44 protein-coding genes (2 of these 44 only partly in view) are annotated in these 57,671 nt (G+C 48.0%); 26 read left to right on the top strand and 18 right to left on the bottom strand.

The annotated features are described in order from the left end of the window. From ACLHR0_RS11440 to ACLHR0_RS11430, 3 genes are all read right to left on the bottom strand, one after another. Nucleotides 1-224, bottom strand: the beginning of a protein-coding gene (locus tag ACLHR0_RS11440; RefSeq protein ID WP_436486651.1) for an NAD(P)-dependent alcohol dehydrogenase. It extends 838 nt beyond the left edge of the window; 224 of the gene's 1,062 nt are visible here — the first part of the coding sequence; it begins with the start codon at nt 222-224; its stop codon lies beyond the left edge, outside the window. Between the two features lie 60 nt (nt 225-284). Beyond that, nucleotides 285-842, bottom strand: a complete 558-nt coding sequence (locus tag ACLHR0_RS11435) for a DapH/DapD/GlmU-related protein (RefSeq protein ID WP_436486649.1) — start codon at nt 840-842, stop codon at nt 285-287. Between the two features lie 64 nt (nt 843-906). Then, nucleotides 907-1,785 (bottom strand): helix-turn-helix domain-containing protein, encoded by an 879-nt coding sequence (locus ACLHR0_RS11430; protein ID WP_436486647.1) that lies wholly within the window; start codon nt 1,783-1,785, stop codon nt 907-909. Nucleotides 1,786-1,964: 179 nt separating this feature from the next. On the opposite strand from ACLHR0_RS11430, the gene ACLHR0_RS11425 reads away from it, so the two are divergent. The 7 genes from ACLHR0_RS11425 to ACLHR0_RS11395 all read left to right on the top strand — a co-directional run bounded on the left by ACLHR0_RS11425 (nt 1,965) and on the right by ACLHR0_RS11395 (nt 8,154). Further along, nucleotides 1,965-2,141 (top strand): hypothetical protein, encoded by a 177-nt coding sequence (locus ACLHR0_RS11425; RefSeq protein ID WP_370910628.1) that lies wholly within the window; start codon nt 1,965-1,967, stop codon nt 2,139-2,141. 33 nt (nt 2,142-2,174) lie between these two features. Then, complete coding sequence (locus ACLHR0_RS11420; RefSeq protein ID WP_370910629.1) at nt 2,175-2,354, top strand: hypothetical protein; 180 nt, start codon at nt 2,175-2,177, stop codon at nt 2,352-2,354. A gap of 95 nt (nt 2,355-2,449) precedes the next feature. Then, nucleotides 2,450-3,424 (top strand): grasp-with-spasm system ATP-grasp peptide maturase, encoded by a 975-nt coding sequence (gene gwsG / locus ACLHR0_RS11415; RefSeq protein ID WP_436486644.1) that lies wholly within the window; start codon nt 2,450-2,452, stop codon nt 3,422-3,424. Further along, nucleotides 3,402-3,581, top strand: coding sequence for a hypothetical protein (locus ACLHR0_RS11410; RefSeq protein WP_436486642.1), 180 nt, complete (start codon nt 3,402-3,404; stop codon nt 3,579-3,581). The genes gwsG and ACLHR0_RS11410 overlap by 23 nt, the downstream gene beginning before the upstream one ends. Before the next feature lie 2 nt (nt 3,582-3,583). Continuing rightward, nucleotides 3,584-4,654: a grasp-with-spasm system SPASM domain peptide maturase gene (gwsS, locus tag ACLHR0_RS11405; RefSeq protein ID WP_436486641.1), complete on the top strand. Its 1,071-nt coding sequence runs from the start codon at nt 3,584-3,586 to the stop codon at nt 4,652-4,654. 1 nt (nt 4,655) lies between these two features. Further along, a complete protein-coding gene (locus tag ACLHR0_RS11400; protein WP_436486639.1) occupies nt 4,656-6,863 on the top strand; it encodes a peptidase domain-containing ABC transporter in 2,208 nt (735 codons plus the stop codon). Then, complete coding sequence (locus ACLHR0_RS11395; protein ID WP_436486637.1) at nt 6,853-8,154, top strand: HlyD family secretion protein; 1,302 nt, start codon at nt 6,853-6,855, stop codon at nt 8,152-8,154. Before ACLHR0_RS11400 ends, ACLHR0_RS11395 begins: the two co-directional genes overlap by 11 nt. Before the next feature lie 36 nt (nt 8,155-8,190). Here the strand turns inward: ACLHR0_RS11395 and ACLHR0_RS11390 are convergent, their stop codons facing one another. Together ACLHR0_RS11390 and ACLHR0_RS11385 are read right to left on the bottom strand one after the other, a co-directional pair. Then, nucleotides 8,191-9,366: an MFS transporter gene (locus ACLHR0_RS11390; protein ID WP_436486635.1), complete on the bottom strand. Its 1,176-nt coding sequence runs from the start codon at nt 9,364-9,366 to the stop codon at nt 8,191-8,193. Between the two features lie 94 nt (nt 9,367-9,460). Then, nucleotides 9,461-10,294, bottom strand: a complete 834-nt coding sequence (locus ACLHR0_RS11385; RefSeq protein ID WP_436486633.1) for a helix-turn-helix domain-containing protein — start codon at nt 10,292-10,294, stop codon at nt 9,461-9,463. A 256-nt stretch (nt 10,295-10,550) separates the two neighbouring features. Between ACLHR0_RS11385 and ACLHR0_RS11380 the strand changes: the two genes are divergently transcribed. Further along, complete coding sequence (locus tag ACLHR0_RS11380; protein ID WP_436486631.1) at nt 10,551-12,464, top strand: tetratricopeptide repeat-containing sensor histidine kinase; 1,914 nt, start codon at nt 10,551-10,553, stop codon at nt 12,462-12,464. Between the two features lie 18 nt (nt 12,465-12,482). Continuing rightward, on the top strand, nt 12,483-13,229 hold the full coding sequence (locus tag ACLHR0_RS11375; RefSeq protein ID WP_429048484.1) for a LytR/AlgR family response regulator transcription factor: 747 nt from the start codon (nt 12,483-12,485) through the stop codon (nt 13,227-13,229). Nucleotides 13,230-13,271: 42 nt separating this feature from the next. Here the strand turns inward: ACLHR0_RS11375 and ACLHR0_RS11370 are convergent, their stop codons facing one another. The 4 genes from ACLHR0_RS11370 to ACLHR0_RS11355 form a co-directional block, all read right to left on the bottom strand. Next, the gene (locus ACLHR0_RS11370; RefSeq protein ID WP_436486629.1) at nt 13,272-14,303 is read right to left on the bottom strand and encodes a right-handed parallel beta-helix repeat-containing protein; all 1,032 of its coding nucleotides are present in this window, start codon (nt 14,301-14,303) and stop codon (nt 13,272-13,274) included. A 139-nt stretch (nt 14,304-14,442) separates the two neighbouring features. Continuing rightward, nucleotides 14,443-14,913 (bottom strand): hypothetical protein, encoded by a 471-nt coding sequence (locus ACLHR0_RS11365; protein ID WP_436486627.1) that lies wholly within the window; start codon nt 14,911-14,913, stop codon nt 14,443-14,445. A 42-nt stretch (nt 14,914-14,955) separates the two neighbouring features. Next, nucleotides 14,956-16,335: an eCIS core domain-containing protein gene (locus ACLHR0_RS11360; protein WP_436486625.1), complete on the bottom strand. Its 1,380-nt coding sequence runs from the start codon at nt 16,333-16,335 to the stop codon at nt 14,956-14,958. Between the two features lie 70 nt (nt 16,336-16,405). Then, nucleotides 16,406-16,834 carry a DUF6194 family protein gene (locus tag ACLHR0_RS11355; RefSeq protein WP_436486623.1) on the bottom strand — a complete coding sequence of 143 codons (429 nt, stop codon included), beginning with the start codon at nt 16,832-16,834 and terminating at the stop codon, nt 16,406-16,408. Between the two features lie 104 nt (nt 16,835-16,938). Between ACLHR0_RS11355 and ACLHR0_RS11350 the strand changes: the two genes are divergently transcribed. Together ACLHR0_RS11350 and ACLHR0_RS11345 are read left to right on the top strand one after the other, a co-directional pair. Further along, complete coding sequence (locus ACLHR0_RS11350) at nt 16,939-17,271, top strand: winged helix-turn-helix transcriptional regulator (RefSeq protein WP_436486621.1); 333 nt, start codon at nt 16,939-16,941, stop codon at nt 17,269-17,271. Nucleotides 17,272-17,369: 98 nt separating this feature from the next. Next, nucleotides 17,370-18,290, top strand: coding sequence for a hypothetical protein (locus tag ACLHR0_RS11345; RefSeq protein WP_436486620.1), 921 nt, complete (start codon nt 17,370-17,372; stop codon nt 18,288-18,290). Between the two features lie 7 nt (nt 18,291-18,297). Here ACLHR0_RS11345 and ACLHR0_RS11340 read toward each other — a convergent pair whose 3' ends face one another. Together ACLHR0_RS11340 and ACLHR0_RS11335 are read right to left on the bottom strand one after the other, a co-directional pair. Next, a complete protein-coding gene (locus tag ACLHR0_RS11340) occupies nt 18,298-21,186 on the bottom strand; it encodes a polysaccharide lyase family 8 super-sandwich domain-containing protein (protein WP_436486618.1) in 2,889 nt (962 codons plus the stop codon). Nucleotides 21,187-21,263: 77 nt separating this feature from the next. After that, nucleotides 21,264-25,235: a two-component regulator propeller domain-containing protein gene (locus tag ACLHR0_RS11335; protein ID WP_436486616.1), complete on the bottom strand. Its 3,972-nt coding sequence runs from the start codon at nt 25,233-25,235 to the stop codon at nt 21,264-21,266. A gap of 196 nt (nt 25,236-25,431) precedes the next feature. Between ACLHR0_RS11335 and ACLHR0_RS11330 the strand changes: the two genes are divergently transcribed. Genes ACLHR0_RS11330 through ACLHR0_RS11315 form a run of 4 tightly spaced genes read left to right on the top strand, consistent with a single transcriptional unit; the run spans nt 25,432 to nt 32,851 of the window. Next, nucleotides 25,432-28,638, top strand: a complete 3,207-nt coding sequence (locus ACLHR0_RS11330; RefSeq protein ID WP_436486615.1) for a SusC/RagA family TonB-linked outer membrane protein — start codon at nt 25,432-25,434, stop codon at nt 28,636-28,638. A gap of 10 nt (nt 28,639-28,648) precedes the next feature. Further along, nucleotides 28,649-30,682 carry a RagB/SusD family nutrient uptake outer membrane protein gene (locus ACLHR0_RS11325; RefSeq protein WP_436486613.1) on the top strand — a complete coding sequence of 678 codons (2,034 nt, stop codon included), beginning with the start codon at nt 28,649-28,651 and terminating at the stop codon, nt 30,680-30,682. Nucleotides 30,683-30,699: 17 nt separating this feature from the next. After that, nucleotides 30,700-31,611, top strand: a complete 912-nt coding sequence (locus tag ACLHR0_RS11320) for a DUF5017 domain-containing protein (RefSeq protein ID WP_436486612.1) — start codon at nt 30,700-30,702, stop codon at nt 31,609-31,611. 4 nt (nt 31,612-31,615) lie between these two features. Next, nucleotides 31,616-32,851: a glycoside hydrolase family 88 protein gene (locus ACLHR0_RS11315; RefSeq protein ID WP_436486610.1), complete on the top strand. Its 1,236-nt coding sequence runs from the start codon at nt 31,616-31,618 to the stop codon at nt 32,849-32,851. Nucleotides 32,852-32,902: 51 nt separating this feature from the next. Here the strand turns inward: ACLHR0_RS11315 and ACLHR0_RS11310 are convergent, their stop codons facing one another. The 6 genes from ACLHR0_RS11310 to ACLHR0_RS11285 all read right to left on the bottom strand — a co-directional run bounded on the left by ACLHR0_RS11310 (nt 32,903) and on the right by ACLHR0_RS11285 (nt 41,584). Further along, complete coding sequence (locus tag ACLHR0_RS11310; protein WP_429048464.1) at nt 32,903-33,205, bottom strand: hypothetical protein; 303 nt, start codon at nt 33,203-33,205, stop codon at nt 32,903-32,905. Between the two features lie 317 nt (nt 33,206-33,522). Next, a complete protein-coding gene (locus ACLHR0_RS11305) occupies nt 33,523-34,659 on the bottom strand; it encodes a redoxin domain-containing protein (protein WP_436486608.1) in 1,137 nt (378 codons plus the stop codon). Nucleotides 34,660-34,725: 66 nt separating this feature from the next. After that, entirely contained in the window at nt 34,726-36,186 is a 1,461-nt protein-coding gene (locus tag ACLHR0_RS11300; protein ID WP_436486606.1) for a RagB/SusD family nutrient uptake outer membrane protein, read from the bottom strand. Nucleotides 36,187-36,196: 10 nt separating this feature from the next. Beyond that, nucleotides 36,197-39,580 carry a SusC/RagA family TonB-linked outer membrane protein gene (locus ACLHR0_RS11295; RefSeq protein ID WP_436486604.1) on the bottom strand — a complete coding sequence of 1,128 codons (3,384 nt, stop codon included), beginning with the start codon at nt 39,578-39,580 and terminating at the stop codon, nt 36,197-36,199. Nucleotides 39,581-39,810: 230 nt separating this feature from the next. After that, on the bottom strand, nt 39,811-40,989 hold the full coding sequence (locus ACLHR0_RS11290) for a FecR family protein (RefSeq protein WP_436486603.1): 1,179 nt from the start codon (nt 40,987-40,989) through the stop codon (nt 39,811-39,813). Between the two features lie 40 nt (nt 40,990-41,029). After that, entirely contained in the window at nt 41,030-41,584 is a 555-nt protein-coding gene (locus tag ACLHR0_RS11285) for an RNA polymerase sigma factor (RefSeq protein ID WP_370910661.1), read from the bottom strand. 220 nt (nt 41,585-41,804) lie between these two features. Here ACLHR0_RS11285 and ACLHR0_RS11280 point away from each other — a divergent pair, with 220 nt between their 5' ends. Together ACLHR0_RS11280 and ACLHR0_RS11275 are read left to right on the top strand one after the other, a co-directional pair. After that, the gene (locus ACLHR0_RS11280) at nt 41,805-42,404 is read left to right on the top strand and encodes a sigma-70 family RNA polymerase sigma factor (protein WP_436486601.1); all 600 of its coding nucleotides are present in this window, start codon (nt 41,805-41,807) and stop codon (nt 42,402-42,404) included. Nucleotides 42,405-42,413: 9 nt separating this feature from the next. Beyond that, on the top strand, nt 42,414-42,683 hold the full coding sequence (locus ACLHR0_RS11275; protein WP_436486599.1) for a hypothetical protein: 270 nt from the start codon (nt 42,414-42,416) through the stop codon (nt 42,681-42,683). A gap of 3 nt (nt 42,684-42,686) precedes the next feature. Here the strand turns inward: ACLHR0_RS11275 and ACLHR0_RS11270 are convergent, their stop codons facing one another. Then, complete coding sequence (locus ACLHR0_RS11270) at nt 42,687-43,385, bottom strand: peroxiredoxin-like family protein (RefSeq protein WP_436486598.1); 699 nt, start codon at nt 43,383-43,385, stop codon at nt 42,687-42,689. A gap of 129 nt (nt 43,386-43,514) precedes the next feature. On the opposite strand from ACLHR0_RS11270, the gene ACLHR0_RS11265 reads away from it, so the two are divergent. From ACLHR0_RS11265 to ACLHR0_RS11225, 9 genes are all read left to right on the top strand, one after another. After that, nucleotides 43,515-44,822: a spondin domain-containing protein gene (locus ACLHR0_RS11265; protein ID WP_436486596.1), complete on the top strand. Its 1,308-nt coding sequence runs from the start codon at nt 43,515-43,517 to the stop codon at nt 44,820-44,822. 107 nt (nt 44,823-44,929) lie between these two features. Next, the gene (locus ACLHR0_RS11260) at nt 44,930-45,727 is read left to right on the top strand and encodes an SDR family oxidoreductase (protein ID WP_436486594.1); all 798 of its coding nucleotides are present in this window, start codon (nt 44,930-44,932) and stop codon (nt 45,725-45,727) included. A 16-nt stretch (nt 45,728-45,743) separates the two neighbouring features. Continuing rightward, nucleotides 45,744-46,664, top strand: coding sequence for a helix-turn-helix domain-containing protein (locus ACLHR0_RS11255; protein WP_436486592.1), 921 nt, complete (start codon nt 45,744-45,746; stop codon nt 46,662-46,664). A gap of 123 nt (nt 46,665-46,787) precedes the next feature. Next, nucleotides 46,788-47,381, top strand: coding sequence for an RNA polymerase sigma factor (locus ACLHR0_RS11250; protein WP_436486590.1), 594 nt, complete (start codon nt 46,788-46,790; stop codon nt 47,379-47,381). A 76-nt stretch (nt 47,382-47,457) separates the two neighbouring features. Further along, nucleotides 47,458-48,651: a FecR family protein gene (locus ACLHR0_RS11245; RefSeq protein WP_436486588.1), complete on the top strand. Its 1,194-nt coding sequence runs from the start codon at nt 47,458-47,460 to the stop codon at nt 48,649-48,651. Nucleotides 48,652-48,824: 173 nt separating this feature from the next. Then, nucleotides 48,825-52,157 (top strand): SusC/RagA family TonB-linked outer membrane protein, encoded by a 3,333-nt coding sequence (locus tag ACLHR0_RS11240; protein ID WP_436486586.1) that lies wholly within the window; start codon nt 48,825-48,827, stop codon nt 52,155-52,157. Nucleotides 52,158-52,168: 11 nt separating this feature from the next. Next, nucleotides 52,169-53,557 (top strand): RagB/SusD family nutrient uptake outer membrane protein, encoded by a 1,389-nt coding sequence (locus tag ACLHR0_RS11235; protein ID WP_436486584.1) that lies wholly within the window; start codon nt 52,169-52,171, stop codon nt 53,555-53,557. Nucleotides 53,558-53,575: 18 nt separating this feature from the next. After that, on the top strand, nt 53,576-55,729 hold the full coding sequence (locus tag ACLHR0_RS11230) for a T9SS type A sorting domain-containing protein (RefSeq protein WP_436486582.1): 2,154 nt from the start codon (nt 53,576-53,578) through the stop codon (nt 55,727-55,729). Nucleotides 55,730-55,732: 3 nt separating this feature from the next. Continuing rightward, on the top strand, nt 55,733-57,671 hold the 5' portion of the coding sequence (locus tag ACLHR0_RS11225) for a hypothetical protein (RefSeq protein WP_436486580.1). 1,592 nt of this gene lie beyond the right edge of the window; 1,939 of the gene's 3,531 nt are visible here — the first part of the coding sequence; it begins with the start codon at nt 55,733-55,735; its stop codon lies off the right edge, out of view.

Here is a 57,671-nt window from a genome sequence, read left to right as displayed (position 1 = left end):
CCTACACGAACAATCCTGCCTACGATCTCATGACCCGGAACACAAGGATACACGGTGAAATGCCATTCATTACGCGCCGTGTGCAGATCGGAGTGGCAAACCCCGCAATAAAGAATATCGATCTCCACGTCGTGCGGAGTCGTTGTTCTTCGCCTGATGTCAAGCATGTTCAAAGGCGCTTCCGCTGCCGGTGTGCCATATGCTTTTACTGATGTGGTACGCATAATTTTTATTTGAAATTAATGACTGCTTCAGATTTTAGTAAAGAAGGCGGACATGCCTTATTAGGAAATTGTTTTGATCAACCTGGCCGGCACCCCGCCTGCCACCGTGTTGTCAGGAACATCCCTGCTGACTACCGCGCCTGCTGCCACCACTGCGTTTTCACCGATGGTAACACCGGGCAGAATGGTGGCGCCCGCGCCGATCCAGGCGTTCTTTTTTATTAAAATGGGTTTACACAACATGCTCCGGCGGTCTGCCGGGTTGAGCGGGTGATTTTCCGTAATGAGATTCACTTTTGGCCCGATGAGTACATGGTCTTCCAGGGTAATGCCGCCCATATCCAGGAAAGAACAGGCATGATTTATAAACACATTTTTGCCAATTTTGATAAAACGGCCGAAGTTGGTATAGAAGGGTGCGAATATGGCGGTGCTTTCATCCAGCGCAGTACCAATAATTTCGCTGAGTTTTGCTCTTATCTCCTCTACGCTGGCAGCAGCATTGAGTGCCGGCGACAGGGCCAGTGTTCGGTTAACCACTGCATCCACTTTGAAAAATTCCGGGTCATCCAGCGCGACGGGCTCCCCGGCTTGTAGTCTCTCGAAAATATCTTTCATCACGCAAAGGTAGGATGGGCCGTCCCTTTGCTGTTTATGACTATCAAACCAATAGTTAAGAATTTCAAACTTCCAGGCTGCGCAATGAGGTTGGGTTGGTACCGGTCATCCTTTTAAAGTAATTATTAAAATAGCTGGGATATTCGAAGCCCAATGCATAGGCAATATCAGCAATGTTCCAGTCGGTATGCTGTAGCAGCGCCTTCGCCTCGCTGATGATCCGTTCAGCAATATGTGCAGTGGTGGGCTTACCAGTCACTGTTTTTACCGCGCGGTTAAGGTAATTAATGTGCAGGGCGAGATTTTGCGCATAGTCCTGTGCCGTTTTCAATTGAAGCGGCTTATCCGGGCTTTCAATGGGGAACTGTCGTTCCAATAACTCAAGGAAAACAGCGGTGATCCGGTTGGCGGCGTTCTTATGCTGATCAAAGTTTTCAGAAGGCTGCATTTTCATGGCTTCATGCGCGATCAGGTTGATATAATTGCGGATCAGGTCATCTTTAAAGATATAACTGCTCTGCTGTTCCTCGATCATCTTCTGGAAAATGGTATTGAGAAAAATCCGCTGCGCGTCGGTGATGGTCAGGATAGGGGTGCCACCTATCTTGAAAAATGGCGACTGCTGCAGGATATCCGCGCGTTCTGAAACATTCAGGAATTCTTCTGAAAATAAACAGGTATAGCCTACGTAGGTGGTCGACAGGGTTTCCCAGGAATAGGGAATGTGCGGGTTGCCAAAGAACAGCACCGTACCTTCCGCATGGAAGCTCCGGTCGGCATAATGAATAATGCTTTTGCCCGTGGTCAGGCAAATCTTATAAAAGTCCTTCCGGCTGTAAAAGCGGGTAGCCTGACTATCATCCTCAATCTGGAAGGCATTAAAGCCTTTTAGTTTGAGATCGTTATTGAATGCGGATACCGAACGTGCCTGGCCTTTTTTCATCTTACAAAATTAAGAAAATCAAGACAGGGTGCCAACTTGAATCCGGTATCTGCCTGGCCAATGCTGCAATTATTTCCCCAAGTACTACGAATATGGATCGTAACCAGTCAAATATGCCTTGCCTCTCCGCGGAATTGCTCCTGCCGCCTAATTTTAAGGCAGATTTAAAATCTAATAACATGAAACAGTTAGAAAAATTGGTTACCAAAAAGGTAGCATCTCCGGAAACGGTGAAAGGCGGCAGAGCACTCGCCCTTGAATTCTTCCTCGAAGACCAGGAAAGAACCACGGAAAACCATGCTTCGTGGAACGGTCAGCACTATGTAACTGATACCCGGAATGATCCTAACAAGTAACCCCAAACGTAAAACCTCTAAAAATTAAAAACTATGGAAAAGTTGAAAAAACTGAATGCAAAGAAAATTGAATCCCTGGAAACGATTAAGGGCGGAAAACTAGCCCTCGTGAGCGAGCTGGCTGATTCCGGCGATGGCGCAGGTACCACCATTCACTCGCCTACCCATTATTCAGGACCGGATGTTTACATCTGCGACCACAAACGCGACTAGTAATAAACATCTCCTTCCGCCATTGTTATGTCCGGAAACTACAGAACTGCCGGTGATTGCCGGCAGTTCTTACTACCAGTAATCAACTGTACACCATGTCTCAACAGATCCTTATATTAAGTCAATCGCACCTGGAAGGCACCACGGATCATGTTTGCCAGTGGATGGACCATTTGCGGATACCCTACCTGCGGGTTAATGGGGAGGACTTCTTCGATATTCAAAACCTGGATGATCTGCCAGGCAACAATGAAATGGCTGCTGTCTGGTACCGGAGAAAGATCAGCAGCTTTCCTGTAAAATACCGTCTTAAACAAGCAGACTTTAATACGGAGTACACCCTTAAACGATTCCTGGTAGATGAATTCAACGGCCTTCATTCCCTCTTGTTTTTTACCATTGACCGCCATAAGTGGCTCAATGACCCCATCTCCGAAGATAACCTGAATAAACTGCACGTATTGAGCCTTGCCCGTCAATGCGGGATTAACATCCCTTTTACGGAAGTGGTGACCACCAAAGCTGCAATTATACATTTGCTGGATAAGTGCAACGAGCTAATCGTAAAGCCTGTCAGCGAATGTATTTTTGTAGAAGACGCTGATGGCGAAAAGTACAAGATGCTCACCAAAACCATCAACAAAGCCAATCTTCACCTGGTACCAGAGAAATTTTTTCCCTCGCTGGTACAGGAGAAGATTATCAAGAAGTTTGAGATACGCACGTTTTACCTGGATGGCGAGTGCCATTCGATGGCTATTTTTTCGCAAAACAACCGGAAAACAAAAGATGATTTCCGCAACTACGATAACCAGCGGCCAAACAGGACAGTGCCCTATAAACTACCAGCAGATCTGGAACTTAAGCTGGAGCAGCTGATGAAAGCACTGCGCTTCCGCACAGGTTCTATTGACCTGATGGTAGATATGCAGGGAAACTACCACTTCCTCGAAATTAACCCCGAGGGCCAGTTCGGCATGGTGTCTTACCCTTGCAACTATTACCTGGAAAAGAAGTTAGCATTGTTGCTGCATAAAAATAGCGCTCATGAAAAAGAAATTCACCAGTAAACTGAAAGAGAAGAAGGGATTGCCGCTGTCGCTGTATTTCCTGGACCAGGATAACCAGCAGCAAACCTATACCATCCTCAAATTTGAAAAGGCCCCGAAAATAAATTCCGGAGGATTTGAGCTTTTCAATTTTTATAAAGTGATCTCCAAATTCTGATAATGGAATATTTAAATCTATACGCAAACTGCCGGCTCGTGAAGGGAGCCCGTATGTCGCTGCTCTGCGATCTGCAAATGCGCAGGTTTTACCATATCCCGAACGATACCGCCGATGTGTTCCTCTTCCTGCAACAGCATTCCATCGACGAGTGCATGGCCCATTACGGGGAAGATAATCGTAAAACCATTATGGGTTACATTAATTTTGTGCTGAGCAAAGAACTGGGATTTACGGACGACCGGCTGCTACCGGAACTGATACCGCTGGATCTCAGCTGGGACAGGTACTCAGCAATCACCAACGTAATTATTGAGTATAATGAAGCTATCGATTATTCCGGCCCTTTTTTCCGCGAGCTGTTCGACCTGCATGTACAGGCACTGGAGATCAGGTGTTACGGGAAAATAGCGTTGGATAAGATCCGCGAATTACTGGAAGTGTTCAACGGCACAACGCTAAAGTTCATCAAACTGGTGCTGCCGTATGACGATACGCTGGACCTGCCAACGCTGGATAAACTGGTAAAAAAATATCCGCGCGTGAAGTCGCTGCTGATTCATTCAGCACCGGTTGATAAGCCGGAGAAAATATTCGAAGGTTCGGTGCCCGTAATTTTCTTCAGCAGTCATATCAATTCCTGCCTGGCCTGCGGCGAAATCCGCTCCAGCTACTTCGTTTCAAACATGGAACTGTTCACCGAGAGCCAGCATCACAATACCTGCCTGAACAGAAAACTGAGTATAGATCTGAACGGATATATCAGGAATTGTCCTTCACTGCCGGATAACTTCGGACATATAACAAACACACCGCTGCAGGAAGTATTGGACAATCAGGCATTTCACCGGTATGGAAAAATCCGTAAAGATGAAATAGCGGTTTGTAAAGATTGTGAGTTCAGACATGTATGCACCGATTGCCGGGCTTACGTGGAAGATCCACAGGATATTTATTCCAGGCCGCTTAAATGCGGGTACGATCCGTACAGCAACACCTGGGAGGACTGGACGGAGAATCCGTTGAAGCATGCTGCCATTGCCTGGTACGGGCTGGGAGAGACAATAAACTAATATGAAACTGAAAGCATTCCCTTTTTATATGCAGCCGGACAGGAAGGATTGCGGTCCTACCTGTATAAAGATCATCAGCAAGCATTACGGCCGGCTGACCGATATTCAGACTATCCGGTCGCTGGCGGAAACCACGCGGGAGGGGAGTTCTTTGCTGGGATTGTCTGCCGCAGCGGAGGGGCTGGGTTTTAAGTCCCTGGCGGTAAAGATAGATTTTATTACGCTGTTGGAAGAGGCGCCACTGCCCTGTATTTGTCATTGGGGACAGCAACACTTTATTGTTGTTTACAAAATAAAAAAGTCAGGACCGGATACATTCGTGTATGTTTCCGATCCTGCTTATGGATTGATAAAATATACGCAACAGGAGTTTATAGATGGCTGGATAGGAAAAGGGAAGCAGGAGCGCGACGAGGAGGGGATCGTCCTGCTGCTGGATCCGGGTCCTGCATTTTATGAAGCAGATGCAGCAACACCGCGGAGCAGGAAGGATTTCTCTTTCCTCTTCGGTTATTTCTTCAGGTACAAAAAGCTGATCGCCCAGCTGGCAATAGGTCTCTTTGCGGGCAGCCTGCTGTCGCTTATCTTCCCCTTTCTGACGCAAAGCATTGTAGACATAGGCATCCAGAACCACGACCTGAACTTTATTTACCTGGTATTACTGGCACAGGTGATGTTGTTTATCGGGAGAATGGGAATAGAAGTAATCCGGGGTTGGATTTTGTTACATCTCTCCAGCCGGATTAATATTTCCATTGTGTCCGACTTCTTCATAAAACTGATGAAACTGCCTATCAGCTATTTTGATACCCGTATGACCGGCGATATTATGCAGCGTATCAATGATCACCACCGGATAGAACAACTGTTGACCAATTCTTCGCTAAATACCTTGTTCTCGTTGGTGAACCTGGTTATTTTCAGCGTGGTGCTGTTGCTGTATGATTACCGCTTATTCCTGATCTACCTGTTGGGCGCTATCTTATCAGTAGGATGGATATCTTTTTTTCTCAGGAAGAGAAAGGAGCTGGACTATAAACGTTTCTCGCAGGTATCACAGGAGCAGAGTAAAGTGATTGAACTGGTGAATGGCATGCAGGAAATCAAGATGCATAATGCAGAGCGGCAGATGCGCTGGGGCTGGGAATTTATGCAGGTGAAACTGTTTAAGATCCAGATCAGGTCATTGTCGCTGGAACAATGGCAAACGGTGGGCTCCAATTTTATCAACCAGATGAAAGACATCTTTGTCAGTTTTCTTGCGGCAAAACTGGTACTCGATGGTAACCTTACCCTGGGAATGATGCTGGCGGTGCAATACATCATTGGCCAGCTGAATGGCCCGCTGATGCAGCTGATGGACTTTGTCAAACAAATGCAGGACGCAAAAATATCGTTGGAAAGGCTGGGAGAGATCCACGATAAGGAGGATGAAGAACGTACTGATGTACAAACGATGATAGAAATACCGGAGCAGGATATTGCATTGAATAATGTGTCTTTCCGGTATGTAGGTGCCGGTGCGCCGGTGTTCGAGCACTTGAGCCTGCGTATACCATACCGCAAAACCACTGCCATTGTAGGCGCCAGCGGCAGCGGTAAGACCACCCTGCTGAAACTGCTGATGAAGTTCTACGAGCCGGGCGAGGGTGAAATTAAAATCGGGAATGTACAGTTGCAGAATATTTCTGCGCGGTACTGGCGCGATCAATGTGGCGTGGTCATGCAGGAAGGGTACGTATTCAATGATACCATCGCAAAAAATATTGCCATAGGGATAGATGATATAAACCGGCAACAGCTCCGCAAGGCCGTGGATGTGGCATGTATCCGCGATTTTGTGGAAAGCCTGCCATTAAGTTATAATTCGAAGATCGGTAATGAAGGCATTGGCATCAGCGGCGGGCAGAAGCAGCGGCTCTTTATAGCCAGGGCTGTATACAAATCGCCGGAATATATATTTTTTGATGAGGCCACCAGTGCGCTGGATGCCAATACAGAAAAAGCGATCATGGGCAACCTGGAACAGTTCTTAAAAGGAAAAACGGCGGTGATCATTGCGCACCGGTTGTCGACCGTGAAAAATGCCGATAAGATCATTGTACTGGATAAAGGAAAAGTAGTGGAAGAAGGAAGTCATGATGAACTGGTATCGCTCAGGAAAGAGTATTACCGGCTCGTAAAAAATCAACTGGAACTTGGAAACTAGAAAAGATATCTTAGACACTATTCAACTGCACTCAGAAGGGGTGCAGGACATTCTTACACAGCCACCGCATTGGATGGTCCGCTGGGGGAATACCACCATATTTTTTATACTGCTGCTCATTTTAGCGATGAGCTGCGTGATAAAGTACCCGGAATTTGTTCCTTCTGCCGTCATCATTTCCTCCCGGAATCCGCCGGAGAAGCTGGAAGCCAGGATCAATACCAAAGTAGAGGAAATATTTGTAACCGACCATCAGCCGGTTTCCCGTGGGCAGATACTGATGGTGCTGCAATCCACTGCCGACTACCGCGACGTGATCCGGTTGAGGGCTATTGTTGATTCGCTGGGTAACGCGGGAGTGGAGCACTTCCCACTTGGTGAAGTAGCGGGGTTCAAACTGGGAGAGATCCAGGCGGACTACAATGCCTTTGCCCGCGCGTTGACCGACGCACAACTTTATACCACTTTGCAGCCTTATTCCCCGGATTATGCAGCAGCCAACAAGAGCCTGGCGGAATCACGGAGCAGGATACGTACGCTGCAGCAGCAAAAAAGTCTGGAGCAAACGAAGTATGAGCTGTCTAAAAGGGAATTCGACCGGTACCAGGAACTGTTTAAAGAAAGGGTTGTTTCTGCATCAGAAATGAACCTGGAAAAAATGAAATTTCTGCAGGCAGAACAGAGCCTGGAAAACATCAGCCTTGCGATATCCCAGCTGCAGGAAGGTATACTGGGTATTGAAAGGACACGGAGCGGGGCAACCATCAATGCACAAAAAGATAAGATCAATTTAACAGCGCAGACCGGACAACTATTTGAGCAACTGAGAAAATCACTCAACGCCTGGGAACAGAACTACCTGCTTACCTCTTCAGTGGCCGGTGTAGTGGGCTTCCAGCAGTTCCTGGGAAAGAACCAGTTTGTGAAAACAGGAGACATCCTGTTGTCCGTGATGCCGGATGATAAAGATATGCTCATCGGCGGATTACGGGTGCCAGCCACCAATTCAGGCAAGGTAAAGGTGGGACAGAAAGTGCTGCTGAAACTGGACAACTATCCTTACCAGGAATTTGGTATGGTGGAAGGCCGGGTGAAAAATATCGCCAATGCACCGGATAAAGATGGCAATTATTATGTGAATGTCATTTTGCCGAAAGGGCTTCAAACATCTTTCCATAAAACCCTTCCCTTTGATAAAGAATTAAAAGGCAACGCCGAAATAGTTACGCAGGACCTGCGGCTGATAGAAAGATTCTTTTACCAGATGAGAAAGCTGCTGCGGTTTGAATAAAAGTTACACGCCCCTTGATGGGGGCGTATAACTGTGCTATACCTGTCTGGGCGCATTATTCCTGTTAAAGAACAATATGAAAATGGCCAGCAGGCAACTGAACGCACCAAACAGGTAAACGGTTTTATAATCATACCAACCTGCAATGATACCGGCAATAGGGCCCGACAGTCCCAAAGAAAGATCAAAGAATGCGGCATAAGCACCTAATGCTGTTCCCCGTATTTGCGGTGCTACCTTTTTGATCACCAGCACACCTAATGCAGGAAATATCAGGGAAAAGCCAATGCCGGTCAGGCTGCATCCCGCTATTGCCATCACTTTTGACGAGGCAAATCCAATCAAAAGCTGTCCTGTGGCCTGCACCATTAAAGAAACCAGCGCAACTTTATATCCGCCATACTTATCAGGGAAGGAAGAAAAAAATACCCGGGTAAGTACATAGCACGCCCCGAAGGCCATGAAAGCCATAGAGGGATCGCCCCAATGTTTTTCAGTGAACAGCAAGGAAATGAAGGAAGAAATGCAGGCGAATCCTATGGATGAAAATGCCAATCCCAAACCCTGTTTGCCAATCAGGTTTATTACTTTGTAGAAAGGTGTCCTGATATGTGAGGCATCTACAGGTAAAGCCGGCAGCTTGATGGTGGGGAGCCAGGCAACAACCGGCAGCAATATGATGACGGCAAAAACATACCCTGTTCCAAAGGACCTTTGCATCCAGATGGCCACCGGCGCACCTATAGCAATGCCGGCGTACATGGCAATACCATTCCAGGTCATTACCTTACCGGACCTTTCCAGGCCCACCAAACCTATTCCCCAGGTTAATGCGCCCGTCACCGACATGCTTTCTGATATGCCGTGAACAATCCGCGATACCATTAAAAGTCCTAATGCCAATGCGGCGTTCCGGCTGCTGGCTGCAGCTATGCTATATAAAACACCGGAGAACATTACAAGCAATATACCGCTATGGGTGCTCGTTTTTGCGCCTTTTGTATCCGTGGTTTTCCCTGAATATGCCCTTGTCAGCAAGGTAGCCAGTGATTGCAATCCTATGACCAGGCCAACAACCAGGTTACTGAATTTTAAATCGTTTTTTACAAAACCGGGAAGTATTCCCAAAGTCATTCCGATGGTAAGATAAATAGCGAATACTGATATGATAATAGGGGTTATCAGGGTAGCTATTGGTTTTTTCTCTGTCATTTTGTATCGTATTATTAATTTAAATTTTACGGATACAAAATTAAACGGCATCGAAGCAACGGCTGGTAGCCATCTAATGGCTATGATTGGACAATTAATGGTTTTTGATCCGGAACCCGGTGGCGGTCATTCCCGTGTTCTTCTTAAAAAAGCGGGAGAAATATGCATGGTCTTCATACCCTAATTCGTAAGCGACCTGTTTTATATCTAAAGAGGAATAGAACAGCAAACGCTTGGCTTCCAGCAGGATTTCCTGGTGAATCCAATGACTGGCGGCGAATCCGGTGACTTCTTTTACAATTTCGTTCAGGTAAAGGGGAGTGATGTTGAGCAATGACGCGTAGGCCTTCACCTGTTTTAGTTCTTTACATTTTGTATTGACCAATTGTTTGAAACGGAGAACGGTATTGTACTTTTGCCCGCCAACCAGGCTCAGGGCATTTTGTGACTGTATTATTTTTGAAGCGATCATTCCCGCCAGCGTTGCTGTCAGGGAGCTTATTAAGTTTTTTTGAAGTGGTAATGATGGCTGATGAAGGAGATCTTCAAACAAAGGCATTATTTTAAAAACCGCATCCTCCTTTCGAACCGCCACCGACTGACGGGCATTAAGATAAGTGTCGAATATTCCCCGGATCTGTGTGGATATTTGCCCGTTGTCCACAAATACTAACCAGCCCTCGCAGTTTTTATAGCTGATATATCTATGCACCTGACCGGGGGCAACAAAGCTTATGGAGGGTCCTTTCATGATGACTTCCGTAAAATCCAGCTCCCATAAAAAGCGTCCCTTCAGTTGAATGATGAACATATAATGGTCGTCCCTATGCGGGATTTGCACGGTCTGGTCCAAACTTTTCATCAGCTCTATTTCAACGCCTGCCGGCGCTAGTTGCTCCTGGTGTAATAAAATTGCGTTCCTGGCCATTATGGTTTGATGCTAAGTTTTCTTCCGGTAAAAATACAGATAATAGAAAATATCTTATCCCTTATCTGAAAAGGAAGCAGGTGCAAATATTGGATCAGGCGCTACGGATATGGGATGAAAGCTACTGGATATTTACCAGGCCGGTTATTGAACGTTTTAAATTATATATTTAGAGAATAATCATTATAAAACCGGGGAAGAAAAAGAAGAACCGTTTATATTTATGTTTTTTTGTGCAGCTAAATTTACATCATTGATGAATGCAAGAGCCGCCTTTGCGGTTATTTCGGTTTTGACCCTGCTTTTTATTGCCTCGTGCAAGGATAAAGAAAAGCCGGGGAAGGATCAGGGAAATGCCCTTCCTGCAGCGCCCCGGAAAGATTACCTGTCCCTGATCATCTCCCTGGATACATTATCATCTGCCGGAATGAAAAGCGCGACTTACCGGGAAGACAGCCTGCTGCGGCACACCGCTGACAGCAATGTGAACCCGTTTTATCATTATTTCAGGGGAAGATATTATAACCTGGAAAGACAACGTGACAGCGCAATAGCCGAGTACAAGAAGATGGCCGGACCAAAGGGCGATGTGGAAGTGGAGCTGCTGAAAACCTACAGCCTCCTGGACAACAGCACCGCCAACGGCACTATGGTGGAAGGGGCTTTAATGAACGACATACTGGCCGCCATGAAAAAAGCGGAAGGCGCCCATAGCAGGCTGACCTATCGCTTTTACGACCTGATGGCCAAAGCTTATTACCAGAACCACAACGAAAAAGAATCACTGGAATATACCGAACGCTATTATAAAAGCCATCCTTACAAATCCCATCCCGTAATCCGGCAACGGTATTATGATATTTCTTTCATGCTGGCCTCCAGGGGGGATGATTATGATAAAATGCTGCTGTATAATGTACAGGCGCGTGACCTTGCGAAAAGCATCGGCGACAGCATGGCAATTGCACGGTCTTACGATAACCTATCACAGGTATATGCCCGCCAGGGGCAATCTGAAAAGGGCCTTGAATGTAGCAGGATCTTCTTTAATTATTTAAAGAAAACCAATAACCTGCAGGCATATGCGTATAATAATTTAGCTACCAGTTTTATCCGTAATAACCAGCTGGATTCGGCGATCCACTACTATAAAGAGGCTATTGCCCTTGCCAAAAAGAGGGAAAATGGGAAAGAAGATCCCAATTATTACAAGGGACTTATTGAGGCGTATAAAAAGAAAGGCGACTACGCAGCAGCCATGGAGACAGCGGATTACGCCTTTTCCGTAGAAATAGATCATATTAAACAGATAGAAGCAGTTAAAGTAGCGGAGATACAGACAAAATATGAAGCAGAGAAAAAGGACCGGAATATCGCTGAGCTAAGCAGCCGGAATGCGTTGAATGAAAAGGTGATCCGCCAGCAGAGATGGACGCTGGCATTGGCATCGCTGGTGTTCATTGGCATACTTTTATTCTTCTACATTATACACCGGCAATACCGGTTGAAAGAAAAAAATAAAATGCTCCAATTAGAGAACAGCCGCCTGAACATCGAGCAAAAATTACTACAGGCACAGCTAAACCCGCATTTTATTTTTAACTCCATCGCCAACCTGCAAAGCCTGGTCGCTTCCGGCGATACAAAAGAATCTGTCCGTTACCTCTCAGCATTTTCAGGGCTGTTGCGCAGTGTGCTGGAACAAAGCAGGAGGGATTTTATCAACCTGGAAGAAGAAGTCACCTCGCTGAAAAATTATCTTCAGCTGCAGCAGATGCGTTTCGCAGGGATCTTCGATTACCAGGTAACGGTAGCAGCGGATCTTTATCCTGAAGATATACTGATTCCTCCTATGTTAGTGCAACCATTTGTTGAAAACGCCATAGAGCACGGGTTCAGGAATATTCAATACAAAGGCATGCTCAGGGTATCATTCAGCGCGGAAAACAACCAGGTTATCATCCTGGTGGATGATAACGGCAAAGGCCTTACCAGTAAGGAGGAGAATCCGCAAAAGAAAAGGTCCCTTGCCGGAATTATCCTTAAAGAAAGACTGGAGGCGCTTTTCAAATCCAACGGACAGGAAGCGAACTTCAATATTGAAAATAAAGACAATAACGGAACACATGGTGTTACCGTGCGTATTGTAATACCGGAAATTAAAGACTAAACCAGAAAATAATCATACATGAAGCTTTATATTCTTGAAGATGAAGCGCTCATATTGAAGCACCTTTTACAGGTCGTTCAAGGCATTCCCTTTGTAGAGGTCATAGGGAATTCACCCGAGGTGGCCCAGGCGGTGAGGGAAATACCCGCCTTGAAACCAGACATTATTTTAGCTGATATCCGGCTGAAAGACGGCGACAGCTTCCGGCTATTTCATGAAATAGGGAATGAAGGTTTCCAGGTTATTTTTCTTACGGCTTATGATCAGTATGCCATACAGGCGCTCAATATGGGTGCTTTCGGATACCTGTTGAAACCGATAGACGAAGCCGCTTTAACGGAAATGCTGAAAAAATGTTTCCACCAGCGGAAGCAGGAACTTATTGACCAGCAGCAGCTGGAAATAGCCCGGCAGCATTATTTGGCACAGGGCGGAACAGTGCCCAGGCGGCTTGCATTGAAAAGCATTGAATATATAGAAATTGTTTCGATAGAAGATATTATGTACTGCAAGAGCGACAAGGGATATACGACCTTCTACCTGAAGAACAAGCGCGAAATCCTTGTGTCGAAGGGCCTGAAGGACTATGAGGGTTTACTGTTGCCCGCCGGCTTCCTGAGGTGCCACCAGTCTTACCTGGTTAATTTCCACTATGTGGAAAAGTACTATAGGGAGGGATATTTAAAAATGCAAAACAATGAACAGGTACCAGTTTCCAGCCGGAAGAAGGAGGAAGTACTTAATTATCTGGAGAATATTTCTTAGGCAGGGAGGATATTGAAGAGTAGGAAAAGATATCTGTCATTTTCAACGATTTCTCATTAACCTGAATATCCCGGCTGGAATGTCTTTTCCTGCTGAGGCAGGAGATAGGTTAAGATAGTTTACCGGTATCGTGTCTTTATCTGTTTCGGTAAGCAGCACTTTTCCTGAGCGCTGAATATTCTTCATAACCGGGTGATTCACTTCATCTTTTTCGATGATACCATTGTTATTCAGACCCATTTCAATAGCATTCCCTGTAATTAAAGAGTTGGTGAAGGTATATTGGGCTTTGTAGTCTTTCATACTTATCCAGAAGCAATTATTATTTGCTATAATATTATCTCTGAAAACAAAATCTGAATATTTTCCGAACCATATGGCCCCTTCGTAAGCCCCATATATAATAGAATTGGTCAGGGAAAACCCTGTTACAGATAAGAATAACAAAAGTGCGTTCCTGCATTCATAAAATACACAATGGCTTACTTTGATACCACTGCCTTGCGCGAAAATGGCGCCCTGTATTGGCGCTGAATTCTTACTGCCTACAAAATAGCATTGCGAAATTTCCATGTCTTTTAGTTCAGGCCGGTGGCGCTCGATTGCATAATAGTAAACAACAGAAGGATGGGTGTTACCCAGGAATTTCAATCCCCTGAAGCAGGTGTTATTGCGTTCAACCTGGAAGCCGATGCAATGATCAAAGCTCCCGTAGTTTTTATTGTTGGGAGAAACAGATTGTATAACCGGCATTTTGGAGGGCAGCCAACCGGTGTCATCGGGCAAGATGGATGCCTCTATGGTGTATTTCCCCGTATCTGTTGGGTTAGAAGACTGTAGCACCAACTGTTGCGTGAGAGTATACAGGCCGGGAGCAAGCTTGATGGTAACCGCCTCCTTTCCGGTGAAACTATTGGCCAGGGCAATTGCTTTGTCAAGGCTTGCCAGTGGATCTCCTATTGTTCCTGTTGCGTTGTCCCTTCCTTTTGCAGGGTCAACGAATACTGTTTGGCCTGTTGATGCGTTTAGCTGAATGACGCATAGGAAACATAAAGTAATGATAAGTTTGTACATGGTCGCCGGAGTTAGATTCATATAAGTTCTTGGTTCATATGAAAGGTACTATTTCCCCGTTAGCGCGGTTGTTCAAGGCAGGATCAAGTTTGTGCAAGTTCGTTCAAGCGGATAATTCATTAGCTGACACCATTTGGAATTACTCCTGAACATCTTTCTTTCCTTTACCTAAAATCAGATGTCCCAATAAAAAATCAAACAGGTAATGGTCATCAGCATCTTTTTGAGATACAATAGATAATCCTGTTGTTCCTTTGGTGAAGTCTGTTTTATAAGAAAGGACTAATTGATCCTTTTCCATAATTGACCATTGCCAAAGCGGCGTATCATTAAAGACAAGTTTAAATTGCCGGTTTTGATATTCGAAATTGAAGTTTAATGAAAACGGAATACTTTTCAGCTTCAAAACAGGTTCGCCTGACGCTACTATTTTGAAGCTGTTACGGCTGAAAAGACCGGAGGAATGCTCAATACTATATTCATTTTGACGGATATTGAAAGTTGTAGGTTCTTTAAGCCAGTCGTCTCCTCTTTGATATGTTCCAATTTCTTCGCCATTGACTAAAAACACGAATTTACCTTCGTTAATCTGGTTCCATTGCCTTTCCATAAACAGTATATATAATTGTAATTATGTCTGTGATTCAAAGCATCACTTTTTCTCTTTCGTCACGCTGGTAGTACTGGTAGTGCTCTGAATATATGCATTAATATCGTTATTAAAATCGGCCAGGTGTACCAGGTTGTAGTGTCTTCCTGCGGGGAACATTTGTGAGATGCCGATAATGTGGTTTTCTCCAACTTTCCAGATTCCTTTACGTCCCTGGAAGGCGGCTGTGGTGGCGCTGTTATGCATGTGATCATTACGGTCGGCCCTGGCAACTTGCTTGCTGGGTTCATAAATAGCAGGCTTGGTTTCCCAGTATTTTTTCAGGTTTATGATATCAGTCACCAGGTCTCTCCTGTATTCGAGGTTGTTGGCGTTTTGAGGCGTTACCAATCCGTCCATTTTAGCCTGGCAGCCGGTCCATACCTGGTTAGTTATCATTTGATGGAGGGCGAGTCCTTCATCTTCGCTCAGCGTTTCCACTTCCTCGTCGTACAGGGTTTTTACGGTATTCATCGTTTTCCAGATACCGCGTACGGCCATCAGGAAGGGCATATCCCCATCATTGGTGGTTTTTATTACGTTTACGATATCTTTTGAATAGAGATGGTAGAAGAATTTTAATCGTAACCCGGCTTCATCGCCGCGTGTTTGATGTATTTCAATGGGTTTGAACGCAGCTTCCTGCCAATAAAGACCAGTCTGACCGAATAAATGGTTACTGTACGCAACTTCTGTTTGCCGGCGCTTTTGCGACTCTCCGTGTTCTTCACCCACCATATTCAGCTTGCTCACATCAATACTGATGCGCTGTACAACTTCCTGCTTCAATTGGGTAGTAGCCAGCGGGCGCACCGGCGAAGCGTTGTACAGCTGCAGCGCCTTCTGACCCATTATATCGGCCTCATGCTCCAGACCTTTATCGTCGTTAACAGGTGTACCCTGTTTTAATTGTGTGGTAGCCTGTACCCGTCCCTGTTTTTGCTGCACTACATGCCATGCTTCATGTGGCAGGTGTTTCTCCTGTCCGGGGCCGAGGTGGATGTCACTTCCCTTTGCATAGGCAAGGGCCTGCAGTTGGGCGGGTTCTGCGGAATTGTAGTGTACACGGACATCGTCCATGCTTTGCCCGGACATATTCTCTATTCCACTTTTAAGATTATCCGGCAAGCCGGTTTTGTTTTCTTTTTTCTGTATGGGAGATTGATAGGTGTCTGCCTTCAGTTGCGCAGGCCGTGGGCGGTTGTCTGCCAGTGTTTGCAGGGCCTTTTGCTGCGTTATTTTGTCGCTGTTGTCTGCCAGTTGCTGAAAAGGACGTAGCTGCACTGCCTGTGGGCCTGTGCCCGCAGTATGTACAGCCGCGGGGGTGACAGGTGTGGCAGCCTGGCGTTTTCCGCTGTGAGGGTCTTCAGCATGTTTGATCATGAGGTTATTTTTTCCTGGTAATATGAAGATAGCAAAAACCAGTCATTATTGCAATTTCTTCGTAGTTGGCTTACCCTGACTTTCTCATTTTAGCCGATTGCTTTTTATCGAACCGGTTCTTTGCAATAAGATGGGCTTCCTCAATAAACCGGATCGTTTGAGGCAACAGGTCTTCTCCGGGATTCAGGATGCAGATGTAGTGCTGCGCGGCATAATCCGGATGAGGCATGAAGCGGTTTAATGCCGTATAATCCCACCCGGATTCAGTACCTGAAAACAGTTTGTTGTAAGCATCTTTTGAGATACCAATATTTACCCGGAAAATACCGTTGCGATCCAGGTTGGACTTGTTATCATGCTCATTATCGGATGCGGCAATGGTTACAAACGGGAGCACCTGGTCCGTTTCATAAAAGAAGAATTTGTATCCAAAGCTATCAAGTTTGGTAACGTTGGGAAGTTGTTCCGTTATATATTGTTCGATGGCTTGTAATGACATAACAGGTGTTTTGTGTTCGTTGCAAATTTCGTCCTGTTCCAGTACATTTACAAGTAGTTACCATTCTGGCAGGTAGTAACATAAAGTAAAGTAACAGGTATAGTATGGCTTTGAAAGATGAAAAAAAGATAAATAAATCTGAAACATGTCCCTTCCAGGAAGCGATGGACCTGATTTCGGGCAAGTGGACGATGTCCATCATCAATAACCTGATGGCGGGGAAAATGCGGTTTAAGGAGCTCGAAAGAAGTGTGACAGGCATCAATACAAGAATGCTGGTAAAAGAATTAAAGCAACTTGAAAACAGGAAGATCATTAACCGGAAAGCCTTTGCAACAATGCCGCCAACAGTGGAATATTCACTGACCGAAAAAGGTACTTCACTGAAGCCGGTGTTGATGGAAATACAAATATGGGCAATGAAAAATGTGGTTTAACCAGCCCCAGGGAAGCCATATTTGGTGCCTGATTAAAATTTGTCAATGCAACAGCAATAATTATCTTGCATCTTCGTAATTAACCGGCGACTTATACCATGAAGCACAAGTTTATGCACCTCCCTATCCGGATACCTGTTTTTTGTATGCATGTGATAATGCTGGCCGCCTGTAATGGTGGCAGCAAAGAATCCCAAAGCAAGCAACCTGTTGTTAGTGCCGTCAGAATAGATTCCCCGGCGCATAAAAAAGTTGACATTCCGGCGTTGCCTACAGAAGCATATGTTTCCGGTATCATCAACAGGAAACAAGCCATCGAAAAACAATTGCCAGGTATCAATGCGGCCACAGCTGCCCGGCTTTACAGTTCCCTGGCGAATTATATGGATACAGCACTGGCTGGTATTACCGCCAATGAGCAGGCATGGCTGAATGAGTATGTAAACTACTACGATGAAACAAAAGGGATGATCGTACTGCCTGCGCAGGTACAACAACGCATTCATTTACTGGCCACCGCGGGTATTGAACCCTGGGAAATAGGCGAGGGGTATACCGATCTTCGCACGGTTCCTGCATTCTATACAAGTTTATTCAAAGCTTCCCTGCCCGCTGATTACAATGCTTTCCTGCAACTGCGGGCAGATGAAGATACCGTATTATACAGCGCCGATGCGGGATTGCTGATTCCTTTCAGCATGATAGGAAAGCGCGCACTCAACTGGGAAAAGTTCCTGGACGCTTATCCAAACAGCATCTTTGTGGAAACCGCCCGGGAACAATATAACGGCTATTGTGAGGATTACCTGTTTGGCACAGACAATACGCCTTCGTTTGAAAATATAAGTAATCTCCGTTCACTGATCCCGGAAAATAAAGAGGAATATCTCTCCTTTGTACAGCAATACGGGAATACCAGAACTGCTGGTATTGTACAACTGTTCCTGGACAAAGTAACCACTGTAAAAACATATGAGCTATTGCGGCAGCAGGTGCGTGCAGCAATAGCTCAGTATTAAAATCAGCTTACATCTTCACTATCTTTTTTACCAGTTGTTTACCTGGTGCTTTTAACACCAGTAAATACATCCCCGGTTGTATATCACTCATCTGGATATCGAACTGCTGACGGCCATCCAGTTTTTCCATTTTCACCACTTTGCCGGCGGTATCATGTAATTCCGCTCTCAGCCAACGTTCGGCGGTATTTACATAAATGAATGCACTTGCCGGATTGGGATAGATGCTCACGCCATCCGTTTTCTGCTCCATCGCTGGCATCATTTTCCGCAGGGTGCTGCCTGTACTGCAAACGAGTACCGGCCGCCGGGTGCTGTCGCTGCTCTCGCGGGAAGTAAAGGTGGCATCGGTGGTGGCGCCTGCCAGTCCGGATACCAGTTTTAAAGTAAGCATGCCATCGGCAGATTGCTGGGAGAGCGCAATATCTGTTACATCCCATTCGGCATAATTGCCGGCAGTGCGTCCCATGATCGTATCCACAGCGCTGGTCGCGGCAGGCATGTTGTTGTAGGTGATGCCTGATTCGGTCCAGCTGTCGTTGCTTACATATCGCACAATCCACGGTACAGTGGTGACGCTGGTGTTTGCATAGCTCACATACATCCGCAGTTTTACCTGGCTGGTACCCGCGGGTAATGCACCCACATTGAAGCGGAGAAATATTTCCCGTGTATAGCTTGTGGTGGTCTCCTGCTTCAGCACAAGCGACTCGGTGCCATAGTTTACACTACCGTAAGCAGAACCTCCTCTTACATAGGCATCCGCAATAGCCGTGATAACGGATGCACCATAAACAGGCGTTTGACTGTTCACATGATACGTGGCAGAGGAGCCTGCATAAGGCCCTGAAGGCAGGGTAGCAATCAGCTCCCGTGTTTGTGGAATCCCCGGCAGGTTCAACTGGATATTAACAGGCGAAGCGGATTGCGCCGGATCAGCAACGGACAACGTGACGTCGGGAGTGCCTGCATTGCGCAGCATCAGCGCACATGGACGGTCAACGGTAACCGTGAGTGAATCCTTATGGAAGGTACCGGCCTGGTAAAATACCATCTGCCAGATATTTAATCCCCTGTGATATACTACCTGCATGTTCGCCGTATTCTGCTCAATACGTACGGCCGTGGTATCATAAGTGCTCATATTTTGACCCGGCAATACATAATATGCATAAGTGCCGTTGGCCGGCGCAGTGCCGTGGTTGAACCACAGCTGGAACACGTTCATGTTCTGTACAGTGGTGCTGCCACCGTTATTAATGCTTCTCCAGGTACCGGATTGTGATTGCATGCTCAGTTGCAACTGGCCACCGGAAGGGAAGTAATAGCTAATGCCATTATGCGTGATCCATTTCAGGGTATTGTTGTAGCTGTAAGTGCCATTGGCAATAGTGCTCACGGAGCCGTTTACATTGGCAGATACTGCGCCGTTCAGCAGGCATTGGTTCACGGTGGTATTGATGGGCTGTGTGGCCGTGGAGCTGATACCGGCGCCCAAACAAATAACCTCGTTGTCGAAAAAGAACCAGGCTTTACGTGCCTGCGTATTGTAATCGGAGAATTGAAGCGCGGAAACACCATACAGCGAGTCCGACACGCCACCTGCGAATGCGGTAGTGCCAAAGTTCACGCCCCAGGCTGTACGCAGCGGAATAGTGGTAATGTACGGCACGGTGGTACCAGGTATCCTGCTCCAGTCCCACACCGCCGGAATATTATAATACTCGTTGCCGCTGGCGGCGATGTGCGTGGACCCGTCCGACAGGTAATAACCCTTCAGGTTTTCTCCATTACCGTTTTCCTGTTTGGCGGTGCGGGTGGAGGTCATATGTACCCCAAAAAGGTAGCCGGTACGATGATGTACGGTATAGTCCGAACGCCAGAAGTGGGTATGCAGGGAGGGCAGGAGGTATCCCGGCGACTGGCTGCCGTTCAGCCGCGCGATGTTCTCATTGTATTCAGTCGCATGAGCGGTGTCCAGCACTTTGAGCTTTTCCAGGTGGTTGGTAACGCCAATGGCTAATTGATTTTCCCGGCTGATGCTGCGGCCGTTGGTGCCGTAGTCGATATAACGGGTCCGCATAGCTTTGAGGAAACCGTTCCGCACAAAATTACTGAACACCGATAAGCGGGAGCCTGACAGCGCATAAGGTGTGCCACGCAGATAATAGGCAACATTGGTTTCGCCGCTCACGAACACGGAACCATAACCAAAGAAATACAATTGCGGACCATGCTGGTGATATGACAGATCATGCTGGATGCCCTCATTGGCGGTGAGTACGAGGGAGTAAAATGCCTGGTCCACGCTGTACTGCATCAGGGAGTCGTTGGCAGTGAGGCAGGACCGGTATATAAAGTGTATAGCCTCATCCAGCTTGTTGGCGCCGGCCTGACCGGAAGGATTGCCGCGGCTCATTTGCGTAAGCAGGGCATTGCGGAGACTGCCCAGGCTTTGCTGCGCGGTGTCTAAAAGGATCAGGATTTCGCCGATGCGCTGCGGATTGGAGATATGGTTATGGTACCAGTTCCAGCTTTGCGGATCGGTAGTGTTCCAGTAAGTAAGGCTGTTTACAATGGCTGTGAAAAGTGTGGTGCTTTTGTAATACGAACTGGCTGATTTCGTATAGGCCAGCGCGAAGGTTTTTACCCGGTTGATGTGTACGTCCGCCGTATAGGTGGTGGCGCTGTAGGCATAGTTGACGTCCGGCCAGGAGCCATTGCTTTGCAACGTGGCCAATGTGCTGGTTACGTTATTGTCCAGCGTGGAAGTACTGCCGGATTGCGAGAGCAGTTCGGCACGGATACGGTCCATAATAGTGGTGTACGCCGTTTGGCCCCATGCATGGGACATATTACACAGGAAGCCCAGGATAAGCAGCATGCTGATTTTCATAACAGTGGATTTGTAACAAATCTAATGATCCCTGCCTGTTAGGTGGGGTGATTATTCCGAGTAAATGGGGGGAATTTTCACAAATCAGGGGCTTCCGCAAACTCGGAAGGCGTTTTACCGAACTGTTTCTTGAATTCGCGGCTAAAATATTTCCGGTCGTTGTACCCCACCATGTATGCTACCTGGTATACGGTATGCTCACGGGTGCGTATCAGGGAGGCCGCTTTTTTCAACCGCAGCGATTTTACGAAGTCGTTCACCGACATATTGGTGACGGCCTTCAGTTTTTTGTACAGCACGGGCTGGCTCATGGCTACCTTCCGGGCCAGCATATCCACGCCGAAGTCGGGGTTGTCCATATGCTCTTCCACCAATGCGATCACTTTTTCGAGGAAAGCGTTATCCAGGCTGCTGGGCAACGCATCCGGTACTTCCGTTTCTGTTTGCAGCTGGCGGCTGTAGCGTTCGCGCATTTTTTCGCGGGAAGCAACCAGGTTGCGGACGTTGAGCGCCAGCACACGGGTACTGAAAGGTTTGGTAAGATAGAGATCTGCCCCGGTTTCAAGACCGCTTACATGATCGGCCTGGGAACTTTTGGCAGTGAGCAGCACTACAGGAATATGACTGGTGCGCTCATCTGTTTTAAGCGCCTGGCAAAGCTGCAGGCCATCCATTTCGGGCATCATCACATCGCTGATCACAATGTCGGGGATTTGTGCGGTGGCTGTTGCCAATCCGTCTGCCCCGTTCACACTTTCCAGTACCAGGTATTGATCCCGGAAAGTTTGACTGATAAGGGCGCGTAGTTCCGGGTTGTCTTCCACTATAAGAATGGTGAAGGGTTGCGGTGCAGCTGTGATAATAGTATCCGGGGTTGCCGGCGCCAGCGTCGCTTTTACCGGCGCCGTGGGCATGGCAGGCGCCCGGCCTACGGTGTGTTGGGTACCTTCAAAATGTTTGGCGCCGGTAGGCAGGGCAACCGTAAAACAGGTACGGCCTTCCTTTTCCGCAGTAGAAGGTTCGCTTTCCACGGTCAGCGTTCCTTTATGTTGTTCCACAATGTTTTTGGATAATGCCAGCCCGATGCCGTAACCGGTGTTCTGCAAGCCATGATCCTGTACCTGGAAAAAATTGGTGAATAGCTTGTCGAGGTATTCGGGTGCAATACCGCGGCCATTATCAGTGATAGTGACCACCGTGTTTTGCCGCGAATGAGTAATGTGCAACTGGATGCGTCCCCCATCCGGTGTGAATTTAAAAGCATTGCTGAGCAGGTTGAAGAACACTTTCTCCAGCTGCTCCCGGTCGAAATAAACCCAGGCGTGCTCCATATCATGACCGAATACCATGCTGATGTTCCGGTCGAGCGAAAGCTCGCGGAAGCTGGTGTATATATGATCAAGAAAAGGAATCAGGTCCTGTTCCTGTACATGCAGTTTGAGGTGATTGGTTTCCGCTTTGCGGAAATCCATCAGTTCATTCACGAGCTTCAGCAACCGGTCGGCATTGTTCCGTAACTGCAGCAGGGTGGATTGCAGCGGATCGTCTTTCTTCAGCATATCCATCATCTTTTCTACCGGCACCAGCAGAAACGTAAGGTGGGTACGGATTTCATGGGAAACATGTGTAAAGAAGTTCAGCTTCACCTGGTGCAGTTCTTCTTCTTTGCGCAGCAAGGCCCACAGGAAAAAGAATCGGGTCACGAAGAAGAACAGCAGGATAAGCCCCAATGCGTAAATGCCATATGCCCACCAGGTTCGCCAGAATGGCGGCAGGATGGTGATCTCCATCTTTGCGGGCGCGCTCCAGATGCCGTCGTTGTTGGCGCCTTTTACCCAAAATGTATAATGACCGGAAGAGAGATTGGTATAGGTTACCGCCGGATTATTGGTTTCAATCCAGTCGCGGTCCGCACCTTCAAGCCGGTATGCATAACGGTTTTTGCTGCTTTTTACATAGTTGAGCAGCGCAAATTCGAGCGTAAATACTTCCTGGTCGTGATGAAAACGCAGCGCCTTCGTAAAGCTGATATCCTGTTTCAGCAGTCCGTTGTCCTGGCCGATAACTACCGGTTTGTTAAACAGCCGCAAACCGGTAAACCGGATGACGGATGGATGGGAATTGGTAATGATCTGATCCGGGAAAAAACTGGTGATGCCATTATAGCCGCCGAAGAGAAATTCGCCGCGGCTGTCCCGCAAAAAGGAGTTGTAATTAAATACGTTTCCCGCCAGGCCATCGCTTACAGTATAGGTCTGGAAAGAGTTGCGGCCGGGATCAAAACGTGCCAGGCCGTTATAGGTACTAATCCATAAATTATGCTGATCATCTTCCAGTAACCCAATCACGTTATCGTTCGGCAAACCATCTTTTTCTGTATAACGCGTTTGCTTCTTCAGCTCCGGATCATATCTAACCAGGCCCCCGAAATACATGCTCACCCAGATGTTGTGCTTTGAATCTTCCTGTATGGAGTTCACATAACCCGGCTGGATAAGCCGCATGGTGTCTGCCTCAAACACATACAGGTTGCTGATAGAACCGATCAGGATCCGGTGACGGGAATCTTCCAGGATATACCGGATCGACTGGCGGGCGGCAATACCCGTTAAAATAGAATCGGCCCGTTTCTCCAGCTCGTGGCCATTCCGGTGGAGCAGGTGGAGCGCGTTGTTGGTGCCCACCCAGAACCGGTTCCGGCTGTCTTCCAGTATGGCTGTTACTTCCCTGGAAAAGGTGCCGGGATCTTTGGTATCGTAGAAGAAGCGTTTAAACCCACCCTGCCGCAGGAGGTTTAGTCCGCCGCCATGCGTGGCCGTCCAGATGTTGTGGTCTTTATCTTCATACACTACTTTCACCAGGTTGGACCCAAGGCTGGCAGGATTATTTGCATCATGTTTATAGCTGGTAAAACGTTGGGTAGCGCGATTATAATAATTCAGTCCGCCGCCTTCTGTACCGATCCAGTAATTGTGCTGCGCATCTTCAAGGATGCTGCTGATCACATTGTTGCTGATCCCATTGAGCGGGGGATGCTGCTGCCAGGCGGTAAAGGCCGTGCCATAGGGATGCACCATGTTCACGCCACCGAAGTAGGTACCCATCCAGATTACACCGTTATTATCCTGGTAGATGCTATGAACAGAATTCTGGCTAAGACTGGTGCTGTTGCCGGGCTCCTGCTGATAGTGCCGGCTGGTCATCGTCACCGGGTCAATGATGCTGAGTCCTTCCTGGGTGCCCACCCACATGTTGCCGGCTTTATCGCGAAGTACCCGTCTTACTATATTATTAATGATCGCTGGTTGCGCCAGTAACGAAAAACGGCCGGTAGCAGGATCATATATATTAATACCACCGGTTTGTGTAGCCACCCATAACCTGCCCAGTTTATCCTCAGTGATGGCGGTGATAAAGTTCATCGCCAGACTGGCCGGTTGTCCGTCTTCATGGCGGAATGTTTCAAAATCATTGCCGCTCATTTTGGTGAGGCCGTTGCTGGTGCCAATCCAGATATTGCCTTTCTTGTCTTCATACACACAACGCACTACATAACCGGCAATTTTCCCGGGTATGAGAAACTCCTGCCGGTTACCGTCCTGGAGATAAAGCCCGTTGTTGGCGCCGATCCAGCGGCGGCCTTTACTATCTTCATAAATACAATTAATGTTTGTTGGCCGCCCGGGATCCAGTTGGATGCGTTGAAAACGGTCCTGCTCAGGATCATATTTAGCCAGCCCTGCGGAGGTGCCTATCCAGAGTACATTTTTCCGGTCGCGGTACAGGCTCATGATCTGGTTACCGGGAAGGGAGGTGCTATCGCCTGCCTGCTGGCGATAAATTTTGAATCGATGTCCGTCGTACCGGTTGAGGCCATAGTGTGTACCATACCAGATGAATCCCTGGGCATCTTCTCCAACAGACAATACCGCGTTGTGCGATAATCCATCTTCTACGGTGAGGTGATTGAACGTAACGTTTTGCCCGCTGCTTTTTATAAAAGCAGCGAGGAGCAGCAGGCATAAGAACGGGAAGCACCTCGAAATCATGCTCTAATATAAGAATTGTATCGGGGCAAATGGGTGTTTTTTATAAATATCATTCTTTTATTATTCTGATAATCAGCAGGTTGAAGGGGGATTTATAAAATTCACCCCAATCATTTATGATTATCCCCCTGTGATTTGAACTGGTTACCACATATTTGTGTATCAACCGTTATTTCCGCTCAATTCCACAATTATTATGAAAAAGACATGCCAATCAACCAGCAGGGGGAGAGAGTGCAGCTTCGCCTTCAATTATTTTTTTACGGGAGTCATGTGGATCTTACTTTTTCCGCTTTTCCTTTTTGCTCAACAAAAGAAAACAGTGTCCGGCACTGTAAAGGCCAAAGATGGTACACCGTTGCCAGGTGTGACAGTAATGGTAAAAAATGAAAAGACCGGCGCGCATACAGATGGCAATGGACGTTTTACTATTCCCGTAAATCCTGGTGCTACTTTAGTGTTCTCCTTTGTCGGTTTCGGAAAAATAGAGCAGCCGGTAGATAACAGGACAGAGTATAATGTGCAGATGAGTGAGCAGGCCGGCACACTCAACGATGTGGTAGTAGTGGGATATGCTACCCAGCAACGGAAAGACCTGACCGGGGCAGTGGGTAGTGTGAACATGAAAGATTTTGCGAAGGCGCCGGTAAAGTCGTTCGACGAAGCGCTGGCCGGCAGGGTAGCAGGGGTCGCGGTAGCGAGCAATGATGGTCAGCCGGGTTCTATCTCCAATATCGTTATCCGCGGTGCAGGGTCTATCACACAGGATAATTCCCCGCTCTACGTTATCGACGGTTTCCCTACCGAAAGTTCCAACGCCAATGCGATCAGCCCCGGTGATATTGAGTCGATCGACGTATTGAAAGACGCATCTGCCACCGCCATTTACGGCGCTCGCGGATCTAACGGCGTTATTCTTATTACCACCAAAAAAGGTAAAACCGGCGCGCCGCAGGTAACTTATAACGGGTACTATGGCTGGCAGCAGGTGCCGAACAAAATCCCGTTAATGAATGCCTACGAGTTTGTACAATATGTGGGCGATGTGAACCCATCTATCTATGATTCCGTATACCTGGCCGGCGGCGCTAAACTGGAAGATTACCGCAACAAGGAATCCATAGATATGCAGGATTTTGTGTACCGCGTAGGTCAGAACCAGAACCACGACATTGCCGTGCGGGGAGGAAATGATAAAACCAGGTATTCGCTTTCCGGTAATTTCAATAACCAGAAAGGGATCATTATTAATGGCGGTTTTAAAAGATACCAGGGCCGGTTTTCACTGGATCAAACAGTGAACAGCAAGCTGAAAGTGGGTATTAATGCCAATTACGCTTACAATGAAACCTACGGGATACCGGTTTCCGCCACCAATTTTTATGCGTCTGCCACTACGTTGTATTCTGTGTGGGGCTTCCGGCCAACGACCAGTATCGCCGGCCGCGACAGCAGTGTGAACCTCGTGGATGAATTTTATGATCCGGGCAATGAGCTGGCAAATAACCAGGACTATCGCGTGAACCCGTTGCAAAATATCCAGAACCAGTATACCATGAACAAGGTGAACAACCTGTTCGCTAATGCGTATGCGGAATACGCCATCACCAATGGTCTCACACTTCGTATAGCCGGTGGTATCAACACGGTAAATACCGAGATCAATATTTTCAACAACTCCAAAACGCAATCCGGCAGTAAATGGAACGCCAACGGCGTGAATGGCAGCGTGGAAACCAAACCCACTTCACTCTGGCGTTCGGAAAACTCGCTGACCTACCGCAAAAGCTGGAATAAGTTACACAACCTCACCGTGCTCGGCGTACTGGAAGCGCAGGGATATAAAAATTCGCAACGCAGGTTTTCGGCAAATCAAATTCCCAATGAAGACCTTGGACTGGACGGAATCGATCTGGCCGCGCCGGCCAATACTTCACTGCTTTCACTTAGCTCCGGTTGGACAATGGCCTCCGGCGCACTGCGCGTGAACTACGATTACAATTCAAAATATCTTTTCTCTGCGTCTGTCCGTGCCGACGGCTCCTCTAAATTCGCAGCCGGCAACAAATGGGGATACTTTCCTTCCGCTTCTGCTGCATGGCGCTTCAGCAGCGAAGAGTTTATGAAAAATGTAAGTTTCATTTCTGATGCGAAGATCAGGCTGGGCTATGGCGCATCCGGGAACAACCGGGTGGGCGACTTTGCTTACCTGTCCCAGTTACAACTCACCAGCAATCAATACTGGTATTCCGTGGGAAATGGACCGCTGAGTATTGGCTCGGTGATGATTTCTTCCGGTAACGCGGACCTGCGCTGGGAAACCAACGAACAAACCAATATCGGCCTGGATATGGCCTTCCTGAAAAACAGGCTCACACTCACCGTAGATGCCTATCTGCGTACTACAAAGGATCTGCTGCTGAATGCCGCATTGCCTTATGCACATGGTATAGAGAGCGCGCAGGGATTTAAAAATGTGGGTCAGTTACAGAACAAAGGCCTGGAGATCACAGTGGCAGGTGTAATTGCGGATACCAGGGAGTTCAGCTGGAACAGCAGTTTTAACATCAGCTTTAATAATAATAAAATACAATCACTGGCAGAAGGACAGCAATCTATTCTCTCTGGTTCCGGAACTTTTTTCAATACTACTTATTCGGGTCTGTTCCCTTATATCTCTGTAATCGGAAGGCCGCTGGGTGAGATGTACGGCCTTGTATTCGATGGAGTATACCAGTATTCCGATTTCGATGTAATGCCAAATAATACGTATCTGCTGAAGCCGGATGTACCCACCAATGGCGCGGCGCGCAACGCTATCCGTCCGGGCGATATTAAGTATAAAGACCTGAACGGCGATCTCCAGGTGAACAACCAGGACTACACCATTATTGGCAGTGGTTTACCAAAACATACCGGTGGTTTCAGCAATGATTTCCGTTACCGTAATTTTGATCTGAACGTATTATTGCAGTGGTCTTATGGCAATGATATTATCAATGCCAACCGGTACGTATTTGAAGGCGGTATTGTAAATAATCCGAACCTGAACCAGTTTGCCAGTTATGCCAAACGCTGGACGCCCACCAACCCCAGCAACAGCATGTTCCGCGCAGGCGGTATGGGCAATGCAGCTTATTCTTCCCGCGTGATTGAAGACGGCTCATACCTGAAACTGAGAACGGTTTCCCTGGGGTACAATGTGCCGGGCGCATTGCTGAAACGTGCGAAGATAAAGAATGTGCGTATCTACGGTGCTGCCCAAAACATTTATACATGGACGAAGTACTCCGGTATGGATCCCGAGGTGAACGGCAGGCCTGGTAACCTTACCCCCGGCTTCGATTACGCCGTTTACCCGCACTCATTGTCTTATGTGACCGGTTTAAATGTAACCTTCTAAAATGATGAACATGAAACGTATTTGCATCCTGGCATGTATAGTAATAGCAGGGCTTACTTCCTGCAAAAAATTCCTTGATACGCAACCAACGGATTTTTATACCACCACAAATTATTACGGAACGGAAGCACAGCTCCAGCAGGCGCTGAACGGTGTGTACGGCGACCTGATGCGCCCAGAGCTGTATGCGCAGGTGATGGGCTTCAACTTTGTATCCACCACAGATGAGGTAATGTCTAACCGCACGGCAGACGGCGATGCACGCGGTCTCCGTTACAATTACGACGCCTCCCTTGTGCATATTGCCAACATCTGGCGTTATGCATACGTAGGCATCAATAATCTCAATTCGTTACTGGATAACATCGACAAACCAACGATGGACGCATCCCGCCGGAATATCATCAAAGGGCAGGCATTGTTCCTCCGCGGGTTCCTGTACTTCATTCTTACCAGTAATTATGGAGATGTACCTGTAGTACTTCACACACCCGCTATCAATGATGTGAACATTCCGCAGGTAAAGCAGGCAGACGTGTATGTACAAATTGAGAAGGATATGAAAGAAGCAGAAGTGCTGCTGAAAGATTATACCATCACCCAGGCGAAATTCAACGAGGTAGTAACACTCTCCGCCGTGCAGGCGATGCTGGCACGTGTATATCTTTATTGGGCTGGTTATCCGCAAAACAATACCGCCAAATACCAGGATGTGATCACCTATACAGATAAAGTGATCCTCTCCGGCCTTCATGCATTGAACCCCGATTACCGCCAGGTGTTCATCAACCTGGCTACAGATCAATATGATGTAAGAGAAAATATCTGGGAGCTGGGCTCACTGGGCGCCGCTGCCGGTGTGGTGAACAAATCGGGGAATGATATCGGTAACTTTGTGGGGATCCAGTCTACGCTGACTGCCCTGGACTCTACCTCCTATAATTCCGCCGCATGGGTATGGGCCACTAAAAAGCTGTTCGATGCTTATGAAACAGATCCCAATAGTACCCTTTTACCAAACAAACCCTCGCTGGATATGCGCCGCGACTGGAACTGCGCCAACTATATTTACAGCGGAACAAATCCCCGCGTAAAAGCAGCCCGTCCTAATCCCTGGCAGATGTGCGCCGGCAAATTCAGAAGAGAATATGTACCGCAGGCGATCCGTAACACCAATGGTGTAGGCGGCACGTACAATATCAACTGGCCCATGATCCGCTACTCAGATGTATTGCTGATGCGCGCGGAAGCAGAGAATTACGTGAACGGCCCTACGAATGCTTATAACTATGTGAACCAGGTGCGCAAAAGAGGATATGGACTGATGAATGGCAACGTAGTAAAATCCATTACGATGGTGAGTACCGGTGATGGCTATACGAAAACGCCCGCGGTAACGATTACTGGCGGTGGCGGTAACGGCGCTACAGGAACAGCGATCCTTACCGGCGGCAAGATAACGGGTATTTACCTGAACAGCCCTGGTGCATTGACGGTAGGCTCCTACTATACTACTTCGCCTGTGGTAGTGATAGGCACCTTCTGGACGCCGGGCGCCAGCTATACCACAGGCACACAAGTCACCAATGGCGGTATGCTGTACACGGTAACAACGGCAGGCACTGCTACTAATACGCCACCCACTCATACCTCCGGCGCTTCTGATCCTGCGGTGACCGGCGCTGTATTCACCTATGCAGGTACCGCAGCTACGGCTACTGCCACCATCACTACCGGTAGTGAATCAGATCTTACACCGGGTCTTAGTAAAGATGCATTTCAACTGGCCATCCGCGATGAAAGAATGCGGGAGCTGTGTTTTGAAGCCGTGAGAAAAGCGGACCTGATCCGGTGGGGCAGTTTTGTATCAGACATGCAGAACTTCGCATCCTGGGCTACCGCTAACGGTGCGGGCGTAACCTCCACAGGTAATCCTAACGGTTTGCAAGGAGTACGCAATATAAGCGCCAGGCACGTGATGCTGCCGAAGCCAACTTACGAACTCAATCTAAACCGCTTACTGACACAAAACGCAGGCTGGTAATTCTTAAAAACATCCACATGAAAAAATCATTCATCATACTGTTGTCTTTCCTTGCGGTGGCTTGTTCTAAAACACTGGAAATAGATACGCCGGATTTTAATGTAGCCCTTGATCCTGCAAGGCTGGTATCAGACACGTTTACCTATCGCCTGGGAGACACTACCCGCTTCAGGTTCAGCGGCAGTGCAGGCAATGTGACCTTCTATTCCGGGGAACCAGGCAAGCGCTACGATGGCCGCACGTCTGCAAACAAACTGGGAAAGATCACGCTGAGTTTTTCCTCAAAATCGGAATTTGGTACGCAAACAAATACCCTGCAGGTACTGGCTACCAATAAACTACCCGGTCTTGATTCCGCTTCTGTGGTAAATGCCGCATGGACGAATATCAATGATCGCGGGGCACTGGCTACCAGCGCCACCGTAGTGCCTTTTGGTACGGCTGATCTGACAGACCTTGTGGCTAACGAAAATGATTCACTCTTCATTGCTTTCAAATACAGCGGCGTAACAGGTTCCACACAGCGTACCTGGACGATCACCGAATTTACCGTGAACAATGTGTTACCGGAGAAAACGGTTTTGATCAGTTCTTTGTCGGCCGATGTGGCTTACTGGACACGCTACGGCAATGTATGGAGCCCTTCCAACGGCCGGTGGACAGCTTCTGCCACGGATCTTAAAATTACCGGTGGTGGTGGCAGCGCAGCTACAAATACCAGCTGGATTGTCACCAAACCATTATACGCGGGCCGTGTTCCGGGAGATGTAAGTACCGGCATCAAGAGTATCAATGAACCGGATAAAGAAGAATATGCTTATGCTTATCCGGCGCCGGGCGTATACAAGGCCACCTTCGTGGCTTTTAACCACACACTGGATGAAGAAAAGAAGGTTATACGGGAACTGATCATTAAAGTGACACCATAAGAATATGAAACCATTGCTTTATTTTATTTTAGCCGCCGGCATCACTGCCTACACGGTGGGCGGGGAGAAGGACTTTATCAGCAGTAATGCAGGCTTTGCCCGGCAGCAGCTTAAGCATATGCTGAAGGACACGGAATCCCGCGACAGCCTGGCCTTTCCCAGGACGATCAACAAAGAGGGGAAGATGATCACTACATCGATGTACGACTGGACACCCGGTTTTTTTCCGGGCTCACTCTGGTATGCATATGAACAAACCAAAGATCCCGCGCTGAAACAGGAAGCTGTTAAGTGGACGGAGAAGTTAAAGCCGCTGAAGGATTTTACACAACACCATGATCTTGGTTTTATGATGTATTGCAGCTATGGCAACGCTTACCGTATTACCGGCAACAAAGCGTACCGGGATATCCTTATCCAGGGCGCCCGCTCGCTCAGCACCCGTTTTAACCCGGTAACACGGAGCATTAAATCGTGGAATGCCTTTAAATCGTGGCATAGTCAGCAGCTATACTACTATCCCGTGATCATCGACAACCTGATGAACCTGGAGCTGTTGTTTTTTGCAGCTAAAGAAACCGGCGATACCAGCTTCCGCCACATTGCAGTGAGCCACGCGGAAACCGCCATGTACAACCAGATACGGCCGGATTACAGTTCCTACCATGTGGTATGTTATGATACCACCAATGGTAAGGTGCTGGCACGCGAAACTGCGCAGGGGTACGCCGATAATTCTACCTGGTCGCGTGGCCAGGCATGGGGCATCTATGGTTTTACCATGATCTACCGGGAAACACATGACCCGCGTTTCCTCAAAACTGCTACCGGTATGGCCGACTGGTTCCTGGATAATAAAAATCTTCCGGAAGATAAAGTACCCTATTGGGATTTTAATGTACAGGAGAATGGATATGTTCCAGGTGTGCGTTCCAATGCCAACAAGGTGAAAACAAAATACCGCGATGTGTCTGCCGCCGCTATTGTGGCATCAGCACTATTTGAGCTGAGTGGTTATGCCGGCAAGGGTAAGGGGGAGCAATACCGCCAGGCAGCGATCACCATACTGCATTCACTCGCAGGTACTGCGTACCGGGCGCCGGAAGAAAAGAACGGCAATTTTATATTGATGCACAGCGTGGGAAGTATCCCGCATAATGCAGAAATTGATGTGCCGCTGGTGTACGCGGATTATTATTTTTTAGAAGCATTGCAACGGTATAATGCTTTACTGGATTAGTGCATAAAAAGCGACAGGCACCTGGTTATCCGGATGCCTGTCGTTTTAGTGTTATTGATTGCCCTCTTCTTTTTTACGGGGACCCTGACTTTTTCTATATGCCTTCAGTTCATCTTTATCAAGGAAAGAATCTTTATTGGTGTCTATGGCGGCGAAATTTTCGCTTAACCTGGAAAGCCGCTTGTTGTCCTTTGCTGCTGAATCTACCTCAGCTTTGCTGAGTTTACCATCCCCATCGGTATCGATCTTTTTAAAGAATCCTTCACGATCCTGTTGCTGCGGTTGTTGTGCGTAGGTTTTTACAGACGCCAGTGTTGCCATTAACAAACCTGCTACAAAAAAATGCTTCATCATAATTGTGCGTTTTGAGTTTTTTAAAAGATTTAATTTTTTGGTGCATACTGAAAACATCCAGTAACCACAGTACGGGGTGGAAAGGAATTAGTTCAGCATATATCTAAGATAGCCGTGGAGTTGCGAAGTTTAAAGTACCCGGATGGTCACGCCGGGAATGGTTCAGTATGCCGGTAAGCTGTATAGCTTTACAGTATTGTATTTGGCGGTTTTTGCCCGAGATGGGGGCTTAACACTGTTTAACAGTGGTTAGTATTAATTAACGGTTATACCCGCGTGATCAGCCGTAAACTGGCCGATCACGCAGTATAAAAGTATTACGGCATCAGTTCCTGCAGTTTTTCCATCAAGGCCTCGCCGCGCAGGTTTTTGGCGATGATACGTCCCTGCGGATCAAGGAGGAAGTTTTGCGGAATGGCGCTTACTTCATACAGTTTACCTGCTTCGTTTTTCCATCCTTTCAGATCGGATAACTGTTGCCACGGCAGGTCGTCTTTCTTCACTGCACCAAGCCATGCGTCTTTGTTGGTATCCAGTGATACGCCAACGATCGTAAAGTTTTTCTGCTTGAATGCCAGGTATGCTTTCAGTACGTTGGGATTTTCTGCCCTACAGGGCCCGCACCAGGATGCCCAGAAGTCGACCAGCGTATATTTTCCTTTGAAATCAGAAAGCTTAACCGGTTTACCGTTCACGTCGTTCTGCGTGAAGTCCGGCGCCAATACACCAATTGAAAGCCGCCCCAGGTTATACAGCTTTTTCGCGAATTGTTTACCGGTTCCGGTGTTGCGTAATGCAGGGGAAAGTCTTTTGAAAAAAGGCGCAATACGTGGTACATCCACATCCTTGCCTGCCACCTCAATCAAGGTAGCGAGGCTGATGTATGATGCAGGATTTTGACGGATGAAAACATATTTCAGGGAGTCTGTTTCTTTTGAAACGATCTGGTATTGTTTCATCACCGTATCTATAAAGTGGGGATCTTTTTTTTGCTGTTGTGTTGCAGTGTGAAACATGGAGTCCACGGCTTTGCCCAGCTGTTCCCTGCGGAACAGCACCGTGTGTTTGTACCGCTTGTAATCATTGTTCACAGGACCTCCTGTAATTGCTGCATGGATTACAGAATCGGTGCCGGTAATTTGAATAGCCCCTTTTTCCAGGTAGCAATCATTAACATCAGCAGTCTTCTTCCATTTTGCGAAATCTTTTCCGGTATGATCAATGAGTACATGCACCATCGCAGGATCTTTCACCTGCCCGCTAAACCGGAAAGCACCTTTATTCAGCATCGCTGAGTCGAGGACCTGCTGGTTGCTCCAGCCATAGTTTGTTATCAGGTAAGCCTTTGCGGGGGTGGTAAGCGCAGGTAGTTTGATGGTTAGCGTGTATTTGCCGGACTGGGCAAGCACCGATCCCGGCGCCAGTATGGCTGCCAGTATAAAAATTTTCTTCATGAAAAATTGATGTGTTGAGAACGGACAGGATGGTTTGTTTTATCATTATCCTGTCCGTTAATCAGGTTATTGAAGATATCCCGGGTTGGGCGTTAAATTCGGATTTTGGAGGAGGTCAGCGGGCGGTATCGGCCAGTAAGACATATAGCTCATCCAGGTAGTGGGTTTGGTTGGCGCTACGGTGGCCATTACGGCATCGATGGCGCCGGTGCGTTTCAGATCGAAAAAACGATGGCCACATTCTGTAAACAGTTCGGTTTGCCTTTCTTTGGCAATAGCCTTGAGCAAACTGGCCTGTGTACCTGCCGGCAGCGCTCCGAGGCCCGCGCGTAAACGCACTACATTCAAATCTTCCATGGCATTACTTTTATTTTGCATGGCCCTGGCTTCCGCCCGGATCAGGTATTGCTCTGAAAGCCGCAGCAGTACCTGGTACTCCGCATTGGTGGACGCGGATTTATATTTGGCCGGGAAATAGTACACCGTTGCCGGGGCGGCAGAAGAGGCTGCCACTGTGGAGGTACGCACCCAGTTGGTGAAGCGTGCATCGCCGGGTTCAAAAGTGTCCTTCAAGAGGTTGCTCAGCTTAACGAATACACTGGAGGAAGCAGGACTTTGCGGCGGCACAATCGTTTCCGGCATACCATTGTTGTAGAAGGCATATTCATTGGTGAATTTCGGGCTGTTGGTCGCCAATGCCCAGATGGTTTCCCTGCTGTTGGCAACAAACACCTGGTTGATCGGCAGCATCGCATAATTGGTGTTGCTGATCAGTTCACCCGCCTGCGCTTCGGCATTGGCCCAGTCTTTTGCATAGAGGTACACCCTGGCCAGCATAGCGGTAGCCACGGCTTTGTTGGGGCGGAAACGGTTAGTGGTAGTAACCCCGTAACCATTTTTATACTCATTGTCTAAAAGGGATTGAGCCATTTTGAGATCGGCAATAATTTGCTGGTACACATCAGCTTCCGGTACGCGGAACAACCGGTTGTTTACCGTGTAATCATTCGTCAGCGCCAGCGGTACCGGGCCATAAATATTGACCAGGTAATAATAAAAATAGGCGCGCAGGAAATAGCATTCACCCAGCCATTGATTTTTATAAACGAGGTTACCCTTGCTGGCATTGATGCCCTGGATAGCCGTGTTAACGGTGAAAAGTTTTTTATACAGGTCGGTCCAGTTGCCGCTTTGCCCGCTTTGTATAGCATTCTTGTAGAACACATCTGCAAAATTACCGGTCAGCAAACTGCTGAGTTCATCGGTATACAAACCCATGGTATAGCCAATGTTGGCATTCGCGGAACCGGTAAAAGGACCGGTATTGTTCATGGTGAGGTAAATGCCGGTAACCACTGTTGATGCCATGTTATCGGTGGAATATACATCCACCGCAGCAATGGTATTGGCCGGTAGCTGGGTACCATCCAGGTATTTTTCGCAGCTGGTCAGCGTAATGCTCAGTGAAGCCGTAATGGCCAGCAGGTGTTTCGAAAAACTATAATTGACAGGAAAGATCATCTTCATTTTCATTGCATTAAAGTGTAACATTAATTCCGGTTGTAAATACGCGCAGTGGCGGGATTACGCCTGCATTCAGGTTTTCCGGATCGAGGCCATCGAATTTGGAAATGGTAAGGAGGTTTTGTCCCTGCAGGTACACCGATAGATTTTTGAGATGCAGCATTTTGTTTACTTCCGGGCTGAAACTATAGCGGATGCTTACATTCTGTAACCGTGCGTAAGTGGCGTCGCTGTAGCCGCCGGTACTGCTTTGCAGGAGGCCTTGCCGGAAGATGCTGGTGAACTGGGAACTTAACTTTGGAATATCGGTTATGTCGCCAGGTTGTTGCCAGCGGCGCAACCAGATAGTAGAACCATTTAAGCCATAGAGCCCGAAAGGAAAGGCGGTTTGACCAAGAAAGTTTTGTCCGGTGCGGCTGGTGAAATTGAAGGTGAAGTCGAGTGTCAGCCCTTTATAAGTAAAGGAATTCTGCAGTCCGCCAAAGTATTTCGGCGCCAGGTCAACAAACTCGGTTTTATCGGCCTGTGTTAATCCTCCCGAGTAATCAGCCACATTTCCTTTCGCATCGGTAAAACTATAGTTGCCGGTTTCCGGGTTTACCCCGTTGTATTTATAGAGTAGTTTACCGGTAACGGGTTTGTTCAGCACATAGTTGGCATTTTGAGTACTCGATGGTAATCTCAGCAGTTTGCTTTTAGGTATGGAAATATTGAACCTTGTTGACCAGGTAAAATGCCTGTTTTTGATATTGGTGGAACTCAGGCTGATTTCCATACCACTGGTACGTATCAGCGCATCGGAGTTTAAGGTATAGCTGGGATAGCCGGTAACAGTTGATAGGGGCTGCCCCAGCAGCTGATTGCCGGCACGATTGGAGTAATAGCTAAAGTCGGTCATAATCCGGTCGTGAAAAAATCCCAGCTCCAGACCGGCTTCCGAGTTAAAATTACGTTCCCAGTTCAGCAGGGGATTGGGAAGCGAGTTGGGTGTTAATCCAACTTTTCCATCATACGATCCGCCGATGACGCTATATGTTTCCAGGTACCGGAAATCACCAATGGCATCGCCGCCTACCACGCCGCTGCTGATCCTTATCTTACCAAAGCTGAGCCACGGCAGGTGATCAGTGATCAGCTTTTCCTGGCTGAAAATCCAGGCCAGCGCTGCAGAACCAAAGTTCCCGATACGGCGGCCAGGGCCAAACTTGGTAGAACCATCGCGCCGTGTATTGATATCGATAATATATTTATCGTCCCATACAAATTTTATAATTCCATACATACCAATGGACCGGTACTCCGTAAGATTGTAATTAGTAGTTACCGTAGATCCCGCAGAAGGGTTATTCAGCAAGGCATCAGAAGGAAATCCGGTTCCGGTGATGTCGTCAAAATACGTCACCTGGTTGTTGACCTCGCCGCCCAGTTTAATGCTTAAATCACCCTTCTTACTGATTAAAGTATTGTATTCGCCATATGGTGAAATAGTGATGGAGCGCGTATTATACTGATGAAGTATGCCTACCGTTTGCGTAGGGGCCTGGGTGTTAGTGGGATTAAATACTGTTGTGGGATAGCCGATCAGTTCCTTTCCGTTAATGGTATTGTAGCCAAAAATACTGCGGAGGGTCACTTTTTTGACCGGCCGGTAAGTGAGCGTTGCATTGGCCAGGAGATTATTCGTTACGTTTTTATACAGCCTGTTGGCGTTGCTGGCGGTGCCGCTGCTGTTTAGGTCGCTTCCGATCGACGCCCAGTTGATACTCCCGTCTTCGTTATAAGCTGGTGGTGCATTGGGAGGAGTCAGCGCGCTGACTGAAAAATCGTAGGGCACCATATCATTTTTTGAAGAGAGATAAGTACCGCCTAGGGCTAAACTGAATTTATTGTTGGTACTGCCGGTGTTTAACGCAAACCGGAGAGAGCCATCCCTGTTTGATCCGCGGTGGCGTTGTATGTTACCCATATCACGGAGACTTCCGCTGATCAGGTACGTGGTGTTTTGTGCACCTCCGCTGTAAGAAAGATTGACATTAGAAGTTGCAGCCGATTTTCCCATGAATTCTTTCCGCCAGTTGGTGTATCGGTCGGCAGGCCAGACACCATTCAGATCATTATCGCTGGCCGGTATTTCCAGTTTATCATTTGCCAGCGCTTCGCGGCGGAGCATCAGGTATTGATCGGTGTTGAGCAATGTGGGTGTTTGCCCGTTCACTGATACGCCGGTGTAGATATTGGCATTGAACGACTGTTGGGTAGACCTGGATTTCTTTGTGGTAATCAGGATCACACCATAGGCGCCGGAGGAACCGTAAATAGCAGTGGCATCCACATCTTTGAGCACATCGATGCTTTCAATATCGTTTGGATTGATATAATTCAGGCCACTGCCTCCCTGCAGAAAAGTTTGCGTGCCGTAGGAGGTATTATTGGAAAGAGGTAATGTGCCGCCCGGGTAACGTACACCGTCCACGATGATCATCGGTTGTGTGGCCCCGGTGGTGAGGTTGGCGGAGCCGCGCATCCTCACGGTAAATGCGCCCCCCGGCTGACCGGTTACCTGCTGGATAAATAATCCCGGCACCTTTCCCTGCAACGCTTCCAGCACATTATTTACGGGATTTTTTTCTATCTCTTTTGATGTAACCGTAGTAATGTTACCGGCATTAAATCTTTTGGTGGTTGTACCATAGGCCGTTATCTGCACTTCATCTATGGGTGAAGTGCTTAATGCCAGCTGGATAAGGAGCGCAGAAGGATTGCCCGAAACCAGTTTTGAAGCGCCGGCAGAAGTTCCTTCAACTCCGGAAGACTTGTGTTTGATAGGCAGTTCAGATGACACTACCTGGAAATTACTGCCGGTGAAACGCAGGAGGAGTGGAGCGAAGCCGACAGCAGATACTTTAATAACATCTCCCGTATTCACATCAAAAGAAAAAGAGCCATTGGCAACAGAAGTAGTTCCCTTATTGGTTCCTGTAATCACAATATTCACTCCCGCTAAAGGTTGTCCGTCGACAGAACGGATAAAACCTTTAACAGGAATGAATGTGGCAGCAGGGGGGGCGGAAGGAGAAGCCAGCTGGCCCGAAGGCGCAGCCGGAAGTTTTCGGGAAACAAGAATTGTCTTGCCTTCGATCACATATTCTAAAGGTTGGTTTTTAAAGACATCATTCAGCAGCTCCCGCAATGGCAGGTTATCAGCAGAAAGAGACACCGGTTTGGCATCGGCCAGCACGCCTTTCTGATTTAGCAGTACATAGCCCGTTTGCTTTTTAATAGCGGTGAACACCTGCTTCAACGTCAGGTTCCGGCCGGAGATGGTGACATGCTGCGCCATGCTGGCGGCGTGGGCATGAATAAAAGCAGCAGTTAATAAGAAGGTCGTTAATTTCATAGCCCTCAGGATTTTGGTTCTTTTTCTAAAGGGCTTGCTGAATCCTTCATTGACGGATTGCGCAATGCCCGGGTGCTGCCCCGCACGAACAGGAGGGCAATAGCATTTTTTTTGCATAGATTTGCAGCAGATTTGGTTGTTAATAAAAGTGGTTGGTAGACCGTTTTTTTGACTAATTAAATTCATCCACCGTCACAGTTAGCGCTGTGACGGTTTTTATAATAAAAGTATTATTGCACAATCAGCTTCCTGCCTTCCAGGCGGAAATGTATACCAGCTCTGCCAAGCATCACCAGCAGGCCGTTTAACGAAACGTCTTTGGTCATTTCCCCTTCAAACTCAATATCCGGAATGCCTTTTTCATACACGACTTCGATATCATACCATCGCTCCATCTGGCGCATGATTTCCGCGAAGCTCACTCCATCAAAATAGAAGATGCCATTTTTCCAGGCCATCACTTTATCGGTGTTGGCATTTTCAATCACCCGGATGCCCGTTTTCGCGGCGTTTCCGATTTGCGCCTGCTGACCTGGCCGGAGCATTATGTTGCCCGGTTGGCGCCCGTTGGCGAAGCCCGCCACACGTACCGATCCTTCCAGCAGGGTAGTGGCAATCGTTTGTTCATTTTCGTAAGCATTCACGTTAAAATGTGTGCCCAGCACTTCTATTTCGGCTTTATTGTTCACGCTCACCCGGAAGGGCATGTCCGCATTTCTCGCTACTTCAAAATAGGCTTCGCCGGTAACCGCTACTTTTCTTTCTTGACCGGAAAACAGCGTGGGGTACCGTATTGAACTGGCTGCATTCAGCCATACCTGCGTGCCATCCGGTAAAGTGACCCGGAATTGCCGGCCTTTTGGAGTAGACATCGTATTGAATACGATTTCCCCGTTGGACGCTCCTGCGGGATCGTAGGCCAGTTGCCCGTTTGCCAGTACCAGCTGCGTGCCGTTCTGTTTCGCGATCACGCCGTTGTGGAGACTATCCAGCGCTACCCGGGAGCCATCGGCCAGGGTAAGGATGGCGCCCTCCCTGCCGGGGGCAATGTCTGTGGGCTTAGCAGCCATAGCAGCTGGCGACGTATTTTTTTTATGGGCAAGCCAGAAATAGGCGCCTGCGGCCAGTACCAGCAGGATGATGGAAGCCGCTGCCCAGCTCCGGCGAGGCAGGAAGTGCATGCGGCGTGCGGGCTTATCGCTGTTTAAGGCCCGCTGCAATAAAGGCAACAGTGCCTCGTCCTGCGTGGCGTTCATATCCAGCTCGCCTGCCAGCTCATCAAAGGCTGCCTGTAATGCCTCCTGGTGATCAGGGGCCTGTAACAGCTGCTGAAACTCCACCTGCTCGGCGTCGCTCAGGCTTTTATCCAGGTATTGACCTGCCAGGTAATATATGCGTGTATTTTCCATGCGCTATATATAAGATGCGGGAAAGAAAGACTTGTCACTATCACTTTCTGAAAAAAAGTAAAAAAATAATAATGGCGGGTAACCGGGCGGAGTCTGGCAGAAAACTGCGGATGGTTTGAAGGGCAGCGCTGATGGCATTGCGTACATATCCGTCTGAAAGGCCGAGATGAGCGGCGATTTCTTTTGTGCTCAGCCCTTTTTCCCGGCTCAGCTCATAAATGGTTCTGCGCTGTGGGGACATTACCTGGAGCGCGCGTTTCACCGCATATTGTATTTCTTTCACCGAAATGCTACTCAATGCGTGGTTGAAGCTGGCGTCTTCCTGGTGAAGGTCGCCCAGCTTGGTATTATACAAGGATGTTTTGCGGAGGTATTGCAAACATTCATGAATGGTGATTTTTCTCAGCCAGGGCCCCGGGAGCTGTACGTCTCTTAGCCGGTCCCTGTTCAGCCATATCTTAATAAAAACTTCCTGTAACACCTCCTGTTTGGCCGGCTCACTGTGGAGCATGCGTAAGGCGAGTAAAGCCAATGGTGTGGAGTAAAGGTTAAATAAAGCTGCAAAAGCAGTTTCGTCCCCCTCAGCAATGCGCAAAAGCAGCTCCTTTTCAGTATATGTTTGGTTAGACGACAATTATTTTTTAAGGCTGGATTATTTCGCAAACTAGGGCAAAAAATGATAAGAAAGTAATGGTTAGTGTAATTTATAGAGGAGGTTCTAAAATAAAAGAAAAAATCCTGTAAGGTTTTTCCGTCTTCTCCGACTAATACCCGCTACCGGGAAACCGGGAAAAAATATATTCGTAAATTCATATATGCAAAGAGATCAGAACAAAGGTATCATTGCCGGCGGCAACACACTCGATCCGCATTCGTGGGTGAATAAGTATGCGGATTACCTGTATACGTATGCCGTTACACGCATTAATGATGAAGAGCAAGCGAGAGACCTGGTACAGGAAACCTTCCTGGCTGCCCTGGAAAAGGTTGATACATTTGAAGGCAGAAGCACAGAGCGGACCTGGCTTACCGCCATTTTAAAATTCAAGGTGATAGATGTTTATCGCAAAAACTCCTCCGCCTTCGCCAAACGCGCTAACCTCAGCGATGCTGAACGGGAACACCAGGATTTTTTCGATGCCATCGACGGGCACTGGAATGATCAGCACCGGCCAAGAGAATTAGGGATTGAACGGCCTGATGCGCTGGAAAATAAAGAGTTTCAGCGGATACTGCAGCTATGCATGAAGAAGCTGCCGGTGTTATGGCTTTCGGTTTTTACGATGAAGCATATGGATGATGAATCTACCGAAACCATCTGCAATACCTTAAAAGTATCTGCATCAAATTTTTGGGTGATCATACACCGGGCAAAAGTAAATCTTCGCGCCTGTCTTCAAAAAAACTGGATTTAATCAACCGCTATGAATGAATTAAAAAAGATCGCCTATAACTGCCGGAAAGCCACTTTCCTGATTGAGAAGCAGCAGATAGGCCGCATTACGCTCCGTGAGAAACTGGAACTGAAAATCCACCTGGCAGGTTGTTCCATCTGCAAAACATTCCAGCAGCAAAGCATCATCATCAATCAAATGGTACACAATTTCTTCCATTCAGCTGGCCAGGCTGAACGGAAGCTGGATGATAAATTCAAACAGGAACTGCAAAAGAGCATAGATGATAAACTGAGATAGCATTTATATCTCCTCACGCAGGGCTCCCGCAGCCGCTTTTAACAAGGAAGCGCTTACCCGTTGGGTAATATCCGGGTTGATATATTCAAAAAGAATGGTGCCTTTCCTGCTGATAATAAAAACGGATGGTACCGGCAATAATTTGTTCACGTTTTTACCTCCGGAAGTTTCCCCCAAAAATGAATCATAGTCCCGGGGGCCTTTAAAAGCAATCCCGAATTTTTTGGCAGCGTCCAGGTCTGCATCTGATAAAAGCGTATAAGTCAGTTTTTGTTTGTTTAATGTTTTATTAAGATTTTCCGGGCTGTCCGTGCTGACAGCAATCACCTGGTACCCCATATTTACAAGGTCCTGCTCAATTTCCTGCAACCCCGACAGTTGTTTTAAGCAGTAGGGGCACCAACCCCCACGATAAAAAACGAGGATGGCCGGCTTTTCTGCCACCGACTTATTCAAGTCAAAACGTTTCCCTGAAGAGGTGGGCAGTTGCAGCATGGGTATGGGTTCGCCTATCAGCAGGGGACTGATGTCTTCCGGTTTTACAGGAACACCTGCCACCATTTCTACCGTGTCTTTTACAGTTGTGGTGCCCGCCATCGCAGTATCACCTGAACTTAAAAGACCCATCACGGCGAACACAACGCAGGCATTCTTCCAGCTGGCTACGCGGAAGTACTTGTGTTTTTTAACGTTTGATTTCATATGATTTGTAGATTTTTTGCTTTAGTCGTATGAACCCGCTGGTCCTTACAAAAAGAATTGCTTTAAAAAGATAGAAAAGACTGTAAGGAATAAACCGGCTTTCCGACAAAGCAGGAAAGACCATACAACATGAAACACATAAAAAGAATTGCCCCCTGGGTGGCTGCTGCGCTGATACCCCTGGCATTGCCTGCCTGTAAGAAAGATCATTCAGATGGTCCGGATGGTGCGAGTGATAAAACAACCATCACCATTGAAAACGTTTTAGATTCCCGGCCCCTGGTAGAATCGGGCGCCTTCCAGGGAACCGGAACACCGGCGCTGATTTTACCGAGCCAATCCGCTGCCATCACATTTTCTGCCGCCAAAGGTGAGGCCATCACCTTTGCAACGATGTATGGCGCATCCAACGATTTGTTTTTTGCACCGGAAAATCCAGGGATACTGGTATATGACCAGGACGGAAAACCTATTGAAGGCGACGTTTCTTCACAGGTAAAGCTATGGGATAATGGCACCCGTGTAAACCAGGCGCCAGGTGCTGGTGTAGTCCATCCGGGAACTGTTGAAAATAAAAACATCTCGGAAGTCAGTGGTACCGATGCCCAGGGAAATACCTATCTCCCTGCTTCCAAACTGGTAAAAGCAACCCTGAAATACAACGGGAACTCACAGTTTACCCTGACCCTCCGGAATACTTCGGCAGGAACGGCTAACGAAACGCCTTTAAGTCCTGGTGTATGGGCCATATCCTATATCGCAGGCGGCAATTTACTCAATCCGTCCCCGCTGTATGTTAAAGGAATGTCCTCTGCCAATGGTTTAACCTCCATCGCAGAAGCGGGAAATAACATGCCGCTGAAAACGTATATAAGCAGCATCACCGGTATATTTACACCGTTGTCTCCGGTGCTGGTAGTGGTGTATAACGGAATAGAAGATCCGTTGTTTAAAGTGGGAGAGAATGACCGGAACGAAGGATTGAAAGAACTGGCCCAGCAAGGGAATGCGAATATACTCGCCGCTTCATTAAAAACAAAAAGTGGCATTAAATCGGTGTATGTGCTTCCTGCGCCCAACACCACGGTATTACTTCCAAAGATAGGGGAGCAGGCCGGGGGAAATGTTTCCCGGGAAATTACCGTTACAAAAGGCGACAGAGTGGCGATAGCTACCATGTATGGGTTCTCTAACGACTGGTTCTTCGCCACCGGTGCAGATGGCATTGATCCCTTTAAAAAAGGCGATGCTTCCACCGGTATTGCCTTATATAACAATGGAACTGCGGTTGATCAGTTCCCGGGAGCAGGTGTTACACAGTTCAATTTAGCAGGAACGCCGCTCACGGAAAGCAAGCCGATTGCGGTGGTGCCCAATCCCAATTCATTTACCACCTTGCCAGGCATCCCGGAAATGATAAAGGTTACTTTTAAATAGTAGGCATAACGGCGCCCGTCATTTCGGCTACATCAAAACTCAATTTGGCAACATATAGCTTTCCATAGTATCAGACCTTTGAGATGTAAAATTAAATACATCGACAAATGAAAACGATCTTCATTACAGGAGCATCAACAGGTCTGGGCAAAGCAACTGCCAGGTTATTTCAAAGCAAGGGATGGCAGGTGATCGCCACCATGCGTAAGCCGGAAAACGAAACGGAGCTTTCACAATTAGAAAATGTGATCCTGCTGCCGCTCGACGTTACCAATCCGGAACAAATCAACGATTGCGTAAAAAACGTTACCGCAAAATACGATGTGGATGTGGTACTCAATAACGCGGGATATGGACTGATGGGCGCGTTGGACGCATTGAGCGATGAGCAGATTGTAAAACAGCTGAACACCAATTTACTCGGCGTTATAAGAGTTACAAAAGCATTTATTCCTTTTTTCAGGGAAAAGAAACAAGGCTTATTTATTACGATCACTTCCATCGGAGGCTTGGTGGGCTTCCCGCTGGGTTCCACCTATCATGCCACCAAATGGGCACTGGAAGGCTGGAGTGAATCTTTATCTTATGAACTGAGCCTGCATAATATCGGCATCAAAACCGTTGCACCGGGTGGTATTGTTACCGATTTTGCAGGCAGGTCGCTGGAAATGGGCAGTCACCCGGCTTACGAGGACATGATGCAGAAAGTGTTTGCGTTATTCGATCCTGAAGCTTTTTCAACAGCAGACGAAATAGCGGGATTAGTATATGAAGCGGCTACCGACGGGCAAAACAAAATTACCTATGTGGGTGGTGAGTATGCAAATGCGTTATATAACAGACGCCTGGAAATTGGTAAGGAAGCGGCCCGCATCGAGCTTGGTAAAAGTGTGTTAGGAAATTAAGTCTTAAATTTGGTAAATGAAGAAGTCAAATAATATCCCTGCAAAAATAGATTCCATTTCTGAACTTAACAGATTATTGGGGGTACCAAAACCCGTGCATCCTTTGATTGGTTTTTTCGACAACACCAGTATCAAAGTTGATACCAGTCAGCTTCCGGAAGCTTTGTTGCTGAATTTTTACAAGATATCATATAAACTCAATCAGAAAGGCAAAATGGGATATGGGCAGGGATATTATGATTTCGATGAAGGCGGAATGGTGTTTACCGCTCCCAATCAACTGATCACCGTTCCGAATGAAGCGGTATATGAAGGGTTTTCATTGCTTTTTCATCCCGACTTTATCAGGAACTATCCCATTGGGCAAAAAATTAAACAGTACGGATTCTTTTCTTATGATACCAATGAGGCCCTGCATTTATCCGACAAAGAAAAACAGCAGATTTTTACTGTTGTCGAGAGTATAAAAGAAGAACTTAATAATGCTATTGATGCCTTTAGCCAGGACCTCATCGTGTCCTACATTGAGGTATTGCTTAACTATAGCAATCGTTTCTATAAACGCCAGTTTATTACCCGCAAATCTGTGAATCACGATCTGCTTACCGGCATAGAAGAGCTGCTCAATAGTTATTTTGATAAAGAAGAAGGATTGCAGAAAGGTCTTCCCTCGGTTGAATTTTTAGCAGAGCGGCTAAACGTTTCACCACGATACCTGAGTGATATGCTACGTTCGCTCACCGGGCAAAATGCCCAGCAGCATATCCACGAAAAACTGATTGAAAAAGCAAAGGAATACCTGATGTCTACCCAGCTGTCGGTGGCTGAAATTGCTTACCAGCTGGGATTTGAGTATCCTCAGTCTTTTAATAAACTATTCAAGCGGAAAACGAATTTAACCCCGGTAGCGTTTAAGCAGTCATTTCAGGATAATTAAAACAGCGATCGCTTACCCTAAAGCCGCCACTTTTCAAAAGCCGGAAGTATTGTTTTGTAAATTAGAACAGGTTGTATTATTTTCATGCATCACTACCCGTTATAATTAACACTGATACCATCCGTGATCCACGCTAATGAACAGGAATTGTTGCTCTCCGTTGCAAAAGGAGATGAGCGGAGCTTCCAGGTTCTCGTTAAACAATACTGGCCACAGGTATATGGCACGGCGTTACGCCTGACACGTTCTCCCGAACAGGCGAAAGACCTCTCACAGGATATCTTTCTCAAATTATGGAACAACCGGGCAAAGCTTCCCGGCGTGGAAAAAGTGGGTACGTTTATATATGTATGTGCCCGCAATCTTATCATGGACCACCTGGAGAAAAAGGTGCTGCATACTGATAATATTGAATTCCTGGCCGATCATCTTTCCGAAGCTCCATTCAGCGATGCCCAGTCCGGTATGGAATACAAGGAGCTGGAAAAGATCCTGCTGCAGGCCATCGAACATCTCCCGGAGAAAGTAAAGACCGTGTTTGTGTTGCATCGTTTTAACGGGCTAAGTCATGTGCAGATCTCCCGGAAACTGAATATTTCTGTGGTAAGCTCCCAAACCTATATTGTACGGGCGCTGCGCAGCATCCGGGAGTATTTAAGCCGGCATTCCGAAAGTGTTTTCGCCTTGTTGTTCCTGGCTTCCAATCATTTTTCATGAATTTTTCAGTTTTACTGTCTTACCCCTTCTTTGTTTTCCGTCCTTATAACGGGAGATATTAAATCTGTATCAGCATATGTCTGAAATTACTTTTGAAGGTCTGTTTAAAAGATACATGAGCGGAACGCTGAACGCCGGAGAGATCCGGTTGTTCAGAAGCATGGCCCTGCAGCCGGAAAATAAGGCGTTGCTCTCCCAATTGTTGCAGGAGGCTTTTAATGATCCTGCTTATGCTGAAAGCGCAGATTTTGACGCCGGAGAAATGGCGCTGGAAGTGATGATGAAAGCGCGGCAAAGTGAAGCCATACCGGTTTTACATCGTACAAAACCATCCATTGTTGCACGCCCCTGGTTTAAATATGCCGCCGCAGCAGCTATCTTTTTATTGCTGCTGGCTGTAAGCTGGGAGTGGAATAACCGTAAAAAAACAGGGACTGGTACTATAGCGCAGGCGTCGCAATCGCCGCGGGGAACAGCGCGGCCTATGCTGATCCTGGGAGATGGCACCCGCATAGCGCTCGACAGCGCCGCTAACGGCGCCATCGCCCAACAGGGCTCCGCACAGGTAATTAAGCTGGCCAACGGGCAGTTGGCCTATAAACAATTTTCACAGAAGAACACCGGCCTGGTATACAATATCATGCAAACACCCACCGGCTGCCTGTACCAGCTTATTTTACCCGACGGCTCACATGTCTGGCTCAATGCGGCTTCTTCTATCCGTTATCCCACCGCTTTCCCGGAGGATAAAAGAATGGTGGAAGTTTCTGGAGAAGCATACTTCGACATCGCAAAGGATGACAGGAAACCATTTATCGTAACCGCCAAAGGCATGGACGTGCAGGTATTGGGAACGTCGTTTAACGTAATGGCCTATGCCGATGAAGCTGCCGTGAAAACCACGCTGGTACAGGGAGCAGTAAAAATAAACGCGGACAGAATATTACATCCCGGTGAACAGGCGGTACTGCACCACGCTTCCGGTGAGCTGAGCGTGAACAAACCAGACATGGAAGAAATACTCGGTTGGAAAAACGGGGAGTTTTATTTCAGGAATACAGACATCAGCACCATCATGCGGCAGATAGCGCGATGGTATGATATAGAGATAAAGTATGAAGGGGATATGTCCGGCATTGAGCTCTCCGGCATCGTTTCCCGGACAGCAAAGATATCACAGTTACTAAAAGCACTTGAACTAACCAAAATCGTACGTTTTAAGACACAGGGAAGAACTATTACCGTGATGCCTTACCAGGAGGCCAATTAAATCACTCTTTTAAAACAGATATGTCATGACCTGATTGCTGCACGGATCATCCGTAGTAAGCACATCTGCTGAAAACCAATTGCCGGGGGCCCCCGGCGTGGTAAGCTATGTGCGTACCTGACTAAATTTCCACGTTTATGATTGCTAATGTTTAAAATCCACGACTGAAAAATATGATATTCCTTGCCACAGGCACTCTCCCGGCCGTAAAGAAATGGCCCGCCAAACCGCTATGGATCTTTATGACCATCCTGCTGCTGCATTTGAACGCTGCTGCACAACAGGTAACAATTTCCGTAAAAAATGTGCCACTGGAAAAAGTGCTGGTGCTGTTAAAGCAACAAACAGGCTATTCTTTTATCTGGCGCGATCAGCCGGCAGCACTTAACAACGTATCGCTCGAATGCAGGGACCAGCCCCTGGAACAGGTGTTGAAATCCTTCCTGGGTAAGCTTTCCCTCCAATATGAAATAACGGATAAGATAGTAGTGATCACTAAAAAAACAACCTCACTTCCTGCCGGAAAGGAGCTGGACCGGATCACGGTATCCGGGAACATATCAGACGAGAAAGGATCACCGCTGCCAGGCGTGAGCATCCGGGTAAAAGGCACGTCGCTGGGTATTACTACCGACAGCCATGGTAGCTTCACCCTTGCCGTGCCAGATGATAACAGCATCCTGGTTTGTTCGTATGTAGGGTTTGAATCCAAAGAGGTAAACGTTAAGGGGCAGTCGCTCATCAACATTGTGCTGAAGCTGCAAAGCGCTTCGCTGAACGACCTGGTGGTAATTGGCTATGGCACCCAGCAAAAAAAGAACCTGACTTCTTCCGTGAGTTCCATCAAAGGCAGTGAGCTTACCGGCGTTGCAGTAACCAGCCTGGACGCCGCTTTGCAGGGAAAGGCAGCAGGCATACAGGTAGTGCAGAATTCCGGCGCTCCCGGCGATGAAACGTATATCCGTATCCGTGGTAACGGTTCTTTGTTTGGTGAAAACCGCCCGCTATATGTAATAGATGGTGTGCCCATGAGCAATCTTCCTGCCGCCCAATACGGCGTTTCCGGTGATGGACAAAGGATCGCAACTACCAACAACATTAACCCCAACGATATACAGTCGGTGGAAATACTGAAGGATGCCGCCGCCACAGCTATCTATGGCTCCAGGGGCGCCAACGGCGTTATCCTCATCACCACCAAAAGAGGCGCGGAAGGTAAGTCGCGTTTTAATTTCAACATGTATACCGGTGTTGCAGACATCCCCAAACGTTTGCCGCTGCTGAACGGCGAACAGTTTGTAGAACTGTTCCGGGAATCGCGTGTTAATGCAGGATTACCGGTAGATTCTGCGGTAGTGAACACCGACCGTAACACCGACTGGCAGGATGCTATTTTCAGATCGGCGCCGGTATCTAACTATAATTTATCTATCTCCGGGGGCACAGGAAAAACATCACACTATGTATCCCTCGGTTACCTGGATCAAACAGGCACTATTGTAGGTCTGCAACACTATAAACGTTTCAACGGCCGCGTGAACTTTGATTTTGCCGCTACCGACAAGTTAAAGATCGGTGTAAATTTAACAGGGGTAAGATCTACCAACAACCGCATGGACAACAGCTTCTCCGGACAATCAGTACTGGCGCTGGCATTGATAGAAAATCCCAACGATCCCATCTACAATCCTAATGGCACTTACTATGCCGATAGGAACCGCCGCTGGACCAATCCCGTGATGATCGCTAATAACCTCCGGTTCCAGTCGATCGTGAACAGCTATATCGGTAATGTATATGGCGAGTACACCATCCTCCCGGGACTGAAATTTAAAACCAGTTTTGGCTTCGATAACCAGCAGGTAACCGACGACCGGTACCAGTCGAAACTGGTGAACAACGGTTCTGCCGCGAGTGGCTTTGTGTCTGTATTCACACAGTTCTTATGGGTCAATGAAAATACATTATCCTACACGCCGGTGTTAAAAGGCAAACACAAATTAACAGCCCTCCTCGGTCAAAGCGCGCAGGAAGCCAATGTGAGAAGGATCAGTGTTTCCGGCAATACCAATTCAACCGATATCATCGAGGCAGTTACCGGTTTTACGTCCCTTTCTGCGCCGCTGGATTACCGCTCGCAATGGGGACTGGTATCTTATTTCGGCCGCCTCAGTTATAATTACGACGACCGGTATCTGCTGGAAGGAGTACTGCGCACGGATGGTTCCTCACGCTTCGGTGAAAATAAAAAATATGGATTCTTTCCCTCTGTGGCTGCCGGCTGGCGGGTAACCAATGAAGCCTTTATGAAACAGCAGCGTTTTATTAATGAGCTGAAACTGCGTGCCAGCATTGGCGTTACGGGTAACAATGAAGGACTTGGAAGTGACTTTCCCGCACTCGCCACTTATTCCACCGGCTATAATTATGGTTCGGAAGCCGGCATTGCCGCTACCTCTTTGTCAAATGTGGATCTTAGCTGGGAGGCGACTACCGCCACCAACCTCGGGCTGGACCTGAGTTTCTGGGACAGCAGGATCAGTGTTACGGTAGATGCCTACCGCAAACTCACCAACCGTTTGATCTTTAAACTGGATCTTCCCTATACCTCCGGGTTTAACCGCACCAATGGCGCTAATATCGGGCAAATGGTAAATAAAGGATTGGAGATAGGCATTAATACAGACAATATCCGTGGCAAATTTACCTGGAGCACTAACTTTAACTTGTATTTCAACAGGAATAAAATTACCAGTCTGCCTGAAACAGTAGCTGGTGACCCTTCCAGCTCCGACTTTACAGAAAGCCTGCCCGGATCGTTCGGTACCAGTTTGCCCACCAGTATTTTTCGTGTAGGCCAGCCCGTTGGTTCCTTCTTTGGCTATCGCAGCAAAGGAGTAGATCCTAAAACCGGGAACATGATCTATGATGATATTAATGCCGACGGAAGGATAACGGCAGCCGACCGGGTGATCCTCGGCAACGCATTACCGGATTATACCGGTGGCCTTACCAATACTTTTGGTTACAAGGGAATTGACCTGAGCTTCTTCCTGTACTGGTCGTACGGCAATAAGGTATACAACCAAACGCGCAACATGCTGGAACGCATGAGCGGCTACAATAACGGCGACGTACGAACGCTGAACCGCTGGACGCCGGAAAACCCCAATACCGATGTGCCGAAGGCCGTGTTCAACGACCCTGCCACGCCCAATAGTTTAACCAACGGGGAAGTATCGCAGCGCTTCGTGGAAGACGGATCATTTATCAGGATGAAAAATATTACGCTGGGATATACTTTCCGGACAGAGCTGCTCAAAAAGATAAGGATCAGCAGCGCCCGGGTGTATGCCAGTGCGCAAAACCTCTTCCTGATCACCAGCTATTCCGGCCTGGATCCTGAATCGCAGAACCAGTCGGTGAAGAACTCGCAGCTTGGTATCGACTGGGCCGTACAACCGCAGCCGCGCACCTTCCTGCTCGGATTAAATGTGAACTTTTAAAAGCAGCCGCTATGAAAAAATTACGACTTATATATCTTCTCTTCGCATTTGCTTCCTGTACCAAAGTACTGGACCAGGTGCCGGAGTATACCATTGCAGATGAAAACTTCTGGCAAACTGCCAGCGATGCGGAAAGCGCGGCGGTAGGCATTTACCCGGCCATACAAAGTATGTCGATGCAGTTCCCGGTGGCTTTCGATGCCGCCTCCGACGCCACCACCGCTTTACTGATCAATTACAGTCCGTTCACCAATCACGGTATCCCGGTAGATAACGCCATTGTGGCAAGCTACTGGCAGAATAATTACACCGGTATTGGTCGCGCCAATGATTTGCTGAAACATGTGCCTGCCATGAAAGACAGCCTGTTTACAGGCGGGCGGAAGGAACAGTTATTGGGGGAAGCACATTTTCTGCGGGCATATTTTTATTTCAACCTGGTAAAAGCTTATGGCGCTGTGCCAATGGTACTGGAGCCCTATACTTCTTTTAATGCGGATTTTACTATTGCACGGTCGCCTGTCGACAGTGTTTTTCAGCTGATCATTTCAGATTTGAAAGCAGCTGAAGCTGCTTTGCCTGCTACGTTTGCCGCGGCCGCATCTACCAGGGGACGGGCCAGTCAGGGTGCCGCCAAAGCCTTGCTGGCAAAGGCATACCTGAGCGTGAAAAATTACGACTCCGCGGCTGCCAAAGCGCTCGAAGTAATGAATAGCCCGGTATATACGCTGGTAAGCGGCGCTGCGGCCTACAGCAACATGTTCTCCACCGGCGGCAAAAACAGTACAGAAGCGATATTCGAAATACAGTTTGTAAGTTCTTCTTCACAGGCCAACGGCTTATTCAGTTTATATGTGCCGGTGAATGGCATTCCTGCGGGCATACAGCCCGGTAGTTACCAGATAACTCCTACGGCAAAGATCATTGGCACTTATGAAACCGGCGATATCCGGAAGAATGCGGCGTTGGGCCTGACTACTTCCAGCCCTGCGGTGCCGTATGTAAATAAATATACCCGTTTAACCAGTGGTACAGAGCCGGATATTATTGCGTTGCGACTGGCCGATATCATCCTGGTCAGGGCAGAAGCGCTGAACAACCTGGGCAAAACGGCCGAAGCAACAGAGGCGCTGAACATCATCCGCCGCAGGGCTTTTGCAGAGCCATTAACCGCACCGGGTGCACATGACTTTCCCTATGGCGGGGAGACTAATCTTGCTCTCGCGATAGAAAACGAGCGGTTCAAAGAACTCGCTTTTGAAGGTCACCGGTTTTACGATTTGGTGCGTACGGGCAGGGCAGAAGCAGTATTGGGCATTAACGCAGATCAGGCATTGTGGCCTGTTCCGCTGAGGGAGATAGGCCGTAACCCGCGGCTGGTACAGAATCATGGCTACTAACATCTTAAATTTATAAAGATGAAAAGAATTATTTCCACGTTATGGCTGTTGTTAACAGCTGCCTTCTGCTATGCACAGTATACCACCACCTGGGTAGGCAATACTTTTTCCAATGTAACCACTTATGTAGGCAATTGCGCCCGTTCCATGTGGGTGTCGCCGGAAGGAGTGGTGTATACTGCCTCATTATGGGATGAAAAGGGACGCAATATCGGCATCTATCAGAATGGGGCTACCATTGGCGGTATGGGCGGCACTAAAGAATCACAGGGCAGCGCTATTGGTGGTAATGCCACTTATATCTTTACCGCACAACAGGCGCCCAACAGCGGTAAAATAGGACGTTACAATCGCAGCACTAAGCTGCGCGACCTGTTGTTTACTGCCAGCACAGGTACCGGTGATGCCGTTCGCGGTATAGCCGTTTCCGGTGGACGTGTATATGTCAGCGATTCCAGCGGCAACCGCGTGGCGGTATTTACCACCGGTGGCGTTTTAATAAGACAATGGGCCGTTACCTCGCCGGGGCCTATTGCGGTCGACAGTGCCGGCGCTGTTTGGGTGGTGCAGCTGGGTGGCGGTACCATACGCCGTTTCGACTCCACCGGTGTGGCAGGCACGGTGTTGAATGTTGGCGTCACTGCGCGTCCGTCTGCTCTATATGCGGATAGTGCCAGGGGACAATTACTGGTAGGCGATCAGGGACCGGATATGAATATCAAAATTTATACTAACCTAACGGGAACGCCCGTACTGAGTGGAACTTTTGGTGCGTTAGGCGGTTACCTCAATGAAACGGGCAGTATCCGCGGAGCTGCGGGCGACAAGCGTTTTACGCGGATAGTAGGCATCGGCCGCGATGCTTCCGGTAAGTTGTATGTGCTCAACAATCCCTGGGGAGGTACATGGGACCTGGGCAGGAACGGGGCTACTGATATTCATTGCTACAGCACGGCGGATTCACTGTTATGGACTTTACAGGCGCTGAACTTTGAAGGCTGTGCCGCCGCTGATGCCGGCACTGACGGCGAATTGCTTTACAGCGGCAATATCATTTACTCCTATACCGGTACAGATGGCGGTGCGTATGTGGCTAATACCGTGGATCCGTACCGCTATCCCTGGGATGCGCGGATACAGATGAGCGACCGTGGCAGGGGCGAACATTTTGGCCACCTGGCCAATGTAGGCGGCCACCGGATCCTGGTGGCCAACAACCAGAACGCAGACGTGTTTTACACATACTATTTCAATCCTGCTACAGATGGATACATCGCTATACCCGGCGATACCATCTCCAAGGTGAGGAATGGATTTTGTCTTGATTCTTTAGGTGATATCTGGATCTCCCAGGATAAAACAAATGCGATCCAGCATTACCCGTTAACGGGTTTTGCCAGCAACGGCAAGCCTATCTGGGGACCGGTGATATCCACACCTACACCCGCTACCATCGCCCGGTTAAACCAGCTGCAATACATCCCTGCCAGTGATGTGATGGTGCTGGCCGGCGGCAGCACCGACTGGACGCTGATCGGCAACCGCATAGAAGTATATCACGGATGGGTAGCCGGAAATCGTACGCCCGACACCGTTATTACGCTGAGCCGCGCGCAGGCTAAGTCGATGTCGGCCGCAGGAAATTATCTTTTTGTCGGCTACTATGCAATTCCCGATATCGATGTTTTTGATCTTACCACCGGCGCATTGGCGCTTACCATGAACAGCAGCAACCCCAACGTATATGTAGGCAACGATGTGGATTCACAATATGGCATCAAAGCCTATCACCGGTCTACCGGCGAGTACATGATCACCAAAGATGATTACAACGCCAACAAGGTAGTGTTATATCTCTGGACGCCGCCGGCAACCATGGATAGCAGCAGCTCCCTGGCCACCGGTAAACTGGTAACACTGTCTTCGGGATTAAACGTATATCCTAACCCGGTAGTGAATGTTTTGAATGTAGACATCCGGCTAACAAAGCCCAAAACATGTATGGTCAGTATTTACGATCTCTCCGGAAAAATGGTGAAAACAATACCAGGAAAAAGTAGCGGACCGTGGAAGATAGATGTAAGCAGTTTACCGCAGAGTGCCTACATACTGGTGATTTCAGACGCCGGTACTGGTCAGATGATCGGTCAGCGTAAATTTATAAAGCAATAACAGATGAAATATATATGGATGCCGGTGCTGATACTCAGCGCGGTGAGTGGCATGGCCCAGATGAAAGCGCCGGAAGAATGGGTGAATTATGAAACGGTAATGGGCGTACGAAATAACCAACGCCATTATAGCTATGATGTAATGCTGGTGAAGGCTTCCAACACCACCAATGTGTTGTGGCCCGGAGAACAGCCTGCCTATACGATACAGGTGGTAAACCAGCTCGATGAACCCATAACTACTGAGGGGAAGATAGAACTGATCAGCTATGGCACCAAAGGCCGTCCGGGTGACGTGTGGCAGCCGGAGATGGTGAAATTTGCCACTGTCAGCGTTACGCCGGTGAAGGTAAATATTTCCCCGAAGGGATATGTCAACATTGAGCATCTTCCGGTAATTCCTCCGCGTTTTGGTGGTTATGCGCTGGTGATGGATCTCGGCAAATATGGCCGCAGGTTTATTACCAGCCTGGTACGCACCTTTGCCGCAAATCCGCAGCGGATACAGTATCCAAAGCAATCGCTTGATGATATGGGCGCTGATTTCCTGCAGCGGGTAGGCGTGCAGGCCATTCGCATGGGGGTGGACTATACGCCCACTACCGCCAAAGACTATACGGCAAAAATGGAAGCGATTGACCGCAAATTAAAAGAGTACAGGGAGAAGAATATCACCGTGTTGCTGATGTTTGGAGCGGGATCGGCAGACCAGCCACTGGGCAGACCCCGTTCATTTCTTGACACTGCTGCTGTGATGAAAAAAACAAAACAGGACATGGTGTGGATGCCTTCGTCCGATAAGGATTTCCAGGAATTTGTACACCGGCTTTGCGTGCAATATGGCTGGCCTAAAGGACCGGTAACAGCTGTATCCCTGTGGAACGAACCCTGGGAAGGCTTGTCTATTTCCGGCTGGCAATCGGATATTCCGCGTTACCGGGAAATATATACGGTAATGGCCCAGGCCGTACTGGATGGCCGTAAAAAAGGAGCAGACGTGCTGGTAGGCGGTGGCGATTCCAATTCCAATGCCTGGGATAAACTTTTTGCAGATGGTAAAATGACGTTCCTGCCTATCTTCGATTTCTGCTCGATCCACTACCAGGGCCTGGAGTCGCCCGCTATTTATCCGGAATGGGTGAACCGTAAATCGCCGCACGGTCGTGTGAAGATCTGGGATACCGAAAGCTGGGTGGGCAATACCGATGATCGTATAGGCCTCACCGTAGCTACCAGCCGTTCTGCTGGCTACGACCGTTCTATGGGTATTTACGCAGGATATATGTATACCGGTGGCCGGGGCAGTGAACATTTCACCCGTAAAATTAATACGCCTGACGGTGTGAAAGAAATTACGCGTATTCCCGATACCTGGTCGCAGGCCGCGGCGCTGGGCGCCGTGCAGCACCTGGTGGGAGAACGGGATTTTAAACAGCTGTTGTTTACCAAAGGATTACCCTGGGTGATGGTGTTTGACGGGCTTAAAAAAAATCCCGACGATGGCACCGTAGTGATATGTGGCGATATAGGCGAGGCGTTTGGTCCGGAACGGGTGCTCTTCCGGGAAGTGCGGGGACTGGCGCAAACCGCTGCCACTGAAAAGTTACGGGCATCCGGGAAGCCGGTTACCTATGAACCTTTAACGGGGGGGAAGATGATCCTGCCTGCTGCCTTTCAGTTATTCGATTTTTATGGTAACCCTATCTTACCGGTAGGTGGTAAACTTGAAATTCCGCTGAACAGCCAGGGATACTATCTCCGGACAAACGGATCCAAAGGTTCGTTTGCCGCTATGCTGGCGGCGCTGAAAACCGCGCGTATAGAAGGGTATGAGCCGGTGGAAATCATCGCAGAAGATATGACTGCACGTATTGAACAATCACCACTTATGCCGCTCCAGGTGACCAATATGCTGAACCGTCCGGTGCAGGGGCGTTTGCAAA

Source organism: Chitinophaga sp. ARDCPP14, from assembly GCF_051362515.1.
In the GTDB taxonomy this organism is placed as follows: Bacteria; Bacteroidota; Bacteroidia; order Chitinophagales; family Chitinophagaceae; genus Chitinophaga.
The sequence above is the reverse complement of the archived record's forward strand: the minus strand, read 5'-3'. Positions and strand labels throughout refer to the sequence as shown.

Bases quoted from the DNA above. Each gene is read 5' to 3' on its own strand.
- ACLHR0_RS11300 (WP_436486606.1), bottom strand. From the start codon at position 36,186: ATGAAGATGATCTTTCCTGTCAATTATAGTTTTTCGAAACACCTGCTG.
- ACLHR0_RS11275 (WP_436486599.1), top strand. From the start codon at position 42,414: ATGAATGAATTAAAAAAGATCGCCTATAACTGCCGGAAAGCCACTTTC.
- ACLHR0_RS11365 (WP_436486627.1), bottom strand. From the start codon at position 14,913: ATGGAAAGGCAATGGAACCAGATTAACGAAGGTAAATTCGTGTTTTTA.
- ACLHR0_RS11305 (WP_436486608.1), bottom strand. From the start codon at position 34,659: ATGAAGAAAATTTTTATACTGGCAGCCATACTGGCGCCGGGATCGGTG.
- ACLHR0_RS11355 (WP_436486623.1), bottom strand. From the start codon at position 16,834: ATGTCATTACAAGCCATCGAACAATATATAACGGAACAACTTCCCAAC.
- ACLHR0_RS11240 (WP_436486586.1), top strand. From the start codon at position 48,825: ATGATATTCCTTGCCACAGGCACTCTCCCGGCCGTAAAGAAATGGCCC.
- ACLHR0_RS11360 (WP_436486625.1), bottom strand. From the start codon at position 16,335: ATGATCAAACATGCTGAAGACCCTCACAGCGGAAAACGCCAGGCTGCC.
- ACLHR0_RS11370 (WP_436486629.1), bottom strand. From the start codon at position 14,303: ATGTACAAACTTATCATTACTTTATGTTTCCTATGCGTCATTCAGCTA.
- ACLHR0_RS11230 (WP_436486582.1), top strand. From the start codon at position 53,576: ATGAAAAGAATTATTTCCACGTTATGGCTGTTGTTAACAGCTGCCTTC.
- ACLHR0_RS11270 (WP_436486598.1), bottom strand. From the start codon at position 43,385: ATGAAATCAAACGTTAAAAAACACAAGTACTTCCGCGTAGCCAGCTGG.
- ACLHR0_RS11260 (WP_436486594.1), top strand. From the start codon at position 44,930: ATGAAAACGATCTTCATTACAGGAGCATCAACAGGTCTGGGCAAAGCA.
- ACLHR0_RS11380 (WP_436486631.1), top strand. From the start codon at position 10,551: ATGAATGCAAGAGCCGCCTTTGCGGTTATTTCGGTTTTGACCCTGCTT.
- ACLHR0_RS11410 (WP_436486642.1), top strand. From the start codon at position 3,402: ATGAAAAAGAAATTCACCAGTAAACTGAAAGAGAAGAAGGGATTGCCG.
- ACLHR0_RS11430 (WP_436486647.1), bottom strand. From the start codon at position 1,785: ATGAAAAAAGGCCAGGCACGTTCGGTATCCGCATTCAATAACGATCTC.
- ACLHR0_RS11295 (WP_436486604.1), bottom strand. From the start codon at position 39,580: ATGAAATTAACGACCTTCTTATTAACTGCTGCTTTTATTCATGCCCAC.
- ACLHR0_RS11435 (WP_436486649.1), bottom strand. From the start codon at position 842: ATGAAAGATATTTTCGAGAGACTACAAGCCGGGGAGCCCGTCGCGCTG.
- ACLHR0_RS11400 (WP_436486639.1), top strand. From the start codon at position 4,656: ATGAAACTGAAAGCATTCCCTTTTTATATGCAGCCGGACAGGAAGGAT.
- ACLHR0_RS11265 (WP_436486596.1), top strand. From the start codon at position 43,515: ATGAAACACATAAAAAGAATTGCCCCCTGGGTGGCTGCTGCGCTGATA.
- ACLHR0_RS11320 (WP_436486612.1), top strand. From the start codon at position 30,700: ATGAAAAAATCATTCATCATACTGTTGTCTTTCCTTGCGGTGGCTTGT.
- ACLHR0_RS11345 (WP_436486620.1), top strand. From the start codon at position 17,370: ATGAAGCACAAGTTTATGCACCTCCCTATCCGGATACCTGTTTTTTGT.
- ACLHR0_RS11390 (WP_436486635.1), bottom strand. From the start codon at position 9,366: ATGACAGAGAAAAAACCAATAGCTACCCTGATAACCCCTATTATCATA.
- ACLHR0_RS11330 (WP_436486615.1), top strand. From the start codon at position 25,432: ATGAAAAAGACATGCCAATCAACCAGCAGGGGGAGAGAGTGCAGCTTC.
- ACLHR0_RS11350 (WP_436486621.1), top strand. From the start codon at position 16,939: ATGGCTTTGAAAGATGAAAAAAAGATAAATAAATCTGAAACATGTCCC.
- ACLHR0_RS11340 (WP_436486618.1), bottom strand. From the start codon at position 21,186: ATGAAAATCAGCATGCTGCTTATCCTGGGCTTCCTGTGTAATATGTCC.
- ACLHR0_RS11255 (WP_436486592.1), top strand. From the start codon at position 45,744: ATGAAGAAGTCAAATAATATCCCTGCAAAAATAGATTCCATTTCTGAA.
- ACLHR0_RS11420 (WP_370910629.1), top strand. From the start codon at position 2,175: ATGGAAAAGTTGAAAAAACTGAATGCAAAGAAAATTGAATCCCTGGAA.
- ACLHR0_RS11315 (WP_436486610.1), top strand. From the start codon at position 31,616: ATGAAACCATTGCTTTATTTTATTTTAGCCGCCGGCATCACTGCCTAC.
- ACLHR0_RS11335 (WP_436486616.1), bottom strand. From the start codon at position 25,235: ATGATTTCGAGGTGCTTCCCGTTCTTATGCCTGCTGCTCCTCGCTGCT.
- ACLHR0_RS11325 (WP_436486613.1), top strand. From the start codon at position 28,649: ATGAAACGTATTTGCATCCTGGCATGTATAGTAATAGCAGGGCTTACT.
- ACLHR0_RS11425 (WP_370910628.1), top strand. From the start codon at position 1,965: ATGAAACAGTTAGAAAAATTGGTTACCAAAAAGGTAGCATCTCCGGAA.
- gwsS (WP_436486641.1), top strand. From the start codon at position 3,584: ATGGAATATTTAAATCTATACGCAAACTGCCGGCTCGTGAAGGGAGCC.
- ACLHR0_RS11235 (WP_436486584.1), top strand. From the start codon at position 52,169: ATGAAAAAATTACGACTTATATATCTTCTCTTCGCATTTGCTTCCTGT.
- ACLHR0_RS11385 (WP_436486633.1), bottom strand. From the start codon at position 10,294: ATGGCCAGGAACGCAATTTTATTACACCAGGAGCAACTAGCGCCGGCA.
- gwsG (WP_436486644.1), top strand. From the start codon at position 2,450: ATGTCTCAACAGATCCTTATATTAAGTCAATCGCACCTGGAAGGCACC.
- ACLHR0_RS11245 (WP_436486588.1), top strand. From the start codon at position 47,458: ATGTCTGAAATTACTTTTGAAGGTCTGTTTAAAAGATACATGAGCGGA.
- ACLHR0_RS11310 (WP_429048464.1), bottom strand. From the start codon at position 33,205: ATGATGAAGCATTTTTTTGTAGCAGGTTTGTTAATGGCAACACTGGCG.
- ACLHR0_RS11280 (WP_436486601.1), top strand. From the start codon at position 41,805: ATGCAAAGAGATCAGAACAAAGGTATCATTGCCGGCGGCAACACACTC.
- ACLHR0_RS11290 (WP_436486603.1), bottom strand. From the start codon at position 40,989: ATGGAAAATACACGCATATATTACCTGGCAGGTCAATACCTGGATAAA.
- ACLHR0_RS11375 (WP_429048484.1), top strand. From the start codon at position 12,483: ATGAAGCTTTATATTCTTGAAGATGAAGCGCTCATATTGAAGCACCTT.